Origin of the sequence: Prauserella cavernicola, from assembly GCF_016595675.1 — a bacterium.
Lineage (GTDB): Bacteria > Actinomycetota > Actinomycetes > Mycobacteriales > Pseudonocardiaceae > Prauserella_A > Prauserella_A cavernicola.
Map to the genome: position 1 here is coordinate 1011604 of NZ_JAENJH010000001.1, position 57348 is coordinate 1068951.

Annotated in this window: 50 protein-coding genes (2 of these 50 cut by a window edge); 21 read left to right on the forward strand and 29 right to left on the reverse strand. The window is 72.1% G+C overall.

The window, feature by feature from the left end:
* The 3 genes from JHE00_RS04845 to JHE00_RS04855 form a co-directional block, all read right to left on the reverse strand.
* Positions 1-656, reverse strand: the beginning of a protein-coding gene (locus JHE00_RS04845) for a dihydroorotase (protein WP_200315123.1). 757 nt of this gene lie to the left of the window's left edge; only the first 656 of its 1413 coding nucleotides appear in the window; its start codon is at positions 654-656; its stop codon lies off the left edge, out of view.
* Entirely contained in the window at positions 656-1543 is an 888-nt protein-coding gene (locus JHE00_RS04850) for an isocitrate lyase/PEP mutase family protein (RefSeq protein ID WP_200315125.1), read from the reverse strand. The genes JHE00_RS04845 and JHE00_RS04850 overlap by 1 nt, the downstream gene beginning before the upstream one ends.
* Before the next feature lie 384 nt (positions 1544-1927).
* The gene (locus JHE00_RS04855; RefSeq protein ID WP_200315127.1) at positions 1928-2500 is read right to left on the reverse strand and encodes a TetR/AcrR family transcriptional regulator; all 573 of its coding nucleotides are present in this window, start codon (positions 2498-2500) and stop codon (positions 1928-1930) included.
* Between the two features lie 109 nt (positions 2501-2609).
* Here JHE00_RS04855 and JHE00_RS04860 point away from each other — a divergent pair, with 109 nt between their 5' ends.
* The gene (locus JHE00_RS04860) at positions 2610-3800 is read left to right on the forward strand and encodes an MFS transporter (RefSeq protein ID WP_200315129.1); all 1191 of its coding nucleotides are present in this window, start codon (positions 2610-2612) and stop codon (positions 3798-3800) included.
* A 7-nt stretch (positions 3801-3807) separates the two neighbouring features.
* Here JHE00_RS04860 and JHE00_RS04865 read toward each other — a convergent pair whose 3' ends face one another.
* From JHE00_RS04865 to helR, 3 genes are all read right to left on the reverse strand, one after another.
* Positions 3808-4608 carry a hydroxypyruvate isomerase family protein gene (locus JHE00_RS04865; RefSeq protein ID WP_307831820.1) on the reverse strand — a complete coding sequence of 267 codons (801 nt, stop codon included), beginning with the start codon at positions 4606-4608 and terminating at the stop codon, positions 3808-3810.
* 11 nt (positions 4609-4619) lie between these two features.
* Positions 4620-5507 carry an NAD(P)-dependent oxidoreductase gene (locus tag JHE00_RS04870; RefSeq protein WP_200315131.1) on the reverse strand — a complete coding sequence of 296 codons (888 nt, stop codon included), beginning with the start codon at positions 5505-5507 and terminating at the stop codon, positions 4620-4622.
* A gap of 102 nt (positions 5508-5609) precedes the next feature.
* Complete coding sequence (gene helR / locus JHE00_RS04875; protein WP_200315133.1) at positions 5610-7805, reverse strand: RNA polymerase recycling motor ATPase HelR; 2196 nt, start codon at positions 7803-7805, stop codon at positions 5610-5612.
* A 246-nt stretch (positions 7806-8051) separates the two neighbouring features.
* Here helR and JHE00_RS04880 point away from each other — a divergent pair, with 246 nt between their 5' ends.
* Entirely contained in the window at positions 8052-8468 is a 417-nt protein-coding gene (locus JHE00_RS04880; protein ID WP_200315135.1) for a nitroreductase family deazaflavin-dependent oxidoreductase, read from the forward strand.
* Positions 8469-8501: 33 nt separating this feature from the next.
* Here the strand turns inward: JHE00_RS04880 and JHE00_RS04885 are convergent, their stop codons facing one another.
* A complete protein-coding gene (locus tag JHE00_RS04885; protein WP_200315137.1) occupies positions 8502-9788 on the reverse strand; it encodes an SLC13 family permease in 1287 nt (428 codons plus the stop codon).
* A 285-nt stretch (positions 9789-10073) separates the two neighbouring features.
* A complete protein-coding gene (locus JHE00_RS04890) occupies positions 10074-10820 on the reverse strand; it encodes a FadR/GntR family transcriptional regulator (RefSeq protein ID WP_307831821.1) in 747 nt (248 codons plus the stop codon).
* A 140-nt stretch (positions 10821-10960) separates the two neighbouring features.
* Here JHE00_RS04890 and JHE00_RS04895 point away from each other — a divergent pair, with 140 nt between their 5' ends.
* From JHE00_RS04895 to JHE00_RS04925, 7 genes are all read left to right on the forward strand, one after another.
* Complete coding sequence (locus JHE00_RS04895; RefSeq protein ID WP_200315138.1) at positions 10961-11269, forward strand: UxaA family hydrolase; 309 nt, start codon at positions 10961-10963, stop codon at positions 11267-11269.
* Positions 11248-12411 (forward strand): UxaA family hydrolase, encoded by a 1164-nt coding sequence (locus tag JHE00_RS04900; RefSeq protein ID WP_200315139.1) that lies wholly within the window; start codon positions 11248-11250, stop codon positions 12409-12411. Before JHE00_RS04895 ends, JHE00_RS04900 begins: the two co-directional genes overlap by 22 nt.
* Positions 12412-12485: 74 nt before the next feature.
* Positions 12486-13901, forward strand: coding sequence for an NAD-dependent succinate-semialdehyde dehydrogenase (locus JHE00_RS04905; RefSeq protein ID WP_200315140.1), 1416 nt, complete (start codon positions 12486-12488; stop codon positions 13899-13901).
* Between the two features lie 59 nt (positions 13902-13960).
* Positions 13961-15430 carry an MFS transporter gene (locus JHE00_RS04910; protein WP_200315141.1) on the forward strand — a complete coding sequence of 490 codons (1470 nt, stop codon included), beginning with the start codon at positions 13961-13963 and terminating at the stop codon, positions 15428-15430.
* Complete coding sequence (locus JHE00_RS04915; RefSeq protein WP_200315142.1) at positions 15430-16317, forward strand: NAD(P)-dependent oxidoreductase; 888 nt, start codon at positions 15430-15432, stop codon at positions 16315-16317. The genes JHE00_RS04910 and JHE00_RS04915 overlap by 1 nt, the downstream gene beginning before the upstream one ends.
* Entirely contained in the window at positions 16310-17281 is a 972-nt protein-coding gene (locus JHE00_RS04920) for a hydroxyacid dehydrogenase (protein WP_200315144.1), read from the forward strand. The genes JHE00_RS04915 and JHE00_RS04920 overlap by 8 nt, the downstream gene beginning before the upstream one ends.
* Positions 17278-18294 carry an Ldh family oxidoreductase gene (locus JHE00_RS04925; protein WP_200315146.1) on the forward strand — a complete coding sequence of 339 codons (1017 nt, stop codon included), beginning with the start codon at positions 17278-17280 and terminating at the stop codon, positions 18292-18294. Before JHE00_RS04920 ends, JHE00_RS04925 begins: the two co-directional genes overlap by 4 nt.
* 5 nt (positions 18295-18299) lie before the next feature.
* On the opposite strand, the gene JHE00_RS04930 is transcribed toward JHE00_RS04925, so the two are convergent.
* Positions 18300-19124 carry an SDR family oxidoreductase gene (locus JHE00_RS04930; RefSeq protein WP_200315148.1) on the reverse strand — a complete coding sequence of 275 codons (825 nt, stop codon included), beginning with the start codon at positions 19122-19124 and terminating at the stop codon, positions 18300-18302.
* A 95-nt stretch (positions 19125-19219) separates the two neighbouring features.
* Here JHE00_RS04930 and JHE00_RS04935 point away from each other — a divergent pair, with 95 nt between their 5' ends.
* On the forward strand, positions 19220-19801 hold the full coding sequence (locus JHE00_RS04935; protein ID WP_200315150.1) for a TetR-like C-terminal domain-containing protein: 582 nt from the start codon (positions 19220-19222) through the stop codon (positions 19799-19801).
* Between the two features lie 251 nt (positions 19802-20052).
* Here JHE00_RS04935 and JHE00_RS04940 read toward each other — a convergent pair whose 3' ends face one another.
* The 4 genes from JHE00_RS04940 to JHE00_RS04955 are packed head-to-tail and all read right to left on the reverse strand — an operon-like array spanning position 20053 to position 23710.
* Entirely contained in the window at positions 20053-20826 is a 774-nt protein-coding gene (locus JHE00_RS04940; protein WP_230422802.1) for an SDR family NAD(P)-dependent oxidoreductase, read from the reverse strand.
* Between the two features lie 27 nt (positions 20827-20853).
* Positions 20854-22194 carry a TRAP transporter large permease gene (locus JHE00_RS04945; RefSeq protein ID WP_200315152.1) on the reverse strand — a complete coding sequence of 447 codons (1341 nt, stop codon included), beginning with the start codon at positions 22192-22194 and terminating at the stop codon, positions 20854-20856.
* Positions 22191-22700, reverse strand: a complete 510-nt coding sequence (locus JHE00_RS04950) for a TRAP transporter small permease (RefSeq protein WP_200315154.1) — start codon at positions 22698-22700, stop codon at positions 22191-22193. Before JHE00_RS04950 ends, JHE00_RS04945 begins: the two co-directional genes overlap by 4 nt.
* A gap of 2 nt (positions 22701-22702) precedes the next feature.
* Positions 22703-23710 (reverse strand): DctP family TRAP transporter solute-binding subunit, encoded by a 1008-nt coding sequence (locus tag JHE00_RS04955; protein WP_200315155.1) that lies wholly within the window; start codon positions 23708-23710, stop codon positions 22703-22705.
* A 142-nt stretch (positions 23711-23852) separates the two neighbouring features.
* Between JHE00_RS04955 and JHE00_RS04960 the strand changes: the two genes are divergently transcribed.
* Genes JHE00_RS04960 through JHE00_RS04980 form a run of 5 tightly spaced genes read left to right on the forward strand, consistent with a single transcriptional unit; the run spans position 23853 to position 29154 of the window.
* On the forward strand, positions 23853-24734 hold the full coding sequence (locus JHE00_RS04960; RefSeq protein WP_200315156.1) for an IclR family transcriptional regulator: 882 nt from the start codon (positions 23853-23855) through the stop codon (positions 24732-24734).
* The gene (locus tag JHE00_RS04965; protein WP_200315157.1) at positions 24731-25903 is read left to right on the forward strand and encodes a thiolase domain-containing protein; all 1173 of its coding nucleotides are present in this window, start codon (positions 24731-24733) and stop codon (positions 25901-25903) included. Before JHE00_RS04960 ends, JHE00_RS04965 begins: the two co-directional genes overlap by 4 nt.
* A complete protein-coding gene (locus JHE00_RS04970; protein WP_200315158.1) occupies positions 25900-27468 on the forward strand; it encodes an acyl-CoA synthetase in 1569 nt (522 codons plus the stop codon). The genes JHE00_RS04965 and JHE00_RS04970 overlap by 4 nt, the downstream gene beginning before the upstream one ends.
* A gap of 41 nt (positions 27469-27509) precedes the next feature.
* Positions 27510-28367, forward strand: a complete 858-nt coding sequence (locus JHE00_RS35775; RefSeq protein WP_200315159.1) for a PCC domain-containing protein — start codon at positions 27510-27512, stop codon at positions 28365-28367.
* Entirely contained in the window at positions 28360-29154 is a 795-nt protein-coding gene (locus tag JHE00_RS04980; RefSeq protein ID WP_200315161.1) for an SDR family NAD(P)-dependent oxidoreductase, read from the forward strand. Before JHE00_RS35775 ends, JHE00_RS04980 begins: the two co-directional genes overlap by 8 nt.
* 6 nt (positions 29155-29160) lie before the next feature.
* On the opposite strand, the gene JHE00_RS04985 is transcribed toward JHE00_RS04980, so the two are convergent.
* The 4 genes from JHE00_RS04985 to JHE00_RS35780 are packed head-to-tail and all read right to left on the reverse strand — an operon-like array spanning position 29161 to position 32376.
* Positions 29161-29622, reverse strand: coding sequence for a hypothetical protein (locus JHE00_RS04985; RefSeq protein ID WP_200315163.1), 462 nt, complete (start codon positions 29620-29622; stop codon positions 29161-29163).
* Positions 29619-31055, reverse strand: coding sequence for an ATP-binding protein (locus JHE00_RS04990; protein WP_200315165.1), 1437 nt, complete (start codon positions 31053-31055; stop codon positions 29619-29621). Before JHE00_RS04990 ends, JHE00_RS04985 begins: the two co-directional genes overlap by 4 nt.
* The gene (locus tag JHE00_RS04995; protein ID WP_200315167.1) at positions 31052-31726 is read right to left on the reverse strand and encodes a response regulator; all 675 of its coding nucleotides are present in this window, start codon (positions 31724-31726) and stop codon (positions 31052-31054) included. Before JHE00_RS04995 ends, JHE00_RS04990 begins: the two co-directional genes overlap by 4 nt.
* Before the next feature lie 11 nt (positions 31727-31737).
* Entirely contained in the window at positions 31738-32376 is a 639-nt protein-coding gene (locus tag JHE00_RS35780) for a phosphatase PAP2 family protein (protein ID WP_200315170.1), read from the reverse strand.
* A gap of 143 nt (positions 32377-32519) precedes the next feature.
* Between JHE00_RS35780 and vanY-N the strand changes: the two genes are divergently transcribed.
* Complete coding sequence (gene vanY-N, locus JHE00_RS05005; RefSeq protein WP_200315172.1) at positions 32520-33080, forward strand: D,D-peptidase/D,D-carboxypeptidase VanY-N; 561 nt, start codon at positions 32520-32522, stop codon at positions 33078-33080.
* On the opposite strand, the gene JHE00_RS05010 is transcribed toward vanY-N, so the two are convergent.
* Genes JHE00_RS05010 through JHE00_RS05020 form a run of 3 tightly spaced genes read right to left on the reverse strand, consistent with a single transcriptional unit; the run spans position 33071 to position 36116 of the window.
* Positions 33071-33328 (reverse strand): hypothetical protein, encoded by a 258-nt coding sequence (locus JHE00_RS05010; RefSeq protein ID WP_200315174.1) that lies wholly within the window; start codon positions 33326-33328, stop codon positions 33071-33073. The genes vanY-N and JHE00_RS05010 overlap by 10 nt on opposite strands.
* 34 nt (positions 33329-33362) lie before the next feature.
* Positions 33363-34706, reverse strand: coding sequence for a TRAP transporter large permease subunit (locus tag JHE00_RS05015; protein WP_200315176.1), 1344 nt, complete (start codon positions 34704-34706; stop codon positions 33363-33365).
* A gap of 51 nt (positions 34707-34757) precedes the next feature.
* Positions 34758-36116, reverse strand: coding sequence for an RraA family protein (locus JHE00_RS05020; protein ID WP_200315178.1), 1359 nt, complete (start codon positions 36114-36116; stop codon positions 34758-34760).
* Positions 36117-36246: 130 nt separating this feature from the next.
* On the opposite strand from JHE00_RS05020, the gene JHE00_RS05025 reads away from it, so the two are divergent.
* Positions 36247-37008 carry an IclR family transcriptional regulator gene (locus JHE00_RS05025; RefSeq protein ID WP_200315180.1) on the forward strand — a complete coding sequence of 254 codons (762 nt, stop codon included), beginning with the start codon at positions 36247-36249 and terminating at the stop codon, positions 37006-37008.
* Here JHE00_RS05025 and JHE00_RS05030 read toward each other — a convergent pair.
* Positions 36895-37686, reverse strand: a complete 792-nt coding sequence (locus tag JHE00_RS05030) for a VanZ family protein (RefSeq protein ID WP_307831822.1) — start codon at positions 37684-37686, stop codon at positions 36895-36897. The genes JHE00_RS05025 and JHE00_RS05030 overlap by 114 nt on opposite strands.
* A gap of 451 nt (positions 37687-38137) precedes the next feature.
* On the opposite strand from JHE00_RS05030, the gene JHE00_RS05035 reads away from it, so the two are divergent.
* Positions 38138-39358 carry an FUSC family protein gene (locus tag JHE00_RS05035; RefSeq protein WP_200315182.1) on the forward strand — a complete coding sequence of 407 codons (1221 nt, stop codon included), beginning with the start codon at positions 38138-38140 and terminating at the stop codon, positions 39356-39358.
* A 53-nt stretch (positions 39359-39411) separates the two neighbouring features.
* On the forward strand, positions 39412-40350 hold the full coding sequence (locus tag JHE00_RS05040) for a GNAT family N-acetyltransferase (RefSeq protein WP_200315184.1): 939 nt from the start codon (positions 39412-39414) through the stop codon (positions 40348-40350).
* A 58-nt stretch (positions 40351-40408) separates the two neighbouring features.
* On the opposite strand, the gene JHE00_RS05045 is transcribed toward JHE00_RS05040, so the two are convergent.
* Positions 40409-40741 (reverse strand): hypothetical protein, encoded by a 333-nt coding sequence (locus JHE00_RS05045; RefSeq protein ID WP_200315186.1) that lies wholly within the window; start codon positions 40739-40741, stop codon positions 40409-40411.
* 184 nt (positions 40742-40925) lie between these two features.
* On the opposite strand from JHE00_RS05045, the gene JHE00_RS05050 reads away from it, so the two are divergent.
* Both JHE00_RS05050 and JHE00_RS05055 read left to right on the forward strand, forming a co-directional pair.
* On the forward strand, positions 40926-41588 hold the full coding sequence (locus JHE00_RS05050; protein ID WP_200315188.1) for a response regulator transcription factor: 663 nt from the start codon (positions 40926-40928) through the stop codon (positions 41586-41588).
* A complete protein-coding gene (locus tag JHE00_RS05055; RefSeq protein ID WP_200315190.1) occupies positions 41585-42748 on the forward strand; it encodes a sensor histidine kinase in 1164 nt (387 codons plus the stop codon). Before JHE00_RS05050 ends, JHE00_RS05055 begins: the two co-directional genes overlap by 4 nt.
* A gap of 74 nt (positions 42749-42822) precedes the next feature.
* Here the strand turns inward: JHE00_RS05055 and JHE00_RS05060 are convergent, their stop codons facing one another.
* The 7 genes from JHE00_RS05060 to JHE00_RS05090 all read right to left on the reverse strand — a co-directional run.
* Positions 42823-43854, reverse strand: a complete 1032-nt coding sequence (locus tag JHE00_RS05060; protein WP_200315192.1) for a methyltransferase — start codon at positions 43852-43854, stop codon at positions 42823-42825.
* A complete protein-coding gene (locus JHE00_RS05065) occupies positions 43851-44633 on the reverse strand; it encodes a thioesterase II family protein (protein ID WP_200315194.1) in 783 nt (260 codons plus the stop codon). Before JHE00_RS05065 ends, JHE00_RS05060 begins: the two co-directional genes overlap by 4 nt.
* The gene (locus JHE00_RS05070; protein WP_200315196.1) at positions 44630-45388 is read right to left on the reverse strand and encodes a class I SAM-dependent methyltransferase; all 759 of its coding nucleotides are present in this window, start codon (positions 45386-45388) and stop codon (positions 44630-44632) included. Before JHE00_RS05070 ends, JHE00_RS05065 begins: the two co-directional genes overlap by 4 nt.
* On the reverse strand, positions 45385-47145 hold the full coding sequence (locus JHE00_RS05075; RefSeq protein WP_200315198.1) for an ABC transporter ATP-binding protein: 1761 nt from the start codon (positions 47143-47145) through the stop codon (positions 45385-45387). The genes JHE00_RS05070 and JHE00_RS05075 overlap by 4 nt, the downstream gene beginning before the upstream one ends.
* On the reverse strand, positions 47138-48802 hold the full coding sequence (locus JHE00_RS05080; RefSeq protein WP_200315200.1) for an ABC transporter ATP-binding protein: 1665 nt from the start codon (positions 48800-48802) through the stop codon (positions 47138-47140). The genes JHE00_RS05075 and JHE00_RS05080 overlap by 8 nt, the downstream gene beginning before the upstream one ends.
* Positions 48803-49780, reverse strand: coding sequence for an ABC transporter substrate-binding protein (locus JHE00_RS05085; RefSeq protein WP_200315202.1), 978 nt, complete (start codon positions 49778-49780; stop codon positions 48803-48805).
* An 83-nt stretch (positions 49781-49863) separates the two neighbouring features.
* A protein-coding gene (locus tag JHE00_RS05090; protein WP_200315204.1) for a non-ribosomal peptide synthetase crosses the window boundary here: on the reverse strand, positions 49864-57348 show its 3' portion. It continues 4650 nt past the right edge of the window; only the last 7485 of its 12135 coding nucleotides appear in the window; its start codon lies off the right edge, out of view; it ends in the stop codon at positions 49864-49866.

Sequence of the window (57348 nt, forward strand, 5' to 3'; positions counted from 1 at the left end):
CTGCGGTACCACGCCTCCAGCGGTGAGACAGACTCGTCCTTCGGCTGGCCGCGCAGCTTCCACACCAGCTCGATGTTCTCCGGGTGCGGGTTCACCATCGCGCCCGCGTCGGCCGCGCGGCCGAGCAGGTCGTACATGTAGGCGTCGTCGTTTCCCGGCAGGCCGAGGTACTTGCCCTCGTCGCCGCGGAAGTTCATGAAGAACTTGAAGCTCGCGACGCCGAGTTCGCGCACGTAGTCCGGGATCGCGGCCACCTGCTCGTCGGTGCCGAGTACGAAGTGGAAGCCGTAGTCGGTGTGCGAGTTGCCCGCCATCGCGGCGGCCGAGCCGGGAAAGACCTGCTCGTAGGGATCGGCGCTCATCAGGTACACGAGCATCGAGGTGATGCCGCCAGCGGCCGCCGACGCCGTCTCCAGCGAGGCGTCGTCCGCCTCGCGCGGCACCCGGATGTCCTTGCCCAGATGGACGTGCGGGTCGATGCCGCCGGGCAGCACGACGTGGCCGCCGAGGTCGGCCTCCTCGCGCGCGGCGACGGTCGTGCCCGGCGCCACCAGCCCGCTGATGACACCGTCGGTGATGAGGATGTCCAGGTCCTGCAACCCGGCGCCGTGCTGGAAGACCCTGCCGCCGCGCAGCCTCAGGTCGTGGGTGGTCATCAGCTGCTCGCCTCCCCGCTCGCCGCGTACTCCTGCTCGAGCCGGTCGAAGTCGGGCTTGCGCACCAGGGACTGCCGGTCGTTCCAGCTGATCATCAGCTCACCCGCCTCGCGCGTGTCGCCGTGCTTGTTGAGGTGCGCGAGGACCTCGCGCATGCCGACCACCGCGCCGCGCATGGTCGCGTTGGCGTAGAGCGCGATCGTGAACCCGAGCTCACCCAGTTCGCCGCGCGACAGCAGCGGGGTTTTGCCACCCTCGACCATGTTGGCCACGTGGGTACCGGGGACCTGCGTGGTGATGTGGCGCATCTCCTCGACGCTCTCGGGCGCCTCGACGAAGAGGATGTCGGCGCCGGCCTCGAGATAGGCCGCCGCGCGGTCGCACGCCGCGTCCAGGCTCTCGGCGGCACGGGCGTCGGTGCGGGCCACGATGAGCAGGTCGTCGTCGCGCCGGGCGTCGACCGCGGCGCGCACCTTGCCCACGAACTCGCCCTTCGAGACCACCTCCTTGCCGGCGAAGTGCCCGCACTTCTTGGGGCTCACCTGGTCCTCAAGCTGGATCGCCGCGGCTCCAGCCCGCTCAAGGCGGCGCACGGTGCGCTGGACGTTCAGCGCGTTGCCGAAACCGGTGTCGGCGTCGACGACCACCGGAATGCCGACCACGTCGGCGATGGCGTCGACGTGACCGCACAGCTCGTCCAGCGAGAGCAGACCGTGGTCCGGCATCCCGAGGTAGGTGTTGGTCACGCCCGCGCCGGTGACGTACACGGCCGGATACCCCGCGTCCTCCACGACACGGGCGGCGAGCGCGTTCGCCGCGCCCGGCAGCAGCAACGGCTGCTCCGCGGATTCGACGAGGGCGCGAAGTGTGCGCGCCGGGCTGGTCATGAAACCTCCCCGAGTTGGTCCGTCTCTGGACAGGCTCGCGGATCCAGGACCGGACCGCGTGCTCCCGCAACCCTGACCCCAATTCTGCCAACTGTCAACACTTCACGTCGACCCTCGAACCGCGAGTCCCCCACTCAGGCGCGCGAGTCCCCCGCTCTGGAGCGCGAGTCCCCCACTCCAGCACGCGAGTCCCCCGCTCGGGCACGCGAGTCGTGCACTCCTGACCGCGACTTGTGCGCTCGGCCGCGGTTGCCAGCGCCGAGACGGCTCACGAGCGGGCAACTCGGCGACCCGAGCGACCCATTGGCACCCGGAGCGGGCAACTCGGCGTCCTGAGTGGGGGACTCGCGCGCCTGGGTGGGGGACTCGCGCGGCGTGGGACGGTCAGGTGGCTTCGGGCGGGGCCATCGCGGCGATCGCCGTGATGGTGGCGTGCACCAGCGCGCGGTTCAGCGGTGCGCGCCGGAAGGTCTGGTGCATCGGCCAGCCCTCCACGAGCGCGTCGAGCGCCGCACACACGTGCGGCGGGAAGTGCAGGGCGAGACTGTCCTGGCTACGGTCGAGCCAGGTTCTGGCGGTCTCGGCGACGGCCCGGTTGTGGTTGGCGTAGGAGTACATCTCGAAAATCAGCGTCATCCGCCGGGCGGTGGCGTACTCGGGCCCGCAGATCAGGTCGACGACGGCGGCGCAGGCCTCGCTCGTGGTCGTCGCCTCCCCCAGTGCCGCGCGGTAGTTGCGCGACATGCCGTCGGCGAGCCGGGCGAAGGCCTGTTCCAGGATGTCGTCGAGCCCGTCGAAGTAGTAGGTCAGCGAGCCGAGCGGCACCTCGGCGCAGGCCGCGATGCGCCGGTGGGTGGTCCGGTGCACGCCGTGCTCGGCGACGGCGTCCAGCGCGCCGTCGAGGATTCGCTGCCTGCGCAGCGGGTCGTTGGGCACCTGCCGCCGTGTTCCACCCATGCTCGTCGTCTTTCCTGTGACCAAGCGCTCGCCGAAGTGTGTATGACTGTACACATCGAAGTGTGTACGGTTGTACAGTCTTTGGTCGTTCGCCCGTGGGGAGCTCGCTGTGCCCGGTCAGACGCCGCAGCGCCGTAATGCGCTGTTCGTGCTGTTTCTCCTGCCCGGCTTGGGAATCTCGTCGTGGGTCACGCGCACGCCCGACGTGCGCGACCTGCTCGAGGCCTCCACGGCGCGCATGGGGTTCATCCTGTTCGGCCTGTCGGTGGGTTCGATGCTCGGCATCCTGTCCTCGGGCCCGCTGGTGACCCGGTGGGGCACCCGGCCGGTGATGGCGGCTGGCCTGGCGGGCGTGGCACTCGGCTGCGGGCTCATCGGCCTCGGCGCCGCGACGTCTCAGGACCTCGTCGTGGCCGCCGGACTCGCCGTCTTCGGGCTCGGCATGGGCGGCGGCGAGGTCGCGATGAACATCGAGGGCGCCGACATCGAACGCCTCCTCGGCCGCTCGGTGCTGCCCGCCCTGCACGGGTTCTTCAGCCTGGGCACCGTCGTGGGCGCGGTGGCCGGGATGACGCTCACCTCGACCGACTTCCCCGTGCTCCCCCACCTGGCGCTGATGGCGGTGCTCGTGCTGGCGGGAACCGCCGCCGCGATCCGGTACGTGCCCTCGGGTGTGGGCCGCCGCGCCCGCGACACCGCGCACGCGCGGCGGGACGCCTCGCGACCCGCGGTGTGGAAGGACTCGCGGCTGCTGCTGATCGGCTGCATCATCCTGGCGCTCGCGCTGGCCGAGGGCACCGCGAACGACTGGCTGCCGCTGGTGATGGTCGACGGGCACGGCTTCGACGCGGCACTCGGCTCGGCGGTGTACGCGGTGTTCGCCGCCTCGATGACGGTGGGCCGCTTCGCGGGCGGCTGGTTCGTCGACCGCTTCGGCCGCGCGGCCGTGCTGCGCGCGAGCGCGCTGACCAGCGCCGCGGGCCTGGCCCTGGTGATCTTCGCCGACAACCAGGTGCTGGCCGCCGCCGCGGTGATCCTGTGGGGACTCGGGGCCTCGCTCGGGTTCCCGGTCGCGCTCTCGGCCGCGGGTGACTCCGGCGACGACTCCGCGGCCAGGGTCTCGCTCGCGGCGACGGTCGGCTACGTCGCGTTCCTCGTGGGGCCACCGATTATCGGCCTGCTCGGCGAGGAGGTCGGGCTGCGCTACGCGCTGATCTTCGTGCTCGTGCTGGTCGCCGCGGCGTCACTGGCGGCACCGGCGGCCCGCCCCGTGACCGACCGGAAGGTCCCGGCGAAGTGAGCGCGCGTCAGGCCAGCCAGCCGAAGGAGTCGCGGGTGTCCGGGGTGGTCGGCTTGTACTCCGCGCCGACGCGGCCGGAGTAGCCCGCCTCGCGCAGGGCGTCCAGGCACTCGTCCAGCGGCAGGGTGCCGCTGCCCGGCTCGCCGCGGCCGGGGTCGTCGGCGACTTGCACGTGCCCGATCCGGTCCACGTGAGCCGTCGCCGCGGCGACGAGGTCCTCTCCGTTGTGCCCCAGGTGGAAGGTGTCGAACAGCAGAGACACACCCTCGGTGTCCATCAGGTCGAGCACGGCCAGCGCCTCGGCGACCGTCGTGATCGGATAGTCACCGTTGAGACCCCGGGCCAGCGGCTCCAGCAGCACGGTGCCGCCGAACGCCGACACCGCGGCCGTGGCCTCACGGAAGACGCCTGCCGCGACCTCGGCCGCCTGCTCCGCGGACTGTCCCGGCGCGAGCTGACCGTAGAGCAGGTTGAAGTGCCTGCATCCCGTGCGCTCGGCCACCTCGCCCACCAGCTCGATGTTGGCCCGCAGTTCGTCGTGCCGCTCGGCGTGGATCGCCATCCCGCGTTGTCCGGCCGGCATGTCACCGGCCCAGAAGTTGAGCCCGGTCAGCCGCAGGCCCGCGCCGTCGAGTGCCGCGAGCACCGCGTCCAGCCCGGCACGCGGTGGCACTCCGACGGGAAACGGCCACCACGACTCCACGGCGTCGAAGCCCGCGTCGCGCGCGGCGGCGAACCGGTCGAGGTAGTCCAGCTCGGGGAACAGGATCGAGACGTTGGCGCTGACGTCCAGTCCGTGATGACGCACCCGGTGCTCCTTCAGCCGTTGACGGCGATGCCGTTGAGGGCCGCGGCGAGTCCGTAGAGCGCGGAGTGGTCGAGCGCACCGTCGCCGCGCGCCTTCACCGACGCGACCAGCGTCGACAGCAGACTGGTCGCGGGCAGCGCCAGTCCCTGCTCGCGCACGGCCTGCGTCACGATGCCGAGATCCTTGTCGTGCAGGTCGATCCGGAAGCCCGGCGTGAAGTCGCCCTCGAGCATGTTCGCGCGTTTGCGTTGCAGCACCGTGCTTCCGGCGAGTCCGCCGCCGAGCACGTCCAGTGCCGCGGGCAGGTCCGCGCCGTGCGCGCGCAGGAACACGAGCGCCTCGGCGAGCATCTGCAGGTGACCGGCGACCATGAGCTGGTTCGCCGCCTTGACCACCTGGCCCGCACCGGCTTCGCCGACGTGCACGATCGTGGCGCCGACGACGTCGAGCAACGGCCGCACGGTCGCGAGGGTGTCGGCGTCGCCACCGACCATGATGGACAGTGCTCCCTCGACCGCGCCCGCCTCGCCGCCGCTGACCGGAGCATCCAGGCAGCCGACGCCGGCCTCCGCGGCAGCCGCGTGCACCCGCAGCGACTCGGCGGGGCTGATCGTGCTGTGGTCGACCAGGACGGCGCCCGGCTCCATCGCGGCGAGCACGCCGTCCTCGCCGTCGATCGCGTCGAGCACGGCGGCGCCGTCCGTCAGCACGGTGAACACGACCTCGGCTCCGGCACAGGCGTCGCGCACCGAGTCGACGACGGTGCCGCCGGTGTCCTCGGCCCTGGCCCGGGACTCCGCGGATCGCCCGTACACGCGGACCTCGTGCCCGGCCCTGACGAGGTTGGCCGCCATCGGCCGGCCCATCACACCCGGACCCACGAACCCGATCACCGTCATCCCCGAGACCTCCAGCTCATCGACATCATCGACACCGTCGTGGCAGGCGAGTTTACAGAGGCGAGCGCGGCCGGCCCCGGCCAAGGACCGGCCGCGCGGGTGCTACCGGCTCACCGCGCCGGCGATCGCCGTCAGCCCGGTCAGCGCGGACGGCAGCGGGTCCCGGTGCAGGACGCCGAGCCGCTGCGTGGCACGGGTGAGCGCGACGTAGAGCTCCGCCGCGCCACGCGGGCCGTCGGCGAGGATGCGCTCCGGGTCCACCACCAGGACGGCGTCGAACTCCAGCCCCTTCGTCTCCGAGGCGGGCACCGCGCCGGGCACGTCGCGCGGCCCGATCACGACGCTGGTTCCCTCGCGGCCGGCCTCCTCGCGCGTGAACTCCGCGATCGCCGTGGTCAGCTCACCGTCGGTGACGGCCCTCGACCACGGCTGGACACCGCACGAGCGCACCGACTCGGGCGGCCGGACCCCGGGTGCGAACTCAGCGAGCAGCGAGGCCGCGACGGCCATGATCTCGGCCGGAGTGCGGTAGTTCACGGTCAGCGACCGGTACTCCCACCGGCCCGGCACGTACCGCTCCAGCATCGAGCCCCACGACCTCGCCCCGGCCTCCGACCGGCGCTGCGCGAGATCACCGACCACGGTGAACGACCGGTTCGGGCACCGCCGCATCAGCACTCGCCAGTCCATTTCGGACAGCTCCTGCGCCTCGTCGACGACGACGTGCCGGTAGGTCCAGTCCCGGTCCGCCGCGGCGCGTTCGACGAGCTCGCGAGTGTCCTGCTCGACGAACCGGTCGGCCAGGTCCTTGGCGAAGAGCAGGTTCTCCGCCGCCAGCCCGATGTCCTCGTCCTGCTCCTCGCGGTCGAGCGCCATGATGTCCATCACGCCCTCGGCGTACTCGGCCTCCGCCTGCCGCTCCCGCTCGGCCGCCCGGTCCACCGCCTGCTCGGCGGCCTTGTCGCGGCCAAGCAGGTCGACCAGCTCGTCGAGCAGCGGCACGTCCGAGACCGTCCACGCGTCGCCGTCGGCACGCCAGAGTGCCTCGTCGGCCCCCGCGGCGCGCAGTCGTTCGCGCGACTCGTACAGCGGGCCCAGCAGGCTTTCCGGCGTGAGGATCGGCCACAGCCGCTCGAGCGTGGCCGCGAACAGCTCGTCCTCTGCGAGCTGTGCGAGGAGGTCGCCGCGCAGGTCCTCCCAGGCCTCCCGGTCGTCGCGGGTCAGCCAGTCCCTGCCGATCCGGCCGATGGCCCGCTCCGTGAGCACGTAGGTGACGATCTCGGTGAACACCGCGCGCGCCTCGTTGTGGGGCAGTCCGCTGGAGCGCGCCTCCTCCCGCGCCCACTCCGCGGTCGCGGCGTCGATGCGCACCGTGACGTCGCCCAGTTCGATCGGCACCGGCTCCTCCGGCAGCCGCTGCCGGTCCGCGATCGCCGCCGCGAGCACGTCCAGCATCGCCAGCGACCCCTTGAGCCACGCCGCCCGCGGGCCGTCGTCGGCCGTGACCCGCAGCCCCGGCACGAGATCGCCGGGGGTCATGAACACGACGTCGGACTCCCCCAGCGACGGCAGCACCTGACCGATGTGGTGCAGGAACGCCGGGTTGGGCCCGACCACGAGCACGCCGTGGCGTTCCATCCGCTCCCGCTGGGTGTAGAGCAGGTAGGCGACGCGGTGCAGTGCCACCACGGTCTTGCCGGTGCCGGGGCCGCCCTCGATCACGACCACGCCCGCGTGGTCGAGCCGGATGATCTCGTCCTGCTCGGCCTGGATCGTCGCCACGATGTCGCGCATCCCCTCCCCTCGCGGCGCGTTGACCGCCGCGAGCAGGGCCGCGTCGCCGTGTTCGTCGCCGCCGAGCCTGCCGAACACCTCGTCGGTGAAGTCGGCGAGATGCCTCCCCCTCGTGTGGAACTGCCTGCGTCTGCGCATGTCCTCCGGGCTCACCGCGGTGGCGACGTAGAACGCGCGCGACGCGGGCGCCCGCCAGTCGAGCAGCAGGGGTTCGTAGTCGTCGTCCTCGTCGAAGAGCCCGATCCGGCCGATGTAGCGCCGTTCGCCCGAATCGGTGTCCAGCCGGCCGAAACACAATCCGTTGTCCACGACGTCCAGCCGCCGCATCTGCCTGGCCAGCGCACGCACTTCCACGTCGCGTTCCATGGCCAAGGTCCCATTCGCCCCCAAAGCCGCCTCGTACTCCCCTTTCGTCCGCGCCCGCTCGGCGTCCAGCCGCGCGTAGAGCCCCGCCACGTAGCTCCGTTCGGACCGCAGTTCCTCGTCGTACCCCTGAGTTGACACTCGCCCCTCCGTGCCGCTAAACTGAGACCAAGTTCGGCGGGTTTTCCTTTGTTTCCAGGAAGACACGCCGATTTTTTATTGTCCCCCTCATGTCAAGTCGGCCCCTTCTCGGCGCGACGGATCGCTCCTCTTCGGACACCCGCCCACAACGGCGCGAGGAGACCGAGCGCGCCGGCGCCGACGCGGGCAGACTCGAACACGGCCGTCGTGCTCGACGACCGAATCCGGACACGGAGGAGAACACCCATGGCCGACACCTCGGATTTCAACCAGCGGATCATCGCCGAGTTCCGGGAGAACCACGGCAAGGTCGGCGGGCCGTTCGAGGGCGCACCCCTGCTGTTGCTGCATTCCACCGGCGCGCGTAGTGGAGCGCCGCGGGTGAACCCGATGATGTATCTGCGTGACGGCGAGCGCTATCTCGTCTTCGCGTCCAAGGCGGGCTCCGACCACAACCCCGACTGGTTCTGGAACCTGCGCGCCCATCCCGACGCTCGCATCGAGCTGGGTGATCGCACCCTCGACGTGCACGCCGTGGAACTGACGGGAGCCGAGCGGGACGAGAAGTACCGCACCCAGGCCGGGCTGTACCCCGGCTTCGCCGACTACGAGCGCAAGACCGAGCGCGTTATCCCGGTCGTCGCACTCGTCCCGGCCTGGTAGTCGACCGGCCACTCGGCTCGACGGTCGGCATCCTCACGCACCCGGCAGCACGAACACCAGGCACGTCGTGACAGGGGCCACCACGATGAGTGAGAAACCCCAGGCCAGCAGCTGCCGGAACACGCGGTCGCGTTGTGACTCCGGGGAGTTGGCGACCACGAGCGCGCCGGTCGACGACAACGGGCTGGCGTCCACCACGAGCGACGAGATGGCCAGCGCCGTGATCAGCGCCGTCGCGCTCAGCGTGCTGTCGCCGAGCAGCGGCACCGCCAGCGGAATGAGCGCGCCCAGCATCCCGATCGTCGAGGCGAAGGCCGAGCCGAGCGCCCCGATCCCGCAGATGATCAGCGCCGCCACGATCGGCACCCCGACGGCGGCGACTCCGCGGCCGAGATACTCGAGCGTGCCGAGCGACTGCAACAGCTCGACGTAGGTCAGCGTGCCGCAGACCAGCAGCACCGTCGGCCACGCGACCTGCGGCACCGCGCGCCTGCCCGCCGCCGGACTGGCGATCGACAGGGCCACGGCCACCGTCATGGCGAGCACGCCGATGTTCACCTCGAACGCGAGTGCCCCGACGGCGAGTACGACCAGCCCGGCCAGTGTCGCCAGCCGGTGCCCGTTCAACCGGCTCCCGGCTACGGCGGGAGCCGTGGTGGCGCCGGGCCCGGAGGTGCGCACCACCGCGGGCTCCCGAGCCGAGGTCCGCACACCGGCGAGCCGCGATCCTCCGAAGAGGACGAACCCCACGGCGCCGAGCAGCACGTTGAACACCGCCGACCCCGCGAACAGCAGGCCAGGGTCGATCGAAAGGCCGTTGCGCTCGACGACGGCGTTGCTCAGGCTCCCGAGCACGCTGCTCGGCGCCAGCCCGCCCGCGGCGCCGCCGTTGACGACCATGAGTCCCATCAGCAACGGGTTGATGTCGTAGCGGCGCGCGAACTCCAGCGCCACCGGTGCGAGCACGGCGATCACGGCGACCAACGGGGCTCCCGCCATCGCCAGCAGCCCGGTGACCACGAACATCACCCACGGGACGAGCACGAGCCGCCCGCGTACCAGCCGCACACCCGCTGACGTGAGCCACGTGATCGTGCCGTTGTCGCGGGCGATGGCGAACAGGTACGTGACGCCGACCAGGGTGAGGAACAGCTCGGCGGGGAATCCGTCGCTGATCACCCGCTCCACCGGTACGCCGGCGACGAGCGAGCCGACCACGAACGCGGCGACGAACGCCACGGCACCCATGTTGACATCGAGCAGTGTGGTGGTAGCGAAGACCACCAGCAGGCCGATCAGCGCGACGAGTTCGACGGGCATCGCTCAGCCCTCCCCGCGCTCGGCCGCGCGCTCAATGGACTGTGGGGATCTCCGTCGCGCCGAGTTCGCGAACCTCTCTGCCGGTGCTTCTGCGGAACCTCGTCGTACCGCGGCCATCCGATCCTCCCTCGTGGTAAGAGGTCGTACCACTGAGGTTGTACAGTGCGAGGTCGGCGGTGACAAGACTCAGCCAGCCCGCGCCACCGCCCACGGGAGTGCCGACGTGCGCGGACCGCACGGAAAAAGAATCCGAAGTCCTTTGTGGATTGAGGAGCCCCGAGGCGGTCAGCCCTGTTCGGGCTCCGCCCGGCGCTGGTCCTCGTGCAGCCTGGCCATCGCCGCCTTGCGAGCACCGTTGATGTGGGTCTTCACGGCACGCCTGGCCGCGGCCGGATCTCCCCCGAGCACCGCGTCGAGGATGCGCCGGTGATCGTCCCTCGACCTCTCGAGCCTGCCCGGCACGCGCAGCGTGGTCTCCATACCGCGCGACAGGATCTCCTGAAGCACCGTGAGGGTCCGCGTCATGAACCGGTTGCCCGCCGCCTCGACGATGCGCATGTGGAACGCGGCGTCGAGCTCCTGCAGCGTGTTCCAGTCGACCGGGTCCTCGCGGGTCGCGGCGTCGAGCTGTTCGTAGGCCCGCAGCACCGCGGCGAGCTTGTCCTTGTCGCCGTTGCTCGCCGCCCACCCGGCCGCTGGCAGCTCCAGCACCTCGCGCATGTCGAAGAGCTCAACGAGACTCATCTCCTCGGTGACCATCGCCTCGCGCAGAGTGCGAGTGGTCGCGGGGTCGGCCACGAACACACCGGAGCCGTGCCGCACCTCGACGTGACCCTGCGCCTTGAGTGAGCGCAGGGCCTCGCGCAGCGACGGCCTGCTCACCCCGAGCAACGCGGCCAGCTCGCGTTCGGGTGGCAGCCGGTCGCCGGGACGCAGCCGCTCACCGGCGATGACCTCGAGGATCTGGCCGGAGATCCGGTCCGACACCATTCCTCGTTCCAGCCGCGTCCACATCTGCGCGTCAGCACTCACGAACACTCCCAGTCACTCGCCTTTGGTAAGACCACTTTACCTCTGTCTCGATCAGGACGCGACGCACCCCTTGCCCACCGCCGATTCGCGGGCTACGGTCGTCCGCGTCCAGTGGTAAGACCTCTAGCCAAGGGAGCGACATGGCGAAGGCAAGCGGACCTCCGGGCTATCTCGCCCATCACGACGGAGACCTGGTGGCGGTCGCGGTGCGCGACCTGGAGCCCGGCCCCGTCGAGGGCGGATACCTGCGCGGACCGGAGAACGTGACCATCGAGTTGCTCGAAGCGGTCCCCCTCGGGCACAAACTGGCGCTGGTCGACATCACCGAGGGCCAGGACGTCATCGAGTACGGACAGCGGGTCGGCATCGCGACCGCAGACATCGCCAAGGGCGGCTACGTCCATGTGCACAACGTGAGGAGCGCGCGGTGGCAGAACAGCGTGGCCTGACCGGATTCCGCCGGGAGAACGGCGCGGTCGGCATCCGTAACCACACCATCATCCTTCCCGTCGACGACCTGTCGAACGCCGCGGCGGAGGCGGTCGCGGCCGTGGTGCCGGGCACCCTCGCGCTGCCGCACGCCTACGGGCGGCTGCAGTTCGGACCCGACCTCGACCTCACCTTCCGGACGCTGATCGGCACCGGATGCAATCCGAACGTCGCCTCCGTGGTGGTGATCGGGATCGAGCCGAACTGGACCGAGAAGGTCGCCGACGGTATCGCCAAGACCGGTAAGAAGGTCCGTGCGTTCTCCATCGAGCGACACGGCGACCTGCGCACCGTCGAGGCCGCCGCGCGTGTGGCGGCGGAGTTTCTGCGCGACGACTCCGAGAAGCGGCGCGAAGCGGTGCGGCGCGACGAGGTCATGCTCTCGATCAAGTGCGGCGAGTCCGACACCACCAGCGGGCTTGGTTCGTGCCCGACCACGTCCGAGGCCGTCGACCGCTGGGTGGATGCGGGCGGCACCGTGCTGTTCGGCGAGACCAGCGAGCTCACCGGCGGCGAGCAGCTGATCGCCCAGCGCTGCGTCGACGAGTCGGTGCGCGCACGGTTCCAGGAGATCTACGACAACTACATCGAGATGATCGAGCGCACCGGGGCCAACCTGCTCGGGTCGCAGCCGACGCAGGGCAACATCCGCGGCGGCCTCTCGACCATCGAGGAGAAGGCGATGGGCAACATCGCCAAGACCGGCAGCAAGCCGGTGGTCGGCGCGCTCGACTCCGCCGAGGCGCCCGCCTCCGGCCCCGGGTTGTACTTCATGGACACCTCCTCGGCCGCGGCGGAGTGCGTCACACTGATGGCCGCGGCGGGCGCGGTGGTCCACCTGTTCCCCACCGGGCAGGGCAACGTGATCGGCAATCCCATCGAGCCCGTGGTCAAGCTCAGCGCCAACCCGCTGACCACAGAGACGATGTCCGAGCACATCGACCTGGACTGCTCGGGGCTGCTGCGCCAGGAGTACGACCTCACCACGGCGGGTGACCAGCTGATGGAGGTCATCGACCGCACGGTCAACGGCAGGCTCACGTGCGCCGAGTCGCTCGGCCACCGCGAGTTCGTGCTCACCAGGCTCTACCCCAGCGCCTGAGAATCCCCGCGGTCGCCGGGCCCACCCGGCCCGGCGACCCGGAATCCGTCTCGAGAGGACAGACGATGTCGCAGATGGCGACGACACTCATCGCCGGTGACTGGCACCGGGCCGGCGAGCCGCGCGAGATCCGCAACCCCGTCGACGGCTCCGTGGTGGGCCACGTCGACTACGCGGGCGCCGAACAGGCACGCGCGGCGGCGGACGCGGCGGCCACGGCGTTCGGTGCGTGGTCGCACACGCCCGCCCGCGCCCGCGCCGACGTGCTGCTGGGGGCCGCCGAGCTGATCTCGCAGCGGGCCGAGCGCATCGGCACGCTGCTGGCCGCCGAGGCGGGCAAGCGCGCCCCCGAGGGCGTCGGGGAGCTGCGCTTCTCCGCCGAGTACTTCCGCTGGTTCGCCGAACAGTGCCGCCGCCCCAGCGGCGAGGTGCGCCCGCACGAGGCGCCAGGCCGCAGGCACCTCACCATCCGCAGACCCGCGGGTGTGGTCGCGAGCCTGACCCCGTGGAACTTCCCGTGCTCGATCCAGGCGCGCAAGCTGGCTCCCGCGCTGGCCGCGGGCTGCACCGTGGTGGCGCGGGTCTCGGAGAAGGCGCCGCTCGCCGCCACCGAACTGGTGCGCTGCCTCACCGACGCGGGCCTGCCGCCCGGCGCGGTCAACCTGGTACACGGTCCCGCCGCCGCGATCACCGACGCCTACCTCGACCACCCCGCCGTGCGGGTCGTGTCGTTCACCGGCTCCACCGAGGTCGGCCGCTCGATCATGGCGAAGGCCTCCACGCGGGTCGTGCGGCCGCTGCTGGAACTCGGCGGCAACGCGCCCTTCATCGTCTTCGGTGACGCCGACCTCGACGCCGCGGTGGAGGGCGCAGTGCTCGCCAAGTTCCGCAACACGGGGCAGTCGTGCATCGGCGCCAACCGCTTCTACGTGCACACCGAGGTCGCGCAGGAGTTCACCAGCCGCTTCGCCGAGGCCGTCGACGCGATGTCGATCGGCGACGGGCTCGCCGACCCCGTGCCGGATCTGGGTCCCTGCATCGACGACACGCGTGTGGCCGCGGTCGACCGCATGGTCGAGGAGGCGCTCGCCGCGGGAGCCAAGCGGGTGACGAAGGAGCGCGTGCCGCCGTCGGGTTCCTTCGCCGCGCCGGCGCTGCTGGTGGACGTGCCCCGCCACACCGCGCTCGCCCGCGACGAGGTCTTCGGCCCCGCGGCCGCGATCTTCACCTTCCGCGACGAGGACGAGGTGGTGGCCGAGGCCAACGCCACCGAGATGGGCCTTGCCGCCTACTGCTACACGCGCGACTCGTCCCGCACGTGGCGGATGGCCGAGCAGCTCGACGCCGGGATCCTCGGCATCAACAACGCGCTGCCCAGCGTCGCGTTCGCCCCGATGGGCGGCAGCAAGCAGTCGGGACTCGGCAGGGAGGGAGCCGAGCTGGGACTCGAAGAGTTCGAAGAGACCCGCTACATCTCGCTCGGGATCTGACCCGGGTACCTCCACCGTCTCCGGTGCCGTCGCCGCCACCGCACGAGAGGACCGCCGACATGGCAGAGCAGCCGGACACCCGGCCCGTCATCCGCTCACCCCAGGACGTCAACGACCTGATCAACTCGGGACGAGCGAAAGGAGGAAAGTCCGGCGCTATCACGTTCATCGCGCTCGGCGGCATCTTCATCGACGCCTACGACTTCTCCTCGATCGCGTTCGGACTCAAGGACATCACCGAGAGCTTCCAGCTCACGGCATTCCAGGAAGGTGCGGTCGCCGCCTCGATCATGATCGGGGCGCTGCTGGGCGCACTGGTCGGCGGTTACCTCGTCGACCGGCTCGGCCGCTACAAGCTGTTCATGGCCGACATGCTCTTCTTCGTGGTCGCCGCGATCGCGTGCGCGGTGGCACCGAACTTCGAGACGCTCACCGGAGCCAGACTGCTGATGGGCATCGGCATCGGCATCGACTTCCCGGTGGCGCTCGCGTTCATCGCGGAGTTCAACGCCCTGCGCGGCAAGGGAAGCAAGGTATCGCTGTGGCAGCCGATGTGGTATCTCGCCACCGGTTCGGCGTTCCTCGTGCTGCTGCCGCTGTACTTCCTCATCCCCGACGACGGGCACGAGCACCTGTGGCGCTGGGCCGTCGGCTTCGGGGCGGTGCCCGCGCTGGTCGTGATGCTGGTGCGGCACAAATACATGGACGAGTCGCCGAGCTGGGCCGCGAGCCAGGGCGACCTGCACCGGGCCGCGGGGATCCTGCACCGCTCCTACGGCATCGAGGTGCGCGTGGAGCAACCACCGGAGCAGACCGTGAAGGAACGCCGTGGCGCCGGCGACATCATCGCCGAGTTCGCCCGGTTGTTCAGCCCCCGCTACCGGGCCCGCACGATACTGGCCGCGACGGTCAGTTTCTGCCAGTCGATCCAGTACTACGCGGTGGGGTTCGCGCTGCCGGTGATCATTTCCGGGTTCCTGCACCAGGACCGGCTCACCTCGATTCTCGGCCCACTGGTGTTCAACCTCGTCTTCGGTGTGCTCGGCGGACTGCTGGGCGTGCGGCTGGCCAACCGGCTCGGCTCGTGGAAGCTCTCGGCCAGCGGGTTCGCGATCTGCCTTGCGGCGCTGACCGGGCTCGGCCTGCTCGGCTCGCCGGAGGGAACGTGGCCGCTCGCGCTGTCCGGACTGCTGCTCGGCGCGTTCGTCTTCTTCCACTCCTACGGGCCCGGCGCGCAGGGGATGACGATGGCGACGCTGAGCTATCCGACGTCGTTGCGCGGGGTCGGCGGCGGCTTCGGCCAGGCCGTGCTGCGCATCGGCTCGATGCTGTCGCTGCTGTGGTTCCCCACGCTCAGCGCGTCACTGGGCACCGGGGTGTACTTCGTGGTCGCTGTGGCGCCCGTGCTCGGGCTCATCGTGCTGGCGCTCATCCGGTGGGAGCCCGTTGGAGTCGACGTCGATGCCGAGGAAGCAGCCGACCAGGCCGCCGCTTCCACGCAGAACCACTTGATCGGCAAGGAGAAGTGATGGTCAGCAAAATCGGTTTCATCGGCGCGGGAAACATGGGAGGCGCCGTCGCCCGCAGGCTCGCGGGCGGTGGTCACGACGTGCACGTGTACGACCTCTCCCCCGCCGCCGTGCAGTCGTGCGAGCAGGCCGGGGCGGTGGCCGCCGGATCGGCCTCGGCGGCGGTGCACGACGCCGACGTGGTGTTCACGAGCCTGCCGATGCCCGAGCACGTGCTCGCGACGTGGACCCGGCTCGCGCCCGAGCTGGCGGAAGGGGCGATCGCCGTCGACGTGTCCACGATCGATCCCGGCACCGTGGAGCTGGCGACCGCCGCCGTCGGCGAGCACGGCCACCCGTTCGTCACGTGCGCACTCGGCAAGACACCCGCCGCGGCGGAGCGGGGCGAGATCCCGTTGTTCGTCGGCGGTCCCGGCGACGCGGTGTCGGCGCTGCGGCCGCTGTTCGAGCGCATCGGCGAGGCCACCCACCGGTTCGAGAGCGCGGGCGCCGCCGCGATGTTCAAGCTGATCTCCAACCTGGTGGGCATGACCAACGTCGCGGTGCTGGCCGAGGGCTACGTGCTCGCCAGGGCCGCGGGGATCACGCCCGAGCAGTTCGGCGCCGCGCTCGCCGACACCGGGGCCGCCTCGTTCCAGTCGCAGGTGCGACTGCCGTGGCTGATGGCGGGCGACTACGAGGCCCGCTTCGGTGTGGAACTGGCCGCGAAGGACGTGCGGCTCGCTCTCGACGCCGGCGCACGGCAGGGCATCCCCTCTCCCGTTGCGGCGCAGGGGCTCGCGCAGCTGCTGTCGGCCGTCGCCCACGGCTACGGAGGGCAGGACGCGGTGGCCGTGGCGAAGGTGCTCGACCCGGACGGCAAGCTGCTGGGGACCACCGATGACTGAGCGGATCGACATCCTGGTGAGCGAGGACGTCTGGGGCGCCGCGTTCGAACAGCTGACCACGCGCTACCAGGTGGTGCGCGAACCCGGGCTGTGGCAGGACCCCGAGCGGCTGGCCGGTCAGGTCCGGCGCAGCAGGGCGCTGGTGGTCCGCAACCGGACGCGGGTGGACCGGGCGCTGCTGACCGCGGGCGAGCGGCTGACGGTCGTCGCGAGGGCGGGTGTGGGCCTGGACAACATCGACCTGCCCGCCGCCGACGAGGCGGGCGTGGTGGTGACGGCTCCGTTGGGCGCCAACGCGGTCAGCGTGGCCGAACACACGCTCGGCCTCGCGCTGACGCTCGCGCGGGGCACCGTGCGGCTCGACGCCGACTGTCGCGCGGGCGGCTGGCGGCGCGCGCCCGGCCGTGAGCTGCGTGGCGGCACCTGGGGACTGCTCGGCTGCGGCGCCACCGCGCGGGCCTGCGGGGAGCTGGCCGCCGCTCTGGGCATGCGGGTGCTCGCCCACGACCCGTACCTCGACCCGGCGCACCCGGCACTGGCCACCGCGCGGATCGAACTGGCGCCGCTGGAGCGGGTGGTGGCCGAGGCCGACGTGCTCTCGTGCCACCTGCCCGCCACCGCGGACACCACGGGACTGGTGAACGCGGACCTGCTGGCGCGGATGCGGCCCTCGGCGCTGTTCGTCAACGCCGGGCGCGGCGAAGTGGTGGACGAGGACGCGCTCGCCGACGCGCTGGAGGCCGGAACCCTCGGCGGCGCGGCGCTCGACGTGCGCGCGAGCGAACCACCGAGGCCCGGCAGGCTGGAGAAACTGGACAACGTGGTGCTCACCCCGCACATAGCGGGTATCACGGCGCAGAGCCAGGCGCTGATCGCCCGCACCCTCGCCGACGACCTCGACGCGGTGCTCAGCGGTGGGCGGGCGAGTTCCTCGGTGGGCACGGCGAAGGAGGCACGGTCGTGACGGAGACGGTGGAGTCGGCGGAGACACTCGCGAGCGCATTGCTCACCGCGGCGGGCATGGAACCGGCCAGGGCGCGCACGAGCGCGCGCTGCATCGTGATGGCCGACGTGTGGGGCATCGGCTCACACGGGCTGATGCGGCTGCCCTACTACCTGCAGCGGATGGTGGCGGGCGGCTACCCGGCCGACGCGGAGCTGCGGGTCGTCGACGACACCGGCCCGGTCGTGTCGGCCACCGGTGGCGGCGGGCTCGGGCACTGGCAGCTCTGGCAGTCGGCCGAGCTCGCCGCACAACGCTGCGGGCAATACGGGATCGGTGCCGTGTCGGTGGCCGACTCGGGGCACTGCGGCGCGCTCGGTCTCTATACGGTGCCGGGACTGCGGCACGGCCTGCTGACACTCGCGTTCTCCAACGGGCCCGCCGTGATGCCGCCGTGGGGCGGCGCGAAACCACTGCTGTCCACCTCGCCGCTGGCCGCGGGGATCCCGACCCGGCCACGTCCTGCGATCGTCGACATGGCCACCAGCGCGGTGGCGCGCGGCAAGATCGCCGCGCACGCCCGTAGCGGAACCCGCCTGCCCGAGGGCTGGGCGCTCGCGGCCGACGGCACGCCGACGATCGATCCGCAGGAGGCGCTGTACGGAATGCTGGCACCGCTGGGCGGGGCGAAGGGCTTCGCGCTCGCGCTGCTGGTGGAGTCGATCGCGGGCGGGCTGGCCGGGCCCAACCTCGCGGCGGACGTGCCGGACATGTTCACCGAGTCGGACGCACCGAGCCCGCAACGCATCGGGCACGTGCTGCTCACCCTCGACCCGGCACGCTTCACCGGCGACGGCGACGCGGCGGCCAGGCGTCTCGACCGGCTGGCGGCCTCGGTCGAGGACGCGGGCGGCAGGCTCCCCGGCCGCGACCGGGTGCTGCCCGACGACGTCGACCCTGGCGTCGCGCTGGCGATCGACGACAAGACCGTGCGGGAGCTGCGGGAGTGGGCGGACCGGCTGGGCGTGGGCTGAGGGCCTCAGCCGGGTGCCGGGAACCGGCCCGAGCGCACCGCGCCCACGACGCCGCCGTCCACGAGCAGGTCCGTGCCGGTGACGAACGCGGCACCGGGGCCGAGCAGGAACCCGGCGGCCGCGGCGACGTCGTCGGGCGTGCCCACGCGCCCGGTGCCCGAGGCGCCGATCATCGTCCGCATGACCGAGCCGGTCTCACTGGCGAGTTCCTGCCTGCCCATCGGGGTGGCGATGACACCGGGGCTGAGCGAGTTGACCCGCGCGCCGCGCGCACCCCAGGCCGTGGCCGCCGAGCGCACCAGGACTTGGTCGGCGCGCTTGGCCTGCGCGTACGCGGTGGCGGGATCGCGCGGAGCCACGAACGGCAGCGAGAGCAGCTCGTCGACGGGAGTCGCGGCGAGCGTGCGCTCCTGCTCGGGTGTGAACGGCGACGCCAGCTGCCCCGCCATGCTGGCGATCACCACGCCCGCGCCGCCCTCGGCGATCACCCCGCCGAACTCCTCCAGCACAAGGGCGACCCCGAGCAGGTCCACCCGCAGGATCGCCTCGGCGGAAGCCTGCGCAGGGGAAAGTCCCGCGGTGTGGGCGACCTGCTCGACCGGCCCCAGCTCCGCCGCGGCGCGGGCCAGCGCGGCCACGGACTCGCGGGAGGAGACGTCCACCCGACGCGCCGTGACTTCGTGGCCGTCGGCGCGCAGGGTCTCGGCGGCCGCGTCGAGCGTGCGCTCGTCGAAGTCGGCCAGCAGCAGGGACCGGCCGGGACCCTGTCTGCGCGCGATCGCGCGTCCGATGCCGCCTACACCGAGGACGACCGCCACTGCTCTGCTCATGTCCCGCTCCCTGTTCGGCGGCCCCGCCCTGGAGACGGAGACCACGGTGGATGAACGTTTCCGGCGGCAGCGGACCGACGGCATAGACTGTGCCGATGCCCGTGCCCCGATCCCTCGACCGCCGCAGCCGCCGGTCGCGCGCGGCCCTGGAGTCCGCGCTGCTGGAGCTGATCGCCGAGCGCGATCTGACGCAGCTCGCGGTCTCCGACGTGACCGGACGCGCCGACGTGCACCGCTCGACGTTCTACGAGCACTACACCGATGTGCACGACCTGGCCGCGTCGGCGTGCACCTCGATGTTCGACGAGCTGCTGTCGGCGACCTCGCGACTGTCCACCGGCGACGGCACCGCGGACTCGGCGCGGGACTCGCTGACGACGGTGTTCGCCCACGTCGCCGAGCACCGGCGGCTGTACCGGTCGCTGCTGGGCCCCGACGGCAGTGCCCGCGTGCTCAACCACCTGCTGGAGCGCACCGCGGACTCCGTGCGCCACGGCATGGCCGAGTCGGGCGCGAAGTCCACATCGGACTCTTCGCCGGTGTCGGCGTTCCTGGCGGGAGCGCTGCTCGGCGTCATCATCGACTGGCTGCGGCGGGACTGTGGACAGGATCCGGAACGGCTTAGCGAAGCGGTGTGGCCGCACCTGATCGCCGCTACCGGGGCGACGCGGCGCTGACCCGCTCACCAGCGCTCCGGCACTTCCCGCAGATCCGGGCAGCAGGCCCTCGACACGGCGCAGCTCACCGGGCACCACGGCCGGTTCGAACAACGGCACCGCTTCTCCCCCCCCCACACATCGGACGATCGCGCGGCCGTCACCGGATGGCGGCCCATCCGGTGACGTCCTCGCTATCCTACAGATGTCGGAGAGACTCGAAGTGTCGCTGTGTTCCCGAAAGCACGCGAGGCCCCGGCTCCACCGGGGCCTCAGCCGATCGCGGCGCCGCCACAGACCTTCAGCACCTGGCCGGTGACGAACGCCGCGCCCGGCGAGGCCAGGTAGGCCACGGCCGCGCCGACCTCCTCCGGCTCGCCCATCCGCTGGATCACCTGGTCGTCGAGCGCGTAGGTGACCGACGTGGTCAGCGGGGTGGCGATCGGACCGGGAGCCACCGAGTTGCACGTGATCCCGTACGGGCCGACCTCCTTGGCCAGCCACTTGGTCAGCGCGATGACGCCGCCCTTGGACGCGGCGTAGGCGGGGCCCGACCGGCCAGCGCCCTCGCCGCCCGAGCGGGGGCCGCCCATGATCCCGGAGATCGAGCTGATGTTGATGATCCTGCCCTCGCCCCGGTCCTTCATGTGCGGATGCACGGCGGCGCGGCTGTAGAGGAACATGCCGTGCAGGTTGGTGTCGAGATCGCGGTGCCACTCGCCCTCGGTCAGTGCGTCCAGCCCGGCGCGACTCGCCGTGCCCGCGTTGTTCACCAGCACGTCGATCTTGCCGAACTCGGCGACGAGCTCGTCCACCGAGCGCCGGACCTCGTCCTCGTCGCGTACGTCGACCTTGCGGTAGGCGAAGCGCTGCGCCGGGAACTCCTCTCGCAGCTCGGCCACCGGGTCGACGTCGTCGGCGAGGTCCACCACCAGCACGTCGGCGCCCTGGCCCGCGAGGACCCTCGCGGTGGCCAGTCCGATACCCCTGGCGCCTCCGGTGACGAGTGCGACCTGTCCGGCGAGGTCGAACGGGTTCACGGCCATCTTCTCCCCTCCCTGGAATGGAACACGCTAGAAACCGAGCAGATCGGGCAGCCAGTTGGACAGTGCGGGCACGTAGGACACGAGCAGCACCACCACGAGCCCCGCGACGAAGAACGGCCGGATGCCCTTGACCACCTCGACGAGCGAGATGCGCGCGATCCCGGCGGCCACGAACAGGTTCACGCCCACGGGCGGTGTCACCAGTCCCAGCGCCAGGTTCACGACCATCAGCACGCCGATGGTGGTCACGTCGACGCCGACCTCGAGCAGGACCGGCGCGATGATCGGGATGAACAGGTACAGCGCCGACACCGCGTCGATGAACGCGCCCACCACGAGCAGCAGGATGACCGCCAGCAGGATGATGAGGTACTTGTTGTCGGTCAGCCCGAGCAGTGCGTCGGACACGCCCGCCGCGATGTCGTTGACGGTCACCACGTAGGCGAACACCGAGGCCGCACCGACGATGAGCATCACCACGGCCGACTGCGCCGCCGCCGTCGTGAAGATCCGGTACAGCTGCGCGGGCTTGATCTCGCGGTAGAACAGCATCCCGACGAGCAGCGCGTACGTGGCGGCGACCACCGCCGACTCGGTGGGCGTGACGATCCCGCCGTAGATTCCGCCGAGGATGATCACCGGCAGCAGCAGCCCGGGAAGCGCCTTGCCGACCGCGCGGACGAAGCTTTCCTTCTGGGGTCCATCTCCGCCGGTGACCGCGGGCGCCTGCGCGGCGCCGGGACCGCCCGAGGTGGCCATGGCGGGCGCCTTCCTCGGCAGGAACAGGCACGCGATCACCAGTGCGACGGCCAGCATGATGCCCGGCACGACGCCCGCCACGAACAACCGGACGATCGAGACGCCCGAGAAGTCGCTGACGACCACGGCGAAGATGATGAACGCGATGCTCGGCGGCACGATGATGCCCATCGAGCCCGCGGTGGCCATGAGCGACGACGCGTGCCGCGCGGAGTAGCCCTGGCGGATCAGCGCCGGGATCAGGATGGAGCCGATCGCGGCGACCGTCGCGGGCCCGGAGCCGGAGATCGCGGAGAAGAAGAACGCCGCCACGATCACCACGATCGCCAGGCCGTGCTTGCGCTGCCCCACACACGCGTGGGCGAAGTCGACGAGCCTGCGGGAGATGCCCGCGTACTCCATGATCACGCCCGCGAGGATGAAGAACGGGATCGCCAGCAGGGTCTCCGACGACACCGACGAGACGAACACGCTCGGCACCAGCGACAGCTCACCGAGCCCGCCCATCACCACCAACGAGCACACCGCGGACACGCCGAGCGCGAACGCCACCGGCACGCCCAGCATCAGCAGGACGAGAAACGCTCCGAAGAGAACTACCCCGATCACCGGCCGTCCTCCTCGTTGTCGTCGCTGATCGCGGCGTCGGCGGTCGTCGTGCGGAACCCGGCCCTGCCAGCCTGGATCGTGCGGTAGGCGCCGAGCAGCGCCCCGACCGGCAGCGCGATCGTGAACAGCCACTGCGGCACGCCGATGGACGGTGTCGCCCTGCCTCGCTCCGCCTGCTGCAGGGCCAGTTCGAGCCCGAAGACCAGCAGCACGGCGAGGAACACGAGGATCGACAGCGTGATGAGCACGGTCATGGTGGCGCGCACGGCGCCGCGGGCGCGTTCGTGCAAGGCGCTGAAGCCCAGGTGCGCGCCCTCTCGCAGCCCGATCACCGCGCCCATCATGAGCATCCACACCGCGAGGTTCACGGTGAGCTCGGAGGTGAAGGCGAGCGAGGCGTTGAGGAAGTAGCGGGACAGGACGTTGACGAAGGCCACGAGGGCCACGGCGGCGAACGGAATCGCGGCCAGCAGGTTCTCGACGGTGGCGAGGCGACGGTCGAACACGCTCAGCTCCCCGGGTTCACGGCCGAGGTCAGGGTCTCGCCCCAGACCGGCTCGTACTCGTCGTAGAGCGGCTGCATCGCCGTCCGGAAGGCGTTCACCTGCTCGTCGGTGAGCCGGGTGACGTCCATGAGCCCGGCGTGCCGGTCGATCTCGGTCTGTTCGAGGTCGCGGCTTGCCTGGACCTGGAAGTCGTTGGCCTCCTCGGCGGCGTCGAGCACGATCCGCTGGTCGGCCTCACCGAGCGAGTCGAACAGCTCCTGGTTCATGCCGAGCACCAGCGGGTCGTAGACGTAGTTCCAGACCGTGAGGTACTCCTGCACCTCGGCCAGGCCGGACGACGCGATCACGTCCATCGGGTTCTCCTGGCCCTCGATGGTCCCCTGCTGCAGCGAGGTGAAGACCTCCGAGAAGTTCATCGTGGTCGGGTTGGCGCCCATCCCGCGGTAGATGTCGGTGAACAGCCCGATGCCGGGGATCCTGATCTTGATGCCGTCGAGGTCGTCCGGCGTGCGGACGGGTCGGACGTTGTTGGAGACCTGGCGGAACCCGCTCTCGCCGAAGCCGAGCATCTTCACGCCGTACTCCGCGCACAGATCCTCGTAGGCCTCGCGCGCACCGCTCTCGATGGCGCGGTCGGCGTCCTCGTAGTCCTGGTACAGGAACGGGGCGTTGATGGCACCGAACCGGGGGTCGATGCCCGCGTAGATGATCGTGGAGTTGTAGGAGAAGTCCTTGCTCCCGCTCATCAGCTGCTCGACACCCGCGGCCGGGTCGCCCGCCGAGAGCTGCTCGCTGGTGAACACCTTCAGTTGCATCCGGCCGTCCGACTCGCGTTCGAGCGCGTCGGCGAACCGCTGGGAAGCCTGGTACCACGTGGACGACTCACCGGTCGTGACCGTCATGTTCCAGGTGTGGACCTCATCGCCGGGCACCGCGGCCACCGGCCCACATCCGCTCAGTGCCAGGCAGGCCAGCACGGCGACGCCGCGCAGCCGGCGCTTCGACATCATTGTCCGTTCTCCTCGTCCGCTCCGATGGGAGGCCCACTGATGGTGGGAGGAGCCGGTCACCGAAGTCAATGCCGCTTCGCGATCTCTGGTCCACATTATGGACCGTTGCGAGGTCGTCGGTTCTCTGCTCATCATGGTTCTCATGAGCGCCGATGCCGAGCCGCGACCGTTGCGAGAACGCGGCAACCTCGCTCGACGGTCCGCATCATGGACCATCGCGCACGCCACGGAGACGGGCGCCGAGCCGGCGGGCGCGCAGAGCATCCAGCGGGCGCTCGTGCTGCTGAACCTCGTGGCCGTGCTGGCGCGGGACCGGCCGGGCGGGGTGTCGCTGTCCGAGCTGACCCGGGTCAGCGAGCGACCGAAGGCGAGCGTGCGGCGGGTGCTGCTGGCACTCGTGCAGGCCGGCTACGTCGAACAGGATCCCGAGACCTCGCGCTACCGCCTCGGCCTGCAGGCGGCCGTGCTCGGTGAGCTCGCGAGCCAGGGCGCCGACCGGCTCGGCGCGGTCAGCACCGACAGCCTCATCCGACTGTCCGATGTGTCCTCGGACACCGCGTTCCTCACCGTGCGGCACGGCAGCTACGCGGTGTGCGCGCGCAGGCAGGAGGGACCGGGCCCGATTCGCAACTACGCGCTCGCCGTGGGCGACCGTCACCCGCTCGGCGTGGGTGCGGGCAGCCTGGCGCTGCTGAGCGCGCTACCCGACGACGAGGTCGCCGCGGTGCTCTCCGCCACGGCGGCCGCCCGCGCGCAGTACCCGCGCTTCGACGACGAGACGCTGCACCGTCTGGTGCGGCGCTCGCGCAAGGCGGGCTACGCGCTCAACGACGGCCTGTTCATCGCGGGCTCGTGGGCCGTGGGCGTCGTGGTCCGCGACGCCGACGACCGACCCGTGGCCGCGCTCAGTGTCGCGACCATCGCAGAACGCCTGGGCAGACAGCGCCGGGAGGAACTCGTCGAGGTCCTGCAGCGCGAAGCCGAGACCATGCACACCGCACTCACCCGGAGGACCCAGCCATGACCACCTCGCCCAGCATCATCGGATGGGCGCACTCCGCGTTCGGCAAGGCGGCCGAACCCGACGTGGAGGCTCTGCTCGCGTCCGTCACCGGCTCGGCGCTCGACCACGCCGGGGTCGGCGCGGGCGAGCTCGACGGCGTGTTCGTCGGCGTCTTCAACGGCGGTTTGTCCCGCCAGGGTTTCGAGGCCGGGCTGGTGGGTTCGGGCCGTCCCGAGCTGGCACGGGTTCCCGCCCTGCACGCCGAGAACGCGTGTGCCACGGGCTCGGCCGCGCTGTACGCGGCGCTGGACTTCGTGCAGTCGGGGCGCGGCAGGATCGCGCTCGTCGCGGGGGCGGAGAAGATGACCACCGCGCGGCCGGAGGTGCTCAACGACGCGCTGCTCACCGCCTCCTACCGCCGGGAGGAGGAGCAGGCGGGCAGCTTCGCCGGGGTGTTCGCCGACATCGCGCGGAGCTACTTCGAGCGCTACGGCGACCACCGCGAGACGCTGGCCCGCATCGCGGCGAAGAACCACCGCAACGGCGTCGACAACCCGCACGCACACCTGCGTAAGGACGTCGGCTTCGACTTCTGCAACGAGGTGTCCGACCGCAACCCGCTCGTCGCGGACCCGTTGCGCCGTACCGACTGCTCGCTGGTGTCCGACGGCGCCGCCGCGGTGGTCGTGGCCGCGCCGGACGTCGCGGCCTCCGCACAGCGCGCCATCACGTGGCGCGCTCGCGCGCAGGCCAACGACCACCTGCCGCTGAGCCGCAGGGACGACGTGCTCGAGTTCGCCGGGGCCAGGGACGCGTTCGCGCGCGCCATGGCGGCGGCGGGATCGGGACTGTCCGATCTGGACCTGATGGAGACCCACGACTGCTTCACCATCGCCGAGCTGCTGCAGTACGAGGCGTTCGGCCTCACCGAACCGGGCAAGGGCGCCACCGCCCTCGACGCGGGGCTGACCGAGCGGACCGGCACGCTGCCGGTGAACCCCTCGGGCGGGCTCAAGGCCAAGGGGCACCCGATCGGCGCGACGGGCATCTCCCAGCACATCATGGCGTCGCTGCAACTGACCGGTGAGGCGGGCGGCATGCAGGTCGAGGGCGCGCAGCTCGCGGGCGTGTTCAACATGGGCGGCGTCGCCGTGGCCAACTACTTCTCCGTGCTGGAGCGGCTCCGGTGAACGCACCCAACCGGCGTGCGGTCAACCTGGCGCACCTGCTCACCGCCACGGCCCGCAGACTGCCCGGCCACGACGCGCTGGTGCACGGCCCGGCACGGCTCACCTGGGCCGAGTTGAACGACCGTGTCGACGCCGTGGCGGCGGAGCTGCGCCGCCGGGGCGTCGGGCGCGGCGACGCGGTGCTCGTGCACTCCCCCAACCACGTCGAGCTGGTCACGACGATGTTCGGCGTGTGGCGGGCCGGTGCGGTGTTCGCCCCGGCCAACTACCGGCTCACGCCGGCCGAGGTGGCCGGGCTGGCCGAGCTCACCCGGCCGACGGCACTGGTGTGCCACGTGGACTACGCGGGGCACGCGGCGGCCGTCGCCGACGTGGCCGAACTGCGTGGCGGCACGCTGTGGCTCGGCGCCGAGCCGGGTGCCGGCGACGCGCTGGCGTCGCTGCCGCCCGCCGGTCCGCAGGCCGACGAGGCGGTGCGCGACGGCGACCACGCCTGGTACTTCTTCACCTCCGGTACCAGCGGCAGGCCGAAGGCCGTGGTGCTGACGCACGACCAGATGGGCTTCGTGGTCAACAACCACCTGTGCGACCTGATGCCGGGCCTCGGCGAGTCCGACGCCCAGATCGTGGTGGCACCGCTCTCGCACGGCGCGGGCGTGCACCTGCTGCCACAGGTCGCGCGCGGCGCGAAGACCGTGCTGCCCACCTCGGCGAGCCTGGACCCGGCCGAGATCTGGCGGCTGGTCGAGGCCGAGCGGGTGACCAATGCGTTCACCGTGCCGACGATCCTCACGGCGCTGACGCAGTCGCCCGAGGCGGCGGGCCGCGACCTCTCGTCGCTGCGGTACGTGATCTACGCGGGCGCACCGATGTACCGGACCGACCAGGAACGCGCCCGCGAGGTGCTCGGGGACGTGCTCGTGCAGTACTACGGGCTCGGCGAGGTCACCGGCAACATCACGGTGCTGCCCCCGGCCCAGCACGGCCGCCCCTCCCCTGACGGCGTCGAGTTCGGCACGTGCGGGTATCCGAGGACCGGCATGCAGGTGAGCATCCAGGACTCCGAGGGCGCCGAGCTCCCTGCCGGCGAGCAGGGCGAGATCTGCGTGGCGGGACCGGCGGTGTTCGCCGGGTACCTCAACAACGACGAGGCCAACGCCGCATCGTTTCGGGACGGCTGGTTCCGCACCGGCGATCTCGGCATGGTCGACGGCGAAGGCTACGTCTACGTGACCGGCCGCGCCTCCGACATGTTCATCTCCGGCGGGTCCAATGTGTACCCGAGGGAGATCGAGGAACGCCTGCTGCGCCATCCGTCGGTCGCCGAGGTGGCCGTGGTCGGTGTGCCGGACCCGAAGTGGGGCGAGATCGGCGTCGCCGTGTGCGTGGCCGACGGCGGCCCCGCCGACGACGAGGACCTGCGGTCGTGGCTGTCGGAGACGCTGGCCCGGTACAAGATCCCGAAGCGGTTCGTGTGGTGGGACGACATCCCGAAGTCCGGCTACGGCAAGGTCGTCAAGCGCACGATCCGCGAGCGCCTCGAGCACGACCGGGCGGCGTCGTGACCGCGCGGCGGGCCGGTGTCCCCCTGGTCCATCCCGGACCGGTGGCCGCCGAACGCATCGTGTCGGTGCCGACGAGCGTGTCCGTGGTGCGGGCCGAACTGGCACCGGGAACCGTGGTGTCGCAGGGACTCTGGGCGCTCGCCCAGGCCGCGGGGTGTCAGGGCGCGAGCGCCGAGCTGGCCCACGGATGCTTCGGCACGCTGCGCTACGTCCACCCGGCGATCGGCACCGACGGCGAGCGGCCCGCGACGTTCAGCGCGACCGTCGAGCCCGCCGCACCCGGCTTCGTGGCCAGCGGTACGGCCACGGTCGGCACCCGCGACGGCGCGGCGTTCACGCACCTGCACGCCACCTGGCTCGACGGCGAGGGCCGGCTGCGTGGCGGGCACCTGCTGCCGGAGACCACGGTCGGCGCCGTACCGATCCAGGTGACGCTGCGCGCGCAGCACGACGTCGCGCTGCTCAGCGAGGCCGACGCCGAGACGTCGATGCCGGCGTTCACGCCCCACCCGGTCGCCTCCGGCCGCGACGACGACACCGGCGACGCGCGGGCGGTCATGTCGCGCGTGCGGCCCGGCGTCGACCTGCACGACGCGGTGGCCGAGGTCGTCGCCCGCGCCGGGTTCGGCTCGGCGATCGTGCGGGCCAGCCTCGGCAGTGTGGTGGGAGCGCGCCTGCGCTCCGGCGCGGGCCGGATCGTGGAGGCCGACTGGCCCGCCACGGAGTTCACCACGCTCAGCGGCACGGTCACCGGCACGGACGGCGGGCCGCCGGAGGTGCTGCTGACCGGCTCGCTGGTCGACCTCAACGGGCGCGTGCACTCCGGCGTCGTGCTGCCGGGGCAGAACCCCGTGGCTGTGACGTTCGAGCTCTACGTCGAGGAGGCGGCGCATGGGTGAGCGACTGGCCGGGCAGGTCGCGATCGTGTTCGGCGGCGGTGGTGGCGAGGGCGGCGTCAGCAACGGCCAGGCCGCGGCGATGACCTACGCGCGCGAGGGCGCCGCGGTCGCCGTGGTGGACCTCAACCCGGCGGCGGCGCGGCACACGACCGGCGCCGTCCACGCCGAGGGCGGTACCGCGGTGGCGCTCACGGCCGACGTGACCGACGGCGACTCCGTGGCCGGGGCGGTCCGGCGGGCGGCCGAGGAGCTGGGGCCCGCGGACATCCTGCACAACAACGTCGGCGCGACCGTGCTCGGCGGCCCCGTCGACCTCGACTACGACCAGTGGCGGCGGGCGTTCGCGATCAACGTCGACAGCGTGTTCCTGACGTGCAAACACGTGCTGCCCGCGATGATCGAGCGCGGCCGCGGCGCGATCGTGAACGTGTCGTCGGCCGCGGCGCTGCGCCACATCGGCTACGCCTACCCGGCCTACATGGCGGCCAAGGCCGCGGTGAACCAGGTGACCGTCTCGCTCGCGCTGACCCATGCCGCACAGGGGATCCGCGCCAACTCGGTGGCTCCCGGCTACATCGACACCCCGCTGGTGCGCAGGCAACTGGCCTCGCAGGCGGACTCGATCGACGACCTGCTCGCCACGCGGAACGCGGCCAGCCCCACCGGGCGCATGGGAACGCCGTGGGACGTCGCCAACGCCTGCCTGTTCCTGGTCTCGCCCGAGGCCGCCTACGTCAACGCGGTGTGCCTGCCCGTCGACGGTGGCCTGGTGATGAGCGCGAGCTGACGCGGCTCAGGCCGTGCACGTGGCCTGCCTGCTCGGTCCCTCGCCGAGCAGCAGCACCGCGCCGCTGCCGCCCGTCGCCGTGCACGCGATCTGCTCGGCCGCCACAGTGGACAGTTGCGACGGCGGCACCGACACGGTCACCACCGCGCGGCCCGCGTCGTCCGTGGTCACCGTGAACGGCGCGGCCTCCGCGGGCACCTCGTTGCGCAGTCCCCGCGCGCGTTCGGCCGCGGTGGGGCCGGCGGCCAGCTGCGCGAGCGAGTCGGCCGGAAAGCGCGGAGTGTCGTCGCGCGCGATGGGAAACAGCTCGCCCCGCAACAGGAAGTACACCTCGATCGGCATTCTCCCCTCCGCCGCGCCGCTGGGTGGGGAGATGCCGTAGATGACGCCGCTCGGCTGCACCCCGCAGCCGGCGAGCGCCACCAGCACGGCGGCGCCCAGCGACGCCAGGATCCTGGTGCACCTCATGACCGCGCCTCCTGCTCCGGGTCGTGCGCCCGGCGTGGCAGGCGCAGCGTGAACACGGCCCCGCCGTCGGCGGAGGAGGCCGCGCTGAGCTCACCCCGGCGAGCGCCGTCGTGGTGCAGCACGGCGTTCTCGCGCGCGATCGCCAGCCCGAGCCCGCTGCCCTCGGAGCGCGTCCTCGCCGCGTCGGCCTTGTAGAAGCGGTCGAACACGTGCGGCAGCACCGCGGCGTCGAGCCCGGGACCGTGGTCGCGCACCTCGATCGTGACCCACTCCGGGTCGGCGGCCAGCCGCACCGAGACCGGCGGCGCGCCGTGACGCAGCGCGTTGCCGACCAGGTTGGCCACGACGACGTCGATCCGGCGGGGGTCCACCACGGCGCTCACCTCGGGCAGGTCGGTCTCGACCCGCTCGGCGAAGCCCCGCGATCGCAGGCTCGCCCGCACCAGCGCGGCCACGTCCACCTCGTCCAGTTCGAGCGCCGCGGCGCCGGAGTCGAACCTGCTGATCTCCATCAGATCGTTGACCAGCCGGGTGAGGTTGTGGGCCTCCTGGCTGACCAGCCGGGCCGCCCTGCCGAGCTCGTCGGGCAACGTGTCGGCGTCCTCGTCGAGGATGTCCGCCACCGCGGCCACCGCGGCCAGCGGGGTGCGCAGCTCGTGCGAGACGTCGGCCACGAAGCGCCGCGCGTCCGCCTCCATCGCCTGCAGCCGGTCGACATGCTGTTCCAGTTCGGCCGCCGTGTGGTTGAAGGTGTGCGCCACCTCGGCGAGTTCGTCGGAGCCACGGACCGAGATCCGGGTCGCGAGGTCGCCCTCCCCCAGCCTCCGGGCGGCGTCGCCGAGCTCCCGGACCGGCCGCAGCACTCCGCGCGCCGCCAGCAGCGCCAGCCCGATCGCCACCACGAGCGCGGCGCCACCGATGAGCCACGCGTTGCGGGCCAGCTCCTCGATGCTGAGCTGCTCGCCGAGCAGGCTGCGCACGGTGTAGACCTCGATACCGGTCGGCATGACGTTGCCGTCCGTTCCCACGACGAGCAACGGCGTCCCGATGACGAGGACCGGGTGGCCGTCCCGCACCACGCGCTGCCACGCGATCTGGCCGCCTGTCACGGCCCGCCGCAGCTCCCCCGGGATGTCGGCGGGGTTCAGCCCGGGAGATTGCAGCTCGCCCCTGATCGCGACCGACGAGGTCTCGCGGTCGGACACGGCGGAGGCGATCTCGGTGAGCCCCGCCTCGTCCGGTTCGGTGTCCGGCAACGGGTACAGGGCCTCCAGCCGCGTCGTCATGCCCTCGACGGCGGCGTCCTGCGCCTGCTGCAGGACCAGGTTGCGCGACTGCACGTAGCTCGCTCCGGCCACCGCCACGGCGGTGAGCACGCTCAGCAGCGCGAACGCGAGCAGCAACCGGGTCCGCAGGCCCCAGGCGCGCCTCACAACGGCCCGAAGCGGTACCCGAATCCGCGCACCGTCTGCACGTACACCGGCGCCGCCGAGTCGTCCTCGATCTTCGCGCGCAGCCGTTGCACGCACGCGTCGACGAGCCGAGAGTCACCGAGATATCCCTGGTCCCACACCGATTCCAGCAGCTGCTGACGGCTGTGCACGCGGCCGGGCGTCGCCGACAGCTCCAGCAGCAGCCGCAGCTCGGTGGGGGTCAGCCCGACCCGGTCGCCCTTCCTGCTCACCACCAGGCCCGACCGGTCGATCGAGAGGTCCCCGTAGCGGTCCGGCGCCGCCTGCTCGCGGCTCGTGCGCCGCAGCACCGCACGGATGCGCGCCTCCAGGACTCTGGCCTGCACCGGCTTGATCACGTAGTCGTCGGCGCCCGCCTCCAGCCCGGCCACCACGTCCATGTCGTCACCGCGGGCGGTGAGCATGATGATCGGCACCTCGCCGGCGGCCTGGATGCGGCGGCAGACCTCGAAGCCGTCGATGCCGGGCAGCATGAGGTCCAGCACGACGACGTCGGGCGGCTCGGTGCGCAGCCGGTCCAGACCGCTCTCCCCCGACTCCGCCGCGTCGACCCGGTAGCCCTGCCTGCTCAGGGCCAGCTCGAGCCCCTGCCGCACGGCCGCGTCGTCCTCGATCAGCAACACCCGTGACACGCCGCCGAGTATCACAGGCGGCTCCGCGCGCCGCCCGTCGACCAGAACGCCAGGCAGCCCAGCGCTCCGGCGAGCAGCACCGCGCCGAGTACGTCGCTGAGGCGGTGCCAGCTCGCGATCATCGTGGCGCCGCCGACCGCGGCCACCGCCACCAGCCCCGGCACCGCGGCCCACCAGCGGGCGCGCGGGGGCAGCACGAGCAGGACGGCCAGCACGACCGCCGTCGCCGCGGCGACGTGCCCGCTGGGAAAGCTGTTGTGCGTGCTCGACCCGGCGATGCCGAGATCGGGCCGCTGCACGAGGTTCTTCAGCACTCGCGCGCCCGCGATCGAGCACGCGAACAGCACCACGCCCGCGACCGCGCCGCGGATGCGCCCGCCCAGCGCGCCGGCCAGGAGCACCCCGGCGAGCACGGCGGCCAGCACCAGCGGATCACCCGCCACCGCCAGCAGCGCCGTCGCCGACTCGACGAGCTCCGCGTCGCGGCCGGGGCCGTGCAGCAGGCTCTGGTCCAGGTCCTGGCCACCGGGCGTGCCCAGGAACACCGCCCCCGTCAGCAGCAGGCCGAGCAGACACGCCGCGGCCGCCAGCAGCAGGGCGATCCTGTTGTCTCTCCCGGCCCGCTCCGGAGCCCGTACATCCGCTACCACCGGTTCAGTCTCGGCTCGCGATGTCCCCGCACCGTGCTCGTCATGTCATGGTTGTGTCACAGAATCGCCCGACCGCGGGGCTGTCGACGAACTGTGACACGCGTGGCGAACAGCGCGCACATTCGACGTCGACCGTGGTGTGCATGGACGAACCACGGACCGCCCGCGACCGGCTCCTCGCCGCCGTCACGGTGCTGCTCGGCATCCTCTTTCTGCTGCCAGCGCTGCTCTGGCGGCCTCACCGGGCCCGCGAGCTGGCCTGCGGGTGGGCACTGGGCCTGCGGTTTCCCACCGAGGACCTCTCCGGGCTGACCGAGGGCGCGCGCGCCGCGTTCACCGCCGCCCGCACCGAGGCGTTCTGGCGGCATGGCCAGCTCGTCGGGCTCACGTCGGGACACCGCGATCCCGCGACGCAGCAACGGCTCTTCGACGAGGAGGTGCGCCGGTCCGGATCGGAGGCCGCGGCGAGGCTGCTGGTGCTGCCGCCCGAGCAATCGCGCCACGTCAAGGGAATCGCACTCGACGTCCGCCCGCGCGAGGGCGCCCGGTGGCTCGAGGAACACGGCGCAGGCCACGACCTCTACCGCACCTACGACAACGAATGGTGGCACTTCGAACACCGGCCCGAGACCGGTGGAATGCCGCCGCGCCGGGTCTCGGATCCCGGCGCGGCGGCGCGTCCGCGTGCGGCGGTCTACTCCTGAGCCTCGTCCTGATCCTTCGGCATGAGGTAGCCGCCGACGAAACCGACGAGGCCGAAGACGACGCCGGCGGTGATACTCGGGACGAGCAGCGCGTCGGCGGCCCACGAGACCCAGGACGCCTGCAGGAACAGCACTCCGACGACCTGGGTTCCCACCAGGATCGTCGCGAGGGCGAGAAAGATCAGCAGGGTCACGACGAACGCGGCCCGGCACACGGTCTGCGCACGGTCTGCAAGTGCGGTGGTCATGTCGGTTCCTCTCTGGCGAATGCGGCCGGGCGGGCTAGTAGACGACGGGCAGGACGCCCCAGGCGATGAGGCAGCCGATGGCGAGGATCGGCACCATGTAGAAGACGATCAGCGGCACGAACGTCTTCTCCGGTTTGGCTCCCGTGAGACCCGCGGCGACGAAGATCGAACCCGACGAGGGCGGCGAGGCGCCCTCGGTGGAGGCGAACACGAGGATCGCGGTGACGGCCAGCACGGGGTCGACCCCGACCGAGATCAGCGCGAACAGCGACACCTGACCCACCGCGGTGAGCGTCGCCGTCGACGACAGCGGCCCGGCCACGACCGCGACGAGCACGGCCACCAGCAGCACCATCACGTACTTGTTGAGCTGGTACCCGGCCAGGATGGTGTCGATGTCGTCGGCCAGCCCGAGCCCGCTGAGCACCTCGCTGGCGGCGACGGCGAAGAACAGCAGCGCCCCGATGGTCGTGAAGCGCGGCATCGCCTCGGAGAGCCAGTCGCCCCAGGCCCTCGCCCCGCTCGGGAGCGAGCGGCGGCCGACGAGCAGGGCGAGCCCGGTGACCAGGATCGGGATCCAGGTCAGGATCGAGATGTCGCCGATCGAGTCGCCGAGCGGGCTGCTCGCGGTCAGGAAGTCCGCGACGGGCCCGACGGTGATCGCGATCGGAACGATGGCGCCGAGCACGATGATCAGTGCGGTGCCACCGTCCCGCAGCGCACGGCGCAGCGGCTGCAGGTCCTCGGCGGACGCGCGCTGGATCTTGTCGCGCCGGACGAAGTAGATGACGAGCAGCGCGCGCCACAGCACCTGGTACAGGCCCGCGCACAGCAGCGCGAGGTAGATCTCGCCGGTGGTGACGAGCGAACCGGCGAAGCCGATCATGATGACCATCGACGCGCTGGGCGGCAGCGCGGCGCCGAGGCCACCGTTGCCTGCCAGGACCGTGGCGCTGCGTTCCGGGGACCAGCCAGTGCGGACCATCCAGGGCCCGGTGAAGGCGCCCGTGGCCGCGGTGTTGCCGGAGTTGGACCCGGACAGCGAGCCCATGACGGCAGAGCCCGCGGTGTCGACCAGCGCCGGGCCGCCTCGCACCCGCCCGACGAGCGAGTTCAGGATGGCGAGGAGCTTGTGGATCAGCCCGGTGCGGTCGACGACGTAGGCCATGAACACGAAGGCCAGCGCGGCGTACAGGACTTCCTGGTCCAGCGCGTCGCGCAAGCCGGTGAGCAGTGCTTGCGGCGCGCTGGTGCCCGCGAAGGCCGCGGTGACCAGCAGGCCGAGGAGCATGGCCTCGCCCATGTTCCGTTTGAAGGCGACGTTCCAGACGATGATGACGGCGATGAACGCGCCGAGCGCGATGAGCCCGGTGGGCATGGGGTTTCCCCTCTTCGGCGTTGGAGCGGGGTGGACAGGGACGGGAGGGGACTAGCCGGCGACGCGTTCGCCGAGGATCGTCCGGTATCGGGAAGCTTCGTCGTCGAGCACCGCGCGGGTGCGCGCGAGGGTGCGTTCGGCCTCGGCCAGCGGCACCACGATCACGCCGTCGGCGTCGGCGACCACGAGGTCGCCGGGGTGCACGACCACACCTCCGACCGACACGTCGGTGCCGAGCCGGTACGGCCCGGACTTGTAGGGCCCGGCGGGCGAGGTGCCCACCGCCCACACGGGGAAGCCAGCCTCGCGCAGGGCACCGACGTCGCGGACGGCGCCGTCGATGATCATGCCGCGCACTCCCCTGTTGATCGCGCGGTGGGCGATGAGCTCGCCGATCAGCGCCCGCGAGGCGTCGCCGCCGCCGTCGACGACCAGCACGTCGCCGGGACGGGCCGAGGCCAGCGCCCGGTGGATGCCCTTGTTGTCGCCCGGCCTGCACAGCACGGTCAGCGCTCTGCCAGCCAGGTGGGCGTCCGGCCACATCGTGCGCACCCGGGGGTGGACGACGCCGAGCCGGTCCCGGGAGTCGCCGATCGCGGCGGTGGGAACCTGCGCGTAGCCGTCGAGCAGGGAGTCCAGAGTGGACGGTGTTGTGCGGCTCAGCGCGAGGTGACGGTTGGCGACGGCCGTGGTGACGACGGGTGCGACGCCCAGTGAGGCGACGAGGTCGGCGGCCGCCTCGGACTCGTGGGCGCGGCGCAGAGCGTGCTTGCGGGTGCCCCGGTCGAGACGGTCGAGCGCGCTCTCGCCGTCGACGAGCGCGGCGGAGATCTGTGCCCGGACCCAGTCGGTCTCGCCCGCGGCGTTCCCGGCGTCCATGGCCTCGGTGATCACCGCGCCGAGGCCCTTCATGAACACCGTCCGCAGGATCTTGCGGCGGGAGGCGGCGCCGGGCTGCCCGCCGATCGCGTCGACGGAGCCGCCGAGCGTGCGGAACAGCTCCGCGACGTCGTCGGCGACCGGGCCGGACACGATCAGTGCCGTGCTCGGGCCGAACTGGGGCACCGAGCCGATCACAGCGACGTCGGCGTAGCGCGGCGCGGCGTCACCGAGCGCCTCTCCGACCTCCTGTTTGCGCTGCGGCGAGGCGGCGTTGAGGTCGGCGTAGAACGCGTCGGACTCCAGGTGGGGTGCGGCGTCGGCGGCCACGCTCACCGCGTGCGCACCGGTCACCAGGCTGAGGACCAGCTTCGCGCCCCGCACCGCGTCGGCCACGCTCGCCGCCCGGGTGACGCCCTGCGGCGTCGGGGAGTCGGCCGGGTCGTACGCCGCGACCGTGGCACCGGTCGCGGCGAAACCCGCCGCGTAGATCGTTCCGGCCTCGCCAAGGCCCAGCACTGCGATCCTCATTGACCATCCTTGATTATCACTCTATGATATTGCCACTCACTTGGTGAGAGTCTTAATCACGGTGCGAGCGCCGGTCAAGGCAATCGGCGGAAAATGAGGCAACTTCTCATAGAGTGATAGGTTCGACGGCATGACCGCCGCCAACACCAGCACGATGCGCTCGGTCCACCGCGCGTTCGAAGTACTGCAGGTGCTCGAGCTCGCCCAGCAGCCGCTGCGGCTGACCGACCTCGCCCAGCGCGCGGGCCTGCACGTGGCCACCACCCAGCGCCTGGTCAACGTCCTCACCGAGCACGGCTACGCCAGCAGGCACGCGGGCGGCTACACGGCGGGACCGGCCGCGCTGTCGACCGCGCACGCCTTCGCGACGACGAGCCCGCTGCGGCTCGTGGCCAGGCCCGTGCTCGAGCAGATCGCGACGACCTCGGGCCTCACGGCGTCGCTCTACGTGCGGGTGCAGGACAACCGGGTGCTCATCGACCGCGTCGAGGGCGGGCAGCGGCCGCAGTACTCACTGCCGATCGGCGAACGGCTGCCGCTCTACCCCGGCGCCGCGGGCAAGGTGTTCCTCTCCGGCGGCGACACCGACCTCGAGGCCGTGGCCAAGGAACTGGACCCGGTCACGCTCGCGGACGGCACGGCGCTCGACGCGGCCGCGATCCACGCGGACCTCAAGCAGGTCACCGAGCACGGGTTCGCGATCTCGGTGGACGAGCGTCAGTTCGGCACCACCGCGGTGGCCACGCTGATCACCGACGGCGCCGGGCGCGCGCTCGGTTCACTCGGTCTCAGCGGATCGACGAGCTCCATGCGAGATGTCCACACCACCGCGCTGCCCGCCGACGTCCGGCGGGCCGCCCACACCATCGGAGCCCGCGTCCCCGCCACCTGACGCACGGCCGGCGAGCGCGGTCGTGGCGAAGGCCAGGACAGCGGCGACGAGAGCGCCGAGCGTGTTCATCGCCCAGTCGTTGGTGTCGCAGGCGCGGCCGATGGCGGGCACCAGCGCCTGCAGCGCCTCGATGCCGGCCGACAGGACGGCGCCGGTGGCGAGCGCCGGCAGCGGGCGGCGCAGCGCGAGCGCCGCGAAGTAGACCGGAGGTACGAACAACGCCACGTTGGCGACCAGCTCCACCCTTCCCGGCGTGGGCACCGCGAACTGCACGGTGCACCTCACGGTGTCGAGCTGGCTCGTCGCGGGCACGAGGGTCAGCGCGGCGACCGGTACCAGCGCCAGCGCCGCGAGCAGCCACAGCGTTCGCCACCTGCGCCACCGGAGCAGCAGGTAGCCGACGGCGGCGCACGCGAGCGAGATCAGCACCGCCGCGCCGAACACCAGTGACGCGTGCTCCACCAGGAGGTTGGTGATCATCGAGGGCCGATCGTACGGGGACGGCACCATCTCGGCGGTGGCCGGGCCGCCCGTGCGCGGTGGGATTCGCCACCCGGGGTGAGAGATCGTGGGCACGACGTGACGGCCGCGATCGGCCGCCACTGCCTGGCCTCGCCGCTCCGGAGTGCCCGCCGCGATGCTGGTGGCGGCGATCGCGGTGGAGATCGCCGCCGTCACCCGGAGCCGGGCGGCCGCGCCGGGTACCGGCCGCGAGCACGTCCCTGACCGGACGGCCGTCTGGTTTGCTCCCTGTGGCCGCCGGGTAGCTCGAAAGCAACCTGCCGCCGGCTCTTGGGCGCGCAGCACTGGCCAGGCGGCCGTCGTCCAGCAGCGGGCGCCGGCACGCCGCGGTCATGTCGGCCTGGCGATTCCACTTGCGATCAGGCACCGGGATGACCACGGGCGGAGTCCGGCAGCCGGTGTTGGTCCCGGGTTCGTTGGTCGCAGGCCAGCCGCGGTGTGTTCACGGACTGGGCAGCACACCGCGGCGGTGCCCCCGGGGCGGCCGGTTGGGGTGCGCCCCACCGGCCGCCCTCCCCGTCTCGTCACACGGTGTTTGTTCTGGGCACCGGGGCGGGTAGCCGCAGGTACTTGATCTTCGTCCCTAAGCGAGCCCGGAGAGACCGTCGTGAGCGAGCACACCGAAACGCGGCCCAGCCGGCCACAGCGCACCGAGGTCGCCCAGCAGGGGCGGCCGGCCCGAGTCCGGCAGTGGACCACCCGCGCACTGGGCACCGACGGCCACGAGCGTCACCTCGTGGCCTTCGTGCTGAAGAGCACCATCGCCGCGACGGCGGCCTGGGCCGTGTCCTACTACGCACTAGACGCCGAATCGGCGGCCTTCGCGCCGTTCTCGGCCGTGCTGATGCTGCAGGTGACCGTCTACCAGTCGGTGTGGCACTCCCTGCGCTACGTCGCCGCGGTGGCGGCGGGCGTCGCGGTGCAGCTCGTGTTCGGTTTCGTGCTCGGCGCGGGGCTGGCGACCTTCGCGCTCGTCGCCGTGACGGCCGCCGTGATCGGCCGCTGGCGGCGGCTCGGCACCGAGGGCGCCCAGGTATCGACGGCGGCGTACTTCGCGTTCTCCACCTTCGTCACCGCGGCCAGCGGGGCGGAGCGCCTCGGCCAGCTCGGGGAGATCATCGCGCTGGTCGTGCTCGGCTGCGGAATCGGCGTGCTGGTCAACCTCGTGGTACTGCCCCCGCTGCGGTACCGCAGCGCCGAGTACGGCGTCCAGACACTCTCGCACTCCCTGTGCGATCTCATCAGTGACATGTATCCCGCGCTGCGGCAAGGAGAACTCGACGGCGAGCGCGCGGCGCACTGGCGTGATCGTGCCTCGCGGCTGGGCCCGCTCGTGGCTCAGGCCCAGTCCTCGGTCCACCTCGCGAGGGAGAGCAGCTACTACAACCCTCGGCGGCTGCTCCGGCGGCACGCGGGCCACGGCACGTTCCACGGCTACCAGGCGGTGATCGACGCGCTCGAGCGCGTGACCTACCAGATCGGGTCCATGACCCGCAGCCTCACGCAGTGTCCGATGGAGGACGACGGACCCGAGCACGCCGAGTTCTTCCGCCATTACGGCGACCTGCTCGCCGCGCTCGCCCACATCACCAACCTGTTCAGCAGCCTCGACGAGGACGAGCTCGAGGACCAGGCGCCGGAGCTGTGCGCGGCGGCGGGCGAGGCCCAGGAGGAGCACCGCCGACTCGCCGAGTACTCGGACTCGCTGCCACTGGCCGATCCCGCACAGCCCTACGGGATCCTGCTCGCCGAGGCCACGCGGCTCATGGAGGAGGCGCAGTACACCTGCGACGTCCTGCAGAGCGCGGTGGACGACGCGCGGGACTGAGGCCGCCCGGAAACTCCGTCGACAGGGATGCGCCGCGCTGCCACAGTTCCCGCATGGTGGAGCTCGACGAGGCCGACATCCGGCGGATGCAGGAACTGGCACAGCGGGTGATGGCGCTGCGGCCGGAACTGCTGAACGGCGACGCGACCGTCGGTGAGCTGGCCTGGTGCTGGGCCAAGGACGTGGACGCGCTGGGCCGGTTCTGGCGGCACCGGTTCTGGTTCGCCGACGACCGGCTCGCCGCGTGGGCGTGGGTGCACCTTCCCCACCCGATCACGCGCGGCGACGGGACGGTGCGCGAGGTCGAGGAGGCCAACCTGGTCTGGCAGACCGACCCGGACCGGCCGGAGCTGCTGCACGAGATCCTGGACTTCTACGACGAGGTGGCAGGCGATGCCGACCGCCTGCTGAACCTCCAGTCAGCCGACGACCACGCGCGCACCACTGTGGCCGAGCACGGCTACGAGTTCGACGCGGAGGAAGCCTCGGACAACGGTTCCTGGGTGCAGTTCAACTCCCGGGAGCTGACCGACGTGCCGGATCCGGTGCTGCCGGAGGGTTTCCGGTTCCGGACGGCCGAGGACGTCTCCCCCGCCGACGCCGTCGCGGCGCACCGGGCGGCGTGGCCCCGGTCCGGTCTCTCCGAGGCGGCGTTCGAACGGGTCCAGCGGACCTGGCCGTACCGCGCCGATCTGCACGTGCTGGTCGAGGCGCCGGACGGCACGCTCGCCGCGACCGCCATCAGCTGGCTGGACGAGGCCACGAACACCGCCGAGTTCGAGCCCGTCGGCACCCACCAGGAGTTCCGGCGGCAGGGCCTGTCGACCGCGTTGCAGCTGCACGGCATGCGGCTCGCCAGGGCGGCCGGGGCCAGTCGAATGCTCGTCGCCTGCCTCGGCGCGCCCGCTCACCCCGCGGCCAGAAACCTCTACCACGGCCTCGGTTTCCGCGAGTTCACGCGGGACGTGCCGCAGATCAAACGCGCACGGTGACGCGACGGCTCGTGGGGCGGGAGCACCCACCCCACGAGCCGCCCCCTGCCACCGGTGGCTACGCCCGCGTGGCGTCCGCGATCGGCTCGGCCGGCACGCCCTCTCCCGGCTCCACCGGCTGAGCGGGCTCGCACTCGATCGGCTCGGCGGGCACGGACGGCACACCGGGCGGCACGGGCAGCGTCGGCACCGTCTCGATGGGCTCGGCGGGCACGCCCTCACCGGGCTCCACCGGCTGGGCGGGCTGGCAGCTGGCGGGCGGAGTGGGCACGTCCGCCACCTGCCGGCCCGCGGGAGTATCCGCGCCGCTGGCGAACGCCGCGCCGCCGGTGCCGAGCACGATGGCCAGACCGCCCACGACCGTGGCGAGCTTCCGCGACATCGATGGCATGAGGGATTCCTTCCTTCGGTTCCTGCCCGGCGGTGTCCCGCCGGGCGAGGGCGGCCATCCGGGCCGCCGTCGGGATCAAGGAGGCCAGATCGCGGTTATCGTCACCGTCTGGTGATCTCCATATGCGGGCCATAGGTCCCCTCGGCGATCATCTGGTCCGGACCACGGGAGAGGGGACGACACGGTGCGGGTACTGGTGGTGGAGGACGAGGTCTTCCTCGCCGAGGCGTTGCAGTCCGGCCTCCGCGCGGAGGGCATGGCGGTGGACCTCGCCCACGACGGCGCGACCGCGCTGGAGCACGTGTCGGTGAACGACTACGACGTGGTGGTGCTGGACCGCGATCTGCCCGAGGTGCACGGCGACGACGTGTGCAGGCAGGTGGTGGCCGATCGCCCGGAGTGCCGGGTGCTGATGCTCACCGCGGCGGGCGGGCTCAGCGACAAGGTCGACGGGCTGCGGCTCGGCTCCGACGACTACCTCGTCAAGCCGTTCGACTTCCCCGAGCTCGTCGCCCGTCTGCACGCGCTGCGCAGGCGCGCGGCGCCCGCGCTGCCGCCGGTGCTGACCTTCGGCGACCTCCGGCTCGATCCCTCCCGCCGCGACGCGCGCCGCGCCGACCGCCCGTTGCGCCTGACGCGCAAGGAGTTCGGCGTGCTCGAGGCGCTCCTGCGCGCGGACGGAGCCGTACTCAGCGCGGAGCACCTGCTGGAGAAGGTGTGGGACGCGCACGCCGACCCGTTCACCAACGCCGTGCGCATCACCGTCTCCACGCTGCGCCGCAAACTCGGTGACCCGCCGATCCTGCACACCGCCACCGGGGTCGGCTACCACCTCGCGGCGCCATGACGGTCTCCGAATCGGTGCGAGGCAACAGGCTGTCGATCCGCGTCCGGCTCACCCTGCTCTACGGCGGCATGGTGTTCGCCAGCGGCGTCGTGCTGTTGCTCATGGTGTATCTGCTGATGCGGTTCATCCCGAACTACGACATCCGCGAAGCACAGCTGGCGGTGGCGCCCGCGATACCGGCGAACCCGACCGACCAGCGCCCCACGCCGATTCCCACCATCGCCAGCAAGGACGACGTGCTGGCGGTGCTGCTGCAGCTCTCCGGCCTCGCGCTGCTCGGGCTGGCGCTGATCGCGTTCCTGCTCGGCTGGATCATCGCGGGCCGCATCCTCGCGCCCGTCCACCGGATCACCAGCGCCGCGCGCACCGTCGCCGGACACACACTGCACGAACGCATCCAGCTCGACGGGCCGAAGGACGAGTTCACCGAACTCGCCGACACCATCGACACGATGCTCGACCGGCTGCACACGAGTTTCCAGGCGCAGCAACGCTTCGCGGCCAACGCGTCCCACGAGCTGCGGACCCCGCTGGCCACCACGCGCACCATGCTGCAGGTCGCCCTGGCCCGCCCACAGGATCACGACCTGGCCACGCTCGCGCCCAAGCTGCTCGCCACCAACGAACGCAGTATCACGACCGTGGAGTCGTTGCTGACGCTGTCGCGGGCCGATCACGGCGTCGCCGAGCCCATGCTCGTCGACATCGCCTCCGTGGCGGCGCACGCGGTGGACCAGGTGCGGGCGGAGGCGGAGTCGCGCCGGATCGGACTGGCCACCGACCTGCGTCCGGCCACTGTGGACGGCGACGGGGATCTGGTGCACCACCTGCTGCTCAACCTCTTACACAACGCCGTCCGGCACAACCATCCCGGCGGCGCAGCACGGCTGAGCACCACGAGCTGGAACGGCGCCGCCGTGATCACGGTGACCAATACCGGCGAACCCGTCTCCGCGGCCGAGGCCGCCCGGCTGTTCGAGCCGTTCCACCGCGGGGCCGCCCGCACGCGCGGGGCGGGTCACGGGCTCGGGCTCACCCTGGTGCGCACCATCGCGCACAGCCACCACGGCACCGCCACGGCGATGCCGAACGCCGGGGGCGGGCTCACCACCACCGTCGTCCTGCCCCTGCGCCAGGCTGAGCACCCCAGAATGCGGTGAAGGGCACCTTTACTGCATTGAACGCAGTAAAGGTGCCCTTCACCGCAGAGGCTTGGACCTCCGGGGCTCAGGTGTCAGGACTGGGTTGCTTCCAGGAGCTGGAATCCCGTGCCACCGTGGAGTTCGTGCACCGCGAGCAGGCTCAGGCCCGCGGAGCCGCAGAGGTGCTCGAAGTCGGCGCGGGTCCGTTCCCGGCCCCCGACGTTGACGAGCATGTTGAGGTCGCTGAGGTAGAAGCCCTCCACCGAACCCGGCGGCACCAGCTCGGGCAGCACCGGCTCCACGATCAGCACCCGTCCCCCGGCGCCGAGCGCCGTCCGGCAGTGACGCAGGATCGTGGCCGCCCGCTCGTCATCCCAGTCGTGGATGATGCTCTTGAGCAGGTAGGCGTCCGCTCCGGCCGGTACCCCCTCGAAGAAGTCCCCCAACTCGATCGACACCCGGTCGGTCAGTCCCTGCCGTTCGAGGTTCGCGGCGGCCTCGCGGGCGCCCGGCTCGGTGTCGAACACGACGCCGCGCGGAGCCGGATGTGCCTGCAGCACCGCGGAGAGCAGGGTGCCGTCCCCGCCGCCGACGTCGACGATCGTGTGGAAGTTCCCGAAGTCGTACGCCGACGGCAGGGCACCCGCCACGACCCGCGTCCCCTGTGACATCGACGCGTTGAACAGGGCCGAGAGCTCCGGGGAGTCGGCGAGGTGGTCGAAGAACGACGTGCCGAACTCGGTCTCGAAACTGGTCTCGCCGGTGCGCAGGCTCTGCTCCAGGTGCCGCCAGCCCGCGAGCATCACGGGATCGCTGAACATGCGCGCGAGGGCATGGACCGATCGCGGGTGGTCCCGCAGCAGGTGCCGGCCCGCCGGGGTCAGCGAGAACCCGTCGCCGGACTCGGCGCACACGCCGAGCCCGGCGAGCGCACGAAGCAGCCTCAGCAGGTTCTCCTCCGGGATGCCCGCCGGCTCCGCCAGCTCGCCCGGCGAGCGCGTGCCGTCGCCGATGGCCTCGACGAGGTCCAGCCGCAGCGCCACCGAGATCACCTGCGTGCTCATCATTCCGAAGACCTGGCGGCGCAGCCGCAGCAGCTCCTCGCCGGTCGCTTCGTCGCTCATGAGGTGCTCCTGCCTGTCGTGTCGATGTCCGCTCGTAGCGTCACCCGGCGCAGCAGCGCGAGCACGTCGGCCGCGTGGGGCACCAGGTAGAAGTGATCGCCGGGGAGTCGGTGCAGCGCGAAGGACGCTGCGGTGACCTCCTGCCACGCGCTCGCCAGCGCGTCGTCGACCTCGGTGTCCTCGGTGCCGATGACCGCCGTGACCGGGCAGCGCAGCAGCGGTCCCGGCGCGGGCCGGTACGTCTCGGCGAACCGGTAGTCGGTCCTGATCGCGGGCAGGAACAGCTCGCGCAGCTCCTGGTCGCGCAGGAGTTCGCCGTCGGTGCCGCCGAGCCGCACCAGCTCGTCGACCACGGCCTCGTCGTCGCGCAGGTGGACGTCACCGGTGAGCCGCCGCGAGGGGGCGCGCATGCCCGAGACCACGAGCGCGCCCGGGTCCGGGCCTATACCCGCCTCCAGCCGCCGCGCGGTCTCGTACGCCACGAGCGAGCCCAGGCTGTGTCCGAAGAGGACGACCGGCCGGTCGTCGAGGGCTGCGACCGCCTCGGCGACGTGCCCGGCGAGCGCGGTGAGGTCGGCGGGGAACGCGTCGTTGATCCGGTTCTCGCGGCCGGGGTACTGCACACCCCAGACCTCGATCTCGTCTCCGATGTCGCGTCCCCACGTGCGGAAGAAGCTCGCCGCGCCGCCGGCGTGGGGCAGGCACACGAGCCGGACGGTCGCGCCGGCCTTGGGGAATGCGCACCGCAGCCACGGACTCGGTGCCGCTGCCGCGCTCATGCGGGTGTGCTCGCCGCGATCAGCACCCTCGGGGTGGTGGCCAGTACCGAGCGGGTCTCCCTGGCCTCGGCGATCAGCGTGGCCGCCGCGGTCTGGCCCATCTCGTCGGCGAGCCGGCGGCGGTGGCCGAGGATGCCGCGGTAGACGGCGAGCTGGCGGTGCAACCAGTCCGGCGTGTGTTCGTGCACGAGCACCTCGAACCCGGCCTCGGTGAGCAGTTCCCGATGGTCCAGATAGGACGGTTCCCAGGTGGTGAAGACGAACCGGCCGCCAGGCCGCAGGATCCGGCCGAGTTCGGCGAGCGAGCCGGGTTTGTCCCAGACCATCCAGAACGCGTCGACGCTCATCACCGCGGCGCACGAGTGATCGGCCAGGCCGGTCTGTTCGAAGCTGCCCACCGCGAACTCCGCCTCCCCGCCGAGCTCACGAGCGAGCTCGCGCGCCTCGGTGACGGCGGCTTCGACGACGTCGACCCCACGCAGCACCGCGCCGCGTTCGCGCGCGACGACGAGTCCGGGGCCGCCCCGTCCGCACCCGAGGTCCGCGAGCAGCTCACCGGGCTCGACGGCCACGAGCTCGGTGATGCGGGCGAGGTCGGTGCGCGTGACGAAGCCGAACGGGTCGGCCTCCTCGGGGTAGTCGGCGCCGTAGGCGTCGCGGTAGATGCCCCGCAACGTCGGGCTGCCCCACTGCCGCCGCAGCACCTCGGAGTAGCGGTCCTCCTCCTGGCTGAACTCACCAGCCGCCCAGCTCATGCGATGTCTCCCCCCTGCTCGATCCGTCCGTTGCCGAGTCGCACCACGTGCCGCATGCGTTCGATCGTCGCGGGCCGGTGCGCGATGACGATGAGTGTGCGGTCGCCGCGCAGCCGGTCCATCGCCGTCTCGATCCGCGCGGCCGTCACCGGGTCGATGTCGGCGGTCGCCTCGTCGAGCACCAGCACGGCGGGGTCGAGCAGCGCCGCCCTGGCGAGCGCGACGAGCTGGCGCTCCCCCGCCGACAGGTTCTCGCCGCGCGGGCCGAGATCGGTGTCGAGCCCGTCGGCCAGACCCGCCACCCAGTCCTCGAGCTCCAGTTGGGCGATCGCCCGGCCCAGTTCCTCGCGGCCGGGGTCACCGGGCACGAGGGCGAGGTTCTCGGCGAGTGTTCCCGTCACCAGGTGCACCTGCTGCGGCACCAGCACGATGCGCCTGCGCAGCTCCCCTGGCGGGATGTCGGCCAGCTCCACACCCGCGAAGCGCACGTGTCCGTTCGCCGGGCGGTACATCCCGCACAGCAGCTTCGACAGCGTCGTCTTGCCCGATCCCGTCGGGCCGGCCAGCGCCGCGCGGTCGCCGGTGGGGAAGGAGACCGACACGTCGTGCAGCACCTGGACGTCGGAGGTGTAGGAGAAGCACACGCCATCGACACTCAGCTCACCGCGCTCCGGGGTCACCTCGCCCGTTGCGACGTCCGGCCGCGCGGCAGGATCGGCAAGTTCGGCAGGATCGGCAGGATCGACATCGTCGGTGGCGGCGAGCAGGTCGAGCAACCGCGCGAACGCCGTCCTCGAGGTCTGCATCTGGGTGAGCAGCTGCGTCAGCTGCGTGACCGAGCTGAACAGCTGGCGCATCGCGAGCACGAACACCACGACGGTGCCGACGCTGATCACGCCGTGCAGCGCGAGCAGTCCGGCCACGATCAGCATCACCGCGTCGGCGACGCCCTGCACGATCGTCACCGCGCTGCTGCGGAAGGCGACCCGCTGCGCGTGGCGGGCAGCTCCGTACAGGCGACCGTGGTCCTCGGCGAGCCGGGCGCGCAGCACGTCGGCCGCGCCGGTGGTCTGCACCAGCTCGCGCGCCTCGGTGCTCTCGCGGTAGGTGGCGGCGGCCTCGGCCTGCCTGGCCGCCTGCGCGGCGAAGGCCGGTGCGGCGGCACGCTTGAACGAGCGCAGCAGCACCACCGTGGCCGGCAGGAACACCACCGCCAGCAACAGGGTCAGCGGCACCGAGTAGACGAGCAGCACGATGGTGGCGAAGCAGAGGTAGCCCACCACGGCCAGCAGGTCGGGCAGGTCGGAGCGGACGAACCCGGCCAGGTCGGAGATCTCCCCGGTGGCGCGGCGCAGCAGGTCACCTGAGCGGTGTCGTTCCAGGAACCGCAGCGAGGTACCGGCGAGCCGCTCCACCACGAGGTCGCGCAGTCTGCGCACCACCCGCTCGCCCGCGCGGACCAGCAGCACCTCCGAGCCGCGCAGCAGGAGCATGCGTGCCACGGCCAGCGCCAGCACCGCGCCCGAGGCCAGCAGCATCCCGCCGCGGTCACCCGCGAGCAGCAGGTCGGTCGCCCAGCCGATCGCGGGCGGGATCAGCGCCAGCGCGAGCGTGGACAACGACGTGATCACGATCGAGACCACGATCAGCCTGCGGTGCGGTCGCAGGTGCGGCCAGGCGCGCGCCCGCAAGCGCTGTTGCGACGGCGCGTCCGAGAGCAGCGGGCCGTGCTCGTCCAGTGTGGATTGTTCAGGCATCGGCACTCCCCGGCGCGACGTCGACGAGCTCGGCGCGCGGCGCCGGATCCGGCAGTGTGACGGTGCGGTCGGCCGCGGCCAGCACCGCGTCGCGATGGGTCACGAACACCAGTGACGCCCCCGACTCCGCCCACTCGCGCAGGCCGCGCAGGATCGCCTGTTCCGTGGCCGTGTCGACGGCCGAGGTCACGTCGTCGAGCACGAGTACGTCGCCCTCTGCCAAGAGCCCGCGCGCGAGCGCGAGCCGCTGCCGCTGCCCACCGGACAGCGTGGCGCCGCGCTCGCCGACCTCGGTGTCGTAGCCGTCGGGCAAGGCCTCGATCTCGGCGTCGATCGCGGCGATCCGGCAGGCCGCGCGCAGTGTCTCCGCAGAGAGGTCGTGGTGGCCGAGCGTCAGGTTCTCCGCGATGGTGCCCGAGAGCATCAGCGGCCGCTGCGGGACGTACACCAGGCGCCGCCGCACCTGCGCGAGCGAGGCATCCCGCAGCGGGACGCCGCCGTAGCGGACCTCACCGCGTTCGGGATCGTCGAGGCGGCACGACCATCGCGCGAGCTGAGACTTGCCGGAGCCGAGCGGTCCGGTGAGGGCGACGAACTCCCCCGCCGCGACCCGCACCGAGACCTCGCCGCCGGGCAGCGGCACGCCGGTGAGCTCGAGGTCGCCGCGCGGCGGCAGGTTCCTCGGCTCGGCCGGCTCGCGCACCGCGGGCTCGGTGCGCAGCACCTCGTCGATCCGGCCCGCGGCGGTGAACGCCTGCACGAGCTGGTTGATGCGCACGGTCAGCATGGTGATCCAGCCGGAGAGCATGGTCATCCACGTCGCGAACGCGACCAGGCCACCGATGCTGAGCGAGCCGGACAGCACGGCGTGACCGCCCACGGCGAGGCCGATCGCGGTACCCGCGGCCGGAATGAACGGGGCCTGCGACGCCCAGTTGGCCGCGACACTGGCCACCCGGAACGTGTGCCGGGTGACCTCGACGCTGTCGGCGTGGTGCCTGCGCACCAGCACCTCCTGCGCGCCGAGCCCGCGCACGGACTCGGCGCCGGAGAGCAGGTCCTCCACCGCGTCGGCCCGGCGGCCGTGCGCCGACGCGAGCTCGCCGTTCACCGACGCCATCCGCTTCGGGTACAGCACGCTCGCGAGCACGATCAGTGGCACCACGGCGAGCCCCACCACGGCCAGCAGCGGGTCGAGCAGCGCGATGGCCACGACGATCGCGACGAACCCGCACACGCCCGAGACGAGCGAGCCGACCCCGGCGAGCCAGTTCTTCACGGCGTCGACGTCGCGCGTGCCGCGGATCGCCAGATCGCCGTGACCGAACCGGTCGGCTTCCCTGTCCAGGGTCAGCACGTGCGCCAGCAACCGTTCCCGCAGCCCGTTCGCCGCCGCCGTCGAGTACGACACCGCCGTCCACAGCATGCCCATCAGCCCGGCCACGGAGACCAGCGTGGTTCCCACGATCACGCAGGCCCAGAGCACGAGCGCGCCGCGGTCGCCGGGGACCACGCCGTCGTCGAGCCCGCGTTTGACGAGCTCCGGCAGCACGATCGTCCCGGCCTGGTACACCAGACCGGCCACAATAGACAGTGCTATCGGGACGCGGTGCTCACGCAGGCAGCTGACCAGCAGGGCGCGCTCGGCTCGGCTCACTCACAACTCCGCGAGGATCTTGTCGATGTCGGCCAGCGCGTCGGTGGCGATGCGATAGGACGCGACACTGTAGTTCGGCATCGGGAAGACCTTGCCCGCCTTGACCGCGGGGAGGTCCTGGAACGGGGACTGGTCCAGCACGTCCTGCACCGGCTGGCGGGGCGTGCCGTCGTAGGTCACCGGGTACACGATCACGTCACAGTCGTTGATGACGTTGAGCTGCTCGTACGAGTACTCCTGGCCGTTCTCGTCCCGGCCCGCGGCCGCCTCGCCGAACTGCACGCCCGCGTCGTTGAGCACGCCACCGAGCGCGGAGCCCGCCATGTTCAGCGTCCAGGTCCCGGTGTTGTTGCCCTGCGCGATGTAGGCCCACTTCGACCCGGCCAGCGCGTCGGCCCGCTGGGCGGCGATCTGGTCGATCTTGTCCTGGTACGCGGTGCGCAGGCGCTCCGCCTCGGCCTCCTTGCCGATCATCGGGGCGAGCCGGTCGGCGCACTCCTTCCAGAACTTGGCCTGGCTGTCGGAGAGCAGGACGATCGTGGCCGCGACGGCCTGCAGCTGGTCGTAGACCGGCTGCATCGTCGACTTGCCGGACACGTACCCCATCGACACGACGAGGTCGGGGCCGAGCTTGGCGATCTCCTGCACGTTCGGCTGTCCGTTGGGGCCGATCACGGGCAGCGACAACAGGTCCTCGTAGGCGGGGTGCACCAGCTCGGGGCTGTACTCGCAGACACCGGCGGGCGTCACCCCGAGGTCCTTGAGGATGAACGCGGGGAAGAAGTCCGCCGAGACCACCTGCTGGGGGTCGACCGGGACCTCGACGTCGCCGAGGTCCGTGGTCACCGAGCGGGTCTGCCCGGTCTGTTCGGCCTGGCCGCTGTCACCGCTTCCGCACGCGGAGAGCCCGAGTGCGCCGAGCACCCCGAGGGTGCCGGTGAGCACCGATCGTCTGCTCAGGTCGTGATGAAGGGTCACGGTGTTCTCCTCGGGGACTGTGTCGGGGATCGGCAAGATCGAAATAAAGCTAGGCTCACCTAACTAACTGGTGTGGGTTCTTGTCAATCCGGTTCGGGCAACTCGCCGGAGACCGTCGACACGCTCGCGGCCAGGTGCGCGCTCAGCTCGTCGAGCACCCGCCCGGCCTCGGCCTCGGTGAACGCGTCGGTGCGGAACGCGAGCCGCAGGTGCAGCCGCCTGCCCGGTGTGACCCACAGCGAGAGCGCGTAGTGCATGTTGTCCCAGCCGCTCACCCCGGTGACCCGCGGGCCGTCCCCGCTCTCGCCCGAGGAGCCGCCCGCGGGGAAGTTCTCGAACACCACCACGGTGTCGAACAGCTCGCGATGCCCCGTCAGTTCGGCGATCCGGCGCGCGCCGAGGTGGTGGTGCTCCAGAGTCGCCACGTGCGCGGCGTGCAGGTCGGCCAGCGGCGCCGAGGTGCGCACACGCACAGGCACCGTCTCCACGAACAGTCCCGGTGTGCGGTCCGCTCCGGCCAGCTCGGCCGGCCTGCCCGACACCACCGCGCCCATCACGACGTCGCTGGTCCCGGTGCGCGCGGCCAGCACCTTCGCCCACGCCGCCTGCACGACCGTGCTGAGCGTGACACCGGAATCGCGGGCCAGCGTGCCCAGCCGCGCGGTGACCTCCTCGGGTACCTCCAGCACCCGCTGCGCGGGCGCCGAGGGCAGCGTCCGCGGCACCTCCGGTGCGACGAGTGTCGGCCCGGCGAGGCCGCGCAGCTGCTCGCCCCACACACGTTCGGCGGTCGCGGTGTCCTGTCCGGCGCGCCACGCCAGGACATCGCGGTACGGACGGCCCGGTGAGGGCTCGAGCCCGTGGTAGGCGCGGAGCAGCTCCGCGATCACCAGCGACGTCGACCAGCCGTCGAGCACGAGGTGGTGCGAGGTGAGCACCAGCCGGTGCGTGCCGGGGCCCGTACGGGCGAGCACGAACCGCACTGGCGGCGGATCCGCGAGGTCCACGGGCATCCCGCGCTCGGCGAGCGTCAGGGCCCTCGGATCGGCTCCCGCCAGGTCCACCTCCCGCCAGGGCACGGGTGGCGCGGCGGGCACCACCGCCACCGGCTCGCCGCCCGCCGTGCGGGTGAACGCCGTGCGCAGGGTGGGTTGCCCGCGCACCAGCTCCTCCGCCGCGCGCCGCAGCCGCGCCGGGTCGAGCTCTCCGGCGAGATCGAGGACCAGCTGCACCGTGTAGACGGAGTGGCCGACCTCGCCGAGCTCGGCCTGCTCGAACACCACGCGCTGGAACGGCGTCTGGGGCCACACGTCGGCCACCGCGCCGAACCGGCGACCCAGAGCGTCCACATCGGACTGCGGGAGGCTCACGAGCGGGAAGTCGGACGGCGTGTGCCCGCCGAGCTCCCGCGTGGTCGCGAGCACGCGCAGCACCTGGAACCACAACTCGGCGATCTCCGCGACGTCGTCCTCGCCGAGGATCCCGCTCGCGTAGGACCACGTGGCGACCAGCTCGGGACCCGCGTCGCGGTCGGCGGTCAGCGCGTTGACCTCCAGCACGTGTTCCAGCGGCATGTCCGGGTCCAGCGCCCCGCCGAGCGGCGCCGCCTCGGGTGCCGGGCTCCACGGTTCGCCGGAGGCCGCGCCACCGAACCGGCCGAGGTAGTTGAACCCGATCCGGGGCTTGTCGTGACGGATCAGCGCCGGTTCCTCGCACACGTAGCGGAGCAGGCCGAAACCGATGCCGCCGTCGGGCACGGTGCGCAGCCGGTCCTTGACCCGCTTGACCACGGCGCCCAGTGCGGCCCCGCCCGCCAGCGCGTCGTCCACCTCGTCGTCGGCGACCTCGAGCGCCACCGGATAGACGCTGGTGAACCAACCGACCGTGCGGGAGAGGTCCGCTCCGGCCACCACCTGCTCCTCGCGGCCGTGGCCCTCCAGCTCGACGAGCACCGACCCGGCGCCCGCCTGGCCGCGCTTGCGCCGCCACGCCGAGACCGCGACGGCGAGCCCGCCGAGCAGCACGTCGTTGACGCCACCGTGGAACGCGGAGGGGATGTCGGTGAGCAGCGGGCGGGTGAGTTCGGCAGGCAGCGTGACCGTGTGCGTTCCCAGGCTCCGCACCGTGTCTGCCACGGGGTCGAGATCACGCTCGCCGAGCGCGGCGTCACCGGCCGAGAGCATGCCCTCCCACAGCTCCAGTTCCGTGGCCCGAGCGCGGGCCTGCTCTGTGAGCCCGTTCGCCCAGCTGCGCCACGACGTTCCCGTGCGCGGCAGCACCGGCACGACCGGCACGACCGGAGCCGACTGCACCACGGACCAGGCGTGCGCGAGGTCCGCGCTCAGCACCCGCCAGGAGACACCGTCGACGGCGATGTGGTGCACAGCGAGCAGCAACCGGCCCTGACGGCCGGGCCCCGCGTCGAACCAGACCGCACGCACGAGTTCGCCACGCGAGGGATCGAGCGAGTCGAACGCCGTGCGCGCATGATCCGCCAGCGTGTCGCGCAGCGCGCGCTCGTCGAGCGCACCGGTACTCACCACGCTGAGCACGTCCTGCGCACGCACCGTGCCCGGCTCGCCGATCTCCATCGTCACGCCGTCGGCCGCGAGCCGGGCGCGCAGGACATCGTGCCGGTCGAGCACGGCCCGCAGGCTCACCTCGAGTGCGGCGCGGTCCGCGCCCTCGGGCGTGCGCAGCAGCATCGACTGCGCGAACCGCGACGGCATCGGGCCGTGTTCGGCGAAGCGGCGCAGCATCGGTGACGGCGCCACGGTGCCCAGTGCCGCGTCCGGGGACTCCTCCACGGCCGCCGCGTCGTCGGCGATCTCCTCGGCCAGTTCGGCGATCCCGGCCACGGTCCTGCCCTCGAACACCTGCCGCGGCGTCACACGCAGACCCGCCGTCCGCGCGCGGCTGGTGAGCTGAATGGACACGATGCTGTCGCCGCCGAGCGCGAAGAAGTCGTCGTCGGCGCCCACCGACGGCACGCCGAGGATGTCGGCGAACAGCCCGGCCAGCACCTGTTCCCCGCCCTCGCGGGGCGGGCGGCCGCTCGGCAGCGCGGTGAGATCCGGTGCGGGCAGCGCCGCGCGGTCGACCTTGCCGTTGGTGGTGACCGGCAACTCCTCGAGTGACACCAGCGCGGCGGGGACGAGGTAGTCGGGCAGCACGTCCGAGAGCTCCCGGCGCAGCGCGGTGACGTCCACTGTGGACCCGTGTTCGGGCACCACGTAGCCGACGAGCCTGCGCACACCGGGCTGGTCCTCGCGCACCACCACCACGGCCTGCGCGACGCCGTCGCCGGCCGCGATGGCGGCCTCGACCTCACCCGGCTCGATCCGGAACCCGCGCAGTTTCACCTGGTCGTCGGCGCGACCGAGAAAGTCCAGGTCTCCCGAGCCGAGCCAGCGCACCCGGTCGCCGGTGCGGTACAGCCGCGCCCCGGGTTCACCGAACGGGTCGGGGACGAACCGCCCCGCCGTCAGCGCGGGCTGCCCGAGGTAGCCGCGCGCGAGCCCGGCTCCGCCGAGGTACAGCTCCCCCGCGACGCCCTCCGGCACCACCCGCAGGAACTCGTCGAGCACGTAGGCCCGCACGCCGGGATCGGGCCTGCCGATGGGCACCGGGCCCGCGTGGTCGTCGCCACGGATCCACGTCGTCGAGTTCACCGTGGCCTCGGTGGGACCGTAGAAGTTGACGAGCCGCCTGCCGCCGAAGCGCTCCACCAGTTCGGCGGGCATGCGCTCGGCGCCGACGGCGAGCGTCGCCCTCTCCGGCAGCGCGCAGTGGGCGGGCAGGGCGCCGATGAACGACGGCGGCACGTTCACCGCCGTGACGTCGTGCTCGCGCAGGTAATCGGTGAACGGCTCGCCGGGCACCCGGACGTCGTCGGTCGCGAGCACCAGGGTGCCGCCGGAGGTCAGCGGGTTCATCAGCTGCCAGAACGCCAGGTCGAAGCTCACTGACACGAAGTGCAGCAGGCGGATCGGCTGGTCGCGATACACCTGGTGCTGCAGCTCCCGCAGCTTCACCACGCCCTCGTGCGAGACGACGACGCCCTTCGGCGTGCCCGTGGAGCCCGACGTGTAGATCACGTAGGCCGCGTTGTGCACCCGCAGCGGCGCGAGGCGATCGCCGTCGCCGACCGGGTCAGGTCGCTGCGCCGCGATCCATGCCGCGTCGTCGCCGTCGAGCACGATGCGGCGCCCGCCTGGCAGATCGCCGGTGCGCTCGGCCAGTTCGGTAACGGTCACGAGCGCGACCGGGCCCGCGTCGGCGAGCATCGTCGCGATGCGCTCGTCCGGGTACGCCGGGTCGACGGGCAGGTACGCGGCGCCGGACTGGAGCACCGCGAGCAGCGCCACCACCATCTCGGTCTGCCGCGGCACGGCCACGGCGACCACGCGCTCGGGTCCGGCTCCGGTCTCGATCAGCGCGCGGGCGAGCCGGTGGACCCGCGCGGCCAGGTCGGCGTAGCTCACCTCGGTTCCGGCGCACACCAGTGCGGTGCTCTCCGGTGAGCGCCGCGCCTGCGCGGTGACCAGGTCGGGCAGCGTCGCGGGAGGCGGGACGGGACCGCCGTCGCCGAGCGCGAGCAGCCGCGTGCGCTCGCCGTCGCCGAGCAGGTCGATCCGGCTCAGCGGCGACTCCGGTGCGGCGGCGACCGCCGCGCACAGCCGTTCCAGGCAGCGGGCGAGCCGCCGCGCGGTGGCGGCGTCGAACAGGGCGGTGCGGTAGTTCACCGCACCGGTGACGGCCTCGTCGCGCCGGTCGGTGCAGATGAACGTCAGGTCGAACCGCGCGATCTCGTCGGGCGCCGTGACCCCGGAGGTCTCCAGCCCTGGCAGCCCGAACCGCTCGCCGTCGCGGTGCTGGTACACGACCATCGCCTGGAACAGCGGGTGCCGGGCCAGCGAGCGCTGCGCGCCCACCGCGTCCACGACCCGCTCGAACGGCACGTCCTGGTGCGCGTAGGCGGCGAGGTTGGTCTCGCGCACCCGGCCGAGCAGCTCGCGGAAACCCGGGTCACCGGCGAGGTCGGTGCGCAGCACGAGGGTGTTGACGAAGAAGCCCACGACGTCGTCCAGCGCCTCGTCGGTACGGCCGGCGACCGGCACGCCGAGCGAGATGTCGGTGCCCGCGCCGAAACCGTGCAGCAGCGCGCCGATGGCGGCCTGCAGCACCATGAACACACTCGCGCCGGACTCGGTGGCCAGCTCGCGCAGCCGCGCGCTGGTCGTCTCGTCCAGCCGGAACGGCACCGCGGCGCCGCGGGTGTCGGCGACGGCGGGCCTCGGGTGGTCCCTCGGCAGCTCCAGTTCCTCCGGCAGGCCGTCGAGCGTCTCGCGCCAGTACGCGATCTGCCGGGCGAGCAGACTGTCCGGATCGGACTCGTCGCCGAGCAGTTCCCGTTGCCACAGTGCGTAGTCCGCGTACTGCACCGGCAGCGGGGCGAACTCGGGCTCACCGCCGGCACACCGCGCGGCGTAGGCCCGGCCGAGATCGCGCAGCAGGGGCGCGGCCGACCACTCGTCGGCCGCGATGTGGTGCACCAACAGCAGCAGCACGGACTCCTCGGGGCCGAGCCGGAAGACCCAGGCCCGCAGTGGGATCTCCGCACCCAGGTCGAACCGGTGGCGCGCGGCCTCGGCGAGCCGGTCCGCGAGCACCTCCTCCGAGACGTCCACCACCGGGCACCCCGGGTCCGCTTCGGACGAGGGCAGCACGCGCTGCGCGGAGCGGCCGTCGTGCTCGGCGAACACGGTGCGCAGGCTCTCGTGCCTGTCCACGACGTCGGCCAGTGCCGCGCGCAGCGCCTCGGCGTCGAGCCGCCCGTGCAGGCGGGCCGCGAGCGGGATGTTGTAGGTGGGGTCGGGACCGTGGAGCCGGTCGAAGAACCACAGCCGTCGCTGAGCCGACGACAGCGGGATCTCGGCGGGCCGGGGTTTCGCCTCCAGGGCGGGCCGGGCCTGCTCGGCCGGGCCCGCCAGCGCAGCCGCGAGCCCGGCGACGGTCGGGCGGTCGAACAGGTCCCGCAGCGGCACCTCCCGGCTGAGCACCGTCCGGATGCGCGAGAGCAGCCGCGTGGCCAGCAGTGAATGGCCGCCGAGCTCGAAGAAGCTCTCGTCGGACCCGGGCGGTGCGATACCGAGCACCTCGCCGAACAGCGACGCGAGCAGTTGCTCGAGCCCGCCGCGCGGTGCCTGCGCCGAGCCGACGCCGAACCGGGGCGCGGGCAGGGCGGCACGGTCGAGCTTGCCGTGCGGGGTCAGGGGCAGCGCGTCGAGCACCGTGATCGAGGCGGGCACCTGGTGGGCGGGCAACGTCGCGGCGAGGTGTTCCCGCAGCGCCGACGGATCGCACTCGCCGCGACCGGACGGCACGACGTAGGCCGCCAGCTTCCGGTCGCCGGCGGTGTCCTCGCGGTCGATCACCACGCCGTGCGCCACGGCGGGGTGCCGCAGCAGCACGGCCTCGATCTCGCCGAGCTCCACCCGGAAGCCGCGGATCTTGACCTGCCCGTCGGAGCGGCCCACGTACTCCAGTTCACCGCCGTTGTTCCAGCGCACCAGATCGCCCGTGCGGTAGAGCCGCGAGCCCGTGCCACCGAAGGGATCGGGCACGAACCGCGTGGCCGTGAGGCCCGGCCGGTCGAGATACCCGCGTGCGAGGCCGGTGCCGCCCGCGTACAGCTCGCCCAGCACGCCGGGCGGCACCGGGCGCAGGTGCTCGTCGAGCGCGTAGACGGTCGTGTTCTCCACCGGCAGCCCGATCGGCACGCGCGTCGCCGCGGCGTCGGGGCGGCACCGGCTGAGCGTGATGTCCACGGTGGTCTCGGTGGGACCGTAGGAGTTGAACATCGGCCGCGTGGCGGCGAAGCGATCCACGAGGTCCGGGGTGCACGCCTCCCCCGCGACGATCACCGTCGCGTTCGCCGGGAGCTCGCCGGGGATGGACGCCAGCGCGGCGGGCGGCAGCGTGAGATGCGTGATGCCGTGTTCGGCCACGAACGCCTCCAGCGGCTCGCCGAGCCGGTGCTCGTCGGGCACCAGCACCAGGGTCCCGCCGCCGAGCAGTCCCATGCACAGCTCCCACATCGCGGTGTCGAAGCTGAGCGAGGCGAACTGCAGCACCCGCGAGTCCGGTCCGGTGCCGAACGCGTTCGCCATCGTCGTCGCGAGGCTGGGCACCCCGGCGTGGGTCACGACGACGCCCTTGGGCGTGCCCGTGGAGCCGGACGTGTAGATCACGTACGCGGGGTGAGCGGGCCGCAGCGGTGCCGTGCGCTCGGTGTCGCTGAGGTCGTCGCCGGACAGCGACGCGACCCATTCGGCGGTGGCCGGGTCGTCGAGCAGCAGCGCCGGGGCGACGTCGGCGCTCAGCGCGGCGTCGGTGGTGCGGGTGAGCACGGCGGCGGGCTCGGAGTCCCACAGCAGATAGCTGATCCGTTCGGCCGGGTAGGACGGGTCGACGGGCAGGTAGGTGCCACCCGCCTTCATCGTGGCGAGCGCGGCGACCAGCGCGTCTGCCGAGCGCGGCAGCGCGACGGCGACCGTGTCCTCCGG

What these genes read in the sequence shown, in the direction of transcription:
- JHE00_RS05010 (WP_200315174.1), bottom strand. Translation starts at nt 33,328, where the DNA reads ATGACCACCGCACTTGCAGACCGTGCGCAGACCGTGTGCCGGGCCGCG.
- JHE00_RS05060 (WP_200315192.1), bottom strand. Translation starts at nt 43,854, where the DNA reads ATGAGCGACGAAGCGACCGGCGAGGAGCTGCTGCGGCTGCGCCGCCAG.
- JHE00_RS04985 (WP_200315163.1), bottom strand. Translation starts at nt 29,622, where the DNA reads ATGAGGTGCACCAGGATCCTGGCGTCGCTGGGCGCCGCCGTGCTGGTG.
- JHE00_RS05070 (WP_200315196.1), bottom strand. Translation starts at nt 45,388, where the DNA reads ATGAGCTGGGCGGCTGGTGAGTTCAGCCAGGAGGAGGACCGCTACTCC.
- JHE00_RS04920 (WP_200315144.1), top strand. Translation starts at nt 16,310, where the DNA reads ATGACTGAGCGGATCGACATCCTGGTGAGCGAGGACGTCTGGGGCGCC.
- JHE00_RS04885 (WP_200315137.1), bottom strand. Translation starts at nt 9,788, where the DNA reads ATGCCCGTCGAACTCGTCGCGCTGATCGGCCTGCTGGTGGTCTTCGCT.
- JHE00_RS04880 (WP_200315135.1), top strand. Translation starts at nt 8,052, where the DNA reads ATGGCCGACACCTCGGATTTCAACCAGCGGATCATCGCCGAGTTCCGG.
- JHE00_RS04915 (WP_200315142.1), top strand. Translation starts at nt 15,430, where the DNA reads ATGGTCAGCAAAATCGGTTTCATCGGCGCGGGAAACATGGGAGGCGCC.
- JHE00_RS04935 (WP_200315150.1), top strand. Translation starts at nt 19,220, where the DNA reads ATGCCCGTGCCCCGATCCCTCGACCGCCGCAGCCGCCGGTCGCGCGCG.
- JHE00_RS04850 (WP_200315125.1), bottom strand. Translation starts at nt 1,543, where the DNA reads ATGACCAGCCCGGCGCGCACACTTCGCGCCCTCGTCGAATCCGCGGAG.
- JHE00_RS04855 (WP_200315127.1), bottom strand. Translation starts at nt 2,500, where the DNA reads ATGGGTGGAACACGGCGGCAGGTGCCCAACGACCCGCTGCGCAGGCAG.
- JHE00_RS04910 (WP_200315141.1), top strand. Translation starts at nt 13,961, where the DNA reads ATGGCAGAGCAGCCGGACACCCGGCCCGTCATCCGCTCACCCCAGGAC.
- JHE00_RS05075 (WP_200315198.1), bottom strand. Translation starts at nt 47,145, where the DNA reads ATGCCTGAACAATCCACACTGGACGAGCACGGCCCGCTGCTCTCGGAC.
- JHE00_RS04905 (WP_200315140.1), top strand. Translation starts at nt 12,486, where the DNA reads ATGGCGACGACACTCATCGCCGGTGACTGGCACCGGGCCGGCGAGCCG.
- JHE00_RS05065 (WP_200315194.1), bottom strand. Translation starts at nt 44,633, where the DNA reads ATGAGCGCGGCAGCGGCACCGAGTCCGTGGCTGCGGTGCGCATTCCCC.
- JHE00_RS04960 (WP_200315156.1), top strand. Translation starts at nt 23,853, where the DNA reads ATGAGCGCCGATGCCGAGCCGCGACCGTTGCGAGAACGCGGCAACCTC.
- JHE00_RS05015 (WP_200315176.1), bottom strand. Translation starts at nt 34,706, where the DNA reads ATGCCCACCGGGCTCATCGCGCTCGGCGCGTTCATCGCCGTCATCATC.
- JHE00_RS05055 (WP_200315190.1), top strand. Translation starts at nt 41,585, where the DNA reads ATGACGGTCTCCGAATCGGTGCGAGGCAACAGGCTGTCGATCCGCGTC.
- JHE00_RS04965 (WP_200315157.1), top strand. Translation starts at nt 24,731, where the DNA reads ATGACCACCTCGCCCAGCATCATCGGATGGGCGCACTCCGCGTTCGGC.
- JHE00_RS05045 (WP_200315186.1), bottom strand. Translation starts at nt 40,741, where the DNA reads ATGCCATCGATGTCGCGGAAGCTCGCCACGGTCGTGGGCGGTCTGGCC.
- JHE00_RS04930 (WP_200315148.1), bottom strand. Translation starts at nt 19,124, where the DNA reads ATGAGCAGAGCAGTGGCGGTCGTCCTCGGTGTAGGCGGCATCGGACGC.
- JHE00_RS05040 (WP_200315184.1), top strand. Translation starts at nt 39,412, where the DNA reads ATGGTGGAGCTCGACGAGGCCGACATCCGGCGGATGCAGGAACTGGCA.
- JHE00_RS04980 (WP_200315161.1), top strand. Translation starts at nt 28,360, where the DNA reads ATGGGTGAGCGACTGGCCGGGCAGGTCGCGATCGTGTTCGGCGGCGGT.
- JHE00_RS04940 (WP_230422802.1), bottom strand. Translation starts at nt 20,826, where the DNA reads ATGGCCGTGAACCCGTTCGACCTCGCCGGACAGGTCGCACTCGTCACC.
- JHE00_RS04955 (WP_200315155.1), bottom strand. Translation starts at nt 23,710, where the DNA reads ATGATGTCGAAGCGCCGGCTGCGCGGCGTCGCCGTGCTGGCCTGCCTG.
- vanY-N (WP_200315172.1), top strand. Translation starts at nt 32,520, where the DNA reads ATGGACGAACCACGGACCGCCCGCGACCGGCTCCTCGCCGCCGTCACG.
- JHE00_RS05020 (WP_200315178.1), bottom strand. Translation starts at nt 36,116, where the DNA reads ATGAGGATCGCAGTGCTGGGCCTTGGCGAGGCCGGAACGATCTACGCG.
- JHE00_RS04870 (WP_200315131.1), bottom strand. Translation starts at nt 5,507, where the DNA reads ATGACGGTGATCGGGTTCGTGGGTCCGGGTGTGATGGGCCGGCCGATG.
- JHE00_RS04895 (WP_200315138.1), top strand. Translation starts at nt 10,961, where the DNA reads ATGGCGAAGGCAAGCGGACCTCCGGGCTATCTCGCCCATCACGACGGA.
- JHE00_RS05025 (WP_200315180.1), top strand. Translation starts at nt 36,247, where the DNA reads ATGACCGCCGCCAACACCAGCACGATGCGCTCGGTCCACCGCGCGTTC.